At 65.8% G+C, this 47,493-nt stretch carries 41 protein-coding genes and 1 other RNA gene; 17 read left to right on the plus strand and 25 right to left on the minus strand.

Annotated elements, in window-relative coordinates; genetic code table 11:
• The 3 genes from B0E41_RS25890 to B0E41_RS25900 form a co-directional block, all read left to right on the plus strand.
• Nucleotides 1–1,600 (plus strand): NADH-ubiquinone oxidoreductase-F iron-sulfur binding region domain-containing protein (locus tag B0E41_RS25890; RefSeq protein ID WP_143434047.1); only part of this gene is annotated, 1,600 nt, incomplete at its 5' end.
• A complete protein-coding gene (gene fdhF, locus B0E41_RS25895) occupies nucleotides 1,597–4,428 on the plus strand; it encodes a formate dehydrogenase subunit alpha (RefSeq protein ID WP_077335980.1) in 2,832 nt (943 codons plus the stop codon). The genes B0E41_RS25890 and fdhF, both read left to right, overlap by 4 nt.
• A 175-nt stretch (nucleotides 4,429–4,603) precedes the next feature.
• The gene (locus B0E41_RS25900; protein ID WP_077335982.1) at nucleotides 4,604–5,170 is read left to right on the plus strand and encodes an Rrf2 family transcriptional regulator; all 567 of its coding nucleotides are present in this window, start codon (nucleotides 4,604–4,606) and stop codon (nucleotides 5,168–5,170) included.
• A gap of 47 nt (nucleotides 5,171–5,217) precedes the next feature.
• On the opposite strand, the gene B0E41_RS25905 is transcribed toward B0E41_RS25900, so the two are convergent.
• The 15 genes from B0E41_RS25905 to B0E41_RS25970 form a co-directional block, all read right to left on the minus strand.
• Nucleotides 5,218–6,216, minus strand: a complete 999-nt coding sequence (locus B0E41_RS25905; RefSeq protein WP_077335984.1) for an FAD:protein FMN transferase — start codon at nucleotides 6,214–6,216, stop codon at nucleotides 5,218–5,220.
• A 17-nt stretch (nucleotides 6,217–6,233) separates the two neighbouring features.
• Nucleotides 6,234–6,641: a c-type cytochrome gene (locus B0E41_RS25910; RefSeq protein ID WP_077335986.1), complete on the minus strand. Its 408-nt coding sequence runs from the start codon at nucleotides 6,639–6,641 to the stop codon at nucleotides 6,234–6,236.
• Between the two features lie 116 nt (nucleotides 6,642–6,757).
• Nucleotides 6,758–7,303 (minus strand): nitrous oxide reductase accessory protein NosL, encoded by a 546-nt coding sequence (locus tag B0E41_RS25915; RefSeq protein ID WP_077335988.1) that lies wholly within the window; start codon nucleotides 7,301–7,303, stop codon nucleotides 6,758–6,760.
• Nucleotides 7,300–8,127: an ABC transporter permease subunit gene (locus tag B0E41_RS25920; protein ID WP_216350822.1), complete on the minus strand. Its 828-nt coding sequence runs from the start codon at nucleotides 8,125–8,127 to the stop codon at nucleotides 7,300–7,302. The genes B0E41_RS25915 and B0E41_RS25920 overlap by 4 nt, the downstream gene beginning before the upstream one ends.
• Nucleotides 8,124–9,068: an ABC transporter ATP-binding protein gene (locus B0E41_RS25925; RefSeq protein ID WP_077335990.1), complete on the minus strand. Its 945-nt coding sequence runs from the start codon at nucleotides 9,066–9,068 to the stop codon at nucleotides 8,124–8,126. The genes B0E41_RS25920 and B0E41_RS25925 overlap by 4 nt, the downstream gene beginning before the upstream one ends.
• Entirely contained in the window at nucleotides 9,049–10,287 is a 1,239-nt protein-coding gene (locus tag B0E41_RS26940; RefSeq protein WP_253195179.1) for a nitrous oxide reductase family maturation protein NosD, read from the minus strand. Before B0E41_RS26940 ends, B0E41_RS25925 begins: the two co-directional genes overlap by 20 nt.
• 50 nt (nucleotides 10,288–10,337) lie before the next feature.
• The gene (locus B0E41_RS26945; RefSeq protein WP_143434048.1) at nucleotides 10,338–12,956 is read right to left on the minus strand and encodes a NosR/NirI family protein; all 2,619 of its coding nucleotides are present in this window, start codon (nucleotides 12,954–12,956) and stop codon (nucleotides 10,338–10,340) included.
• Nucleotides 12,957–13,055: 99 nt separating this feature from the next.
• The gene (gene nosZ / locus B0E41_RS25935; RefSeq protein ID WP_077335991.1) at nucleotides 13,056–14,987 is read right to left on the minus strand and encodes a TAT-dependent nitrous-oxide reductase; all 1,932 of its coding nucleotides are present in this window, start codon (nucleotides 14,985–14,987) and stop codon (nucleotides 13,056–13,058) included.
• A 420-nt stretch (nucleotides 14,988–15,407) separates the two neighbouring features.
• Complete coding sequence (locus B0E41_RS25940) at nucleotides 15,408–16,478, minus strand: flavodoxin family protein (protein WP_077335993.1); 1,071 nt, start codon at nucleotides 16,476–16,478, stop codon at nucleotides 15,408–15,410.
• A gap of 121 nt (nucleotides 16,479–16,599) precedes the next feature.
• A complete protein-coding gene (gene crcB / locus B0E41_RS25945; protein ID WP_077335995.1) occupies nucleotides 16,600–16,983 on the minus strand; it encodes a fluoride efflux transporter CrcB in 384 nt (127 codons plus the stop codon).
• Nucleotides 16,984–17,109: 126 nt separating this feature from the next.
• Nucleotides 17,110–18,129 carry a recombination-associated protein RdgC gene (locus tag B0E41_RS25950; protein WP_077335997.1) on the minus strand — a complete coding sequence of 340 codons (1,020 nt, stop codon included), beginning with the start codon at nucleotides 18,127–18,129 and terminating at the stop codon, nucleotides 17,110–17,112.
• Between the two features lie 103 nt (nucleotides 18,130–18,232).
• Complete coding sequence (locus tag B0E41_RS25955) at nucleotides 18,233–19,006, minus strand: 5-oxoprolinase subunit PxpA (RefSeq protein ID WP_077335999.1); 774 nt, start codon at nucleotides 19,004–19,006, stop codon at nucleotides 18,233–18,235.
• A 99-nt stretch (nucleotides 19,007–19,105) separates the two neighbouring features.
• A complete protein-coding gene (locus B0E41_RS25960) occupies nucleotides 19,106–20,143 on the minus strand; it encodes a biotin-dependent carboxyltransferase family protein (protein WP_077336001.1) in 1,038 nt (345 codons plus the stop codon).
• Complete coding sequence (gene pxpB / locus B0E41_RS25965; RefSeq protein WP_077336003.1) at nucleotides 20,143–20,898, minus strand: 5-oxoprolinase subunit PxpB; 756 nt, start codon at nucleotides 20,896–20,898, stop codon at nucleotides 20,143–20,145. The genes B0E41_RS25960 and pxpB overlap by 1 nt, the downstream gene beginning before the upstream one ends.
• A 297-nt stretch (nucleotides 20,899–21,195) precedes the next feature.
• Complete coding sequence (locus B0E41_RS25970) at nucleotides 21,196–21,744, minus strand: winged helix DNA-binding protein (protein ID WP_077336005.1); 549 nt, start codon at nucleotides 21,742–21,744, stop codon at nucleotides 21,196–21,198.
• Between the two features lie 172 nt (nucleotides 21,745–21,916).
• Here B0E41_RS25970 and B0E41_RS25975 point away from each other — a divergent pair, with 172 nt between their 5' ends.
• The 3 genes from B0E41_RS25975 to B0E41_RS25985 are packed head-to-tail and all read left to right on the plus strand — an operon-like array spanning nucleotide 21,917 to nucleotide 24,783.
• Nucleotides 21,917–22,891, plus strand: a complete 975-nt coding sequence (locus tag B0E41_RS25975) for a TRAP transporter substrate-binding protein (protein WP_077336007.1) — start codon at nucleotides 21,917–21,919, stop codon at nucleotides 22,889–22,891.
• Between the two features lie 9 nt (nucleotides 22,892–22,900).
• Nucleotides 22,901–23,473: a TRAP transporter small permease gene (locus B0E41_RS25980; protein WP_077336009.1), complete on the plus strand. Its 573-nt coding sequence runs from the start codon at nucleotides 22,901–22,903 to the stop codon at nucleotides 23,471–23,473.
• Nucleotides 23,473–24,783, plus strand: coding sequence for a TRAP transporter large permease subunit (locus B0E41_RS25985; RefSeq protein ID WP_077336011.1), 1,311 nt, complete (start codon nucleotides 23,473–23,475; stop codon nucleotides 24,781–24,783). The genes B0E41_RS25980 and B0E41_RS25985 overlap by 1 nt, the downstream gene beginning before the upstream one ends.
• Nucleotides 24,784–24,789: 6 nt before the next feature.
• Here the strand turns inward: B0E41_RS25985 and B0E41_RS25990 are convergent, their stop codons facing one another.
• Nucleotides 24,790–26,052 carry an FAD-binding oxidoreductase gene (locus B0E41_RS25990; RefSeq protein ID WP_077336013.1) on the minus strand — a complete coding sequence of 421 codons (1,263 nt, stop codon included), beginning with the start codon at nucleotides 26,050–26,052 and terminating at the stop codon, nucleotides 24,790–24,792.
• Nucleotides 26,053–26,097: 45 nt separating this feature from the next.
• Between B0E41_RS25990 and B0E41_RS25995 the strand changes: the two genes are divergently transcribed.
• Nucleotides 26,098–26,787, plus strand: a complete 690-nt coding sequence (locus B0E41_RS25995; RefSeq protein WP_077336015.1) for a hypothetical protein — start codon at nucleotides 26,098–26,100, stop codon at nucleotides 26,785–26,787.
• A gap of 105 nt (nucleotides 26,788–26,892) precedes the next feature.
• Here the strand turns inward: B0E41_RS25995 and lapB are convergent, their stop codons facing one another.
• From lapB to gyrA, 9 genes are all read right to left on the minus strand, one after another.
• Entirely contained in the window at nucleotides 26,893–28,032 is a 1,140-nt protein-coding gene (lapB, locus tag B0E41_RS26000; protein WP_077336017.1) for a lipopolysaccharide assembly protein LapB, read from the minus strand.
• Nucleotides 28,022–28,318, minus strand: a complete 297-nt coding sequence (locus tag B0E41_RS26005) for a lipopolysaccharide assembly protein LapA domain-containing protein (protein ID WP_077336019.1) — start codon at nucleotides 28,316–28,318, stop codon at nucleotides 28,022–28,024. The genes lapB and B0E41_RS26005 overlap by 11 nt, the downstream gene beginning before the upstream one ends.
• A 33-nt stretch (nucleotides 28,319–28,351) precedes the next feature.
• Nucleotides 28,352–28,702 (minus strand): integration host factor subunit beta, encoded by a 351-nt coding sequence (locus B0E41_RS26010; RefSeq protein WP_290440869.1) that lies wholly within the window; start codon nucleotides 28,700–28,702, stop codon nucleotides 28,352–28,354.
• Nucleotides 28,703–28,754: 52 nt separating this feature from the next.
• On the minus strand, nucleotides 28,755–30,437 hold the full coding sequence (rpsA, locus tag B0E41_RS26015) for a 30S ribosomal protein S1 (RefSeq protein ID WP_077336023.1): 1,683 nt from the start codon (nucleotides 30,435–30,437) through the stop codon (nucleotides 28,755–28,757).
• Nucleotides 30,438–30,620: 183 nt separating this feature from the next.
• Complete coding sequence (locus B0E41_RS26020) at nucleotides 30,621–32,639, minus strand: bifunctional 3-phosphoshikimate 1-carboxyvinyltransferase/cytidylate kinase (RefSeq protein ID WP_077336025.1); 2,019 nt, start codon at nucleotides 32,637–32,639, stop codon at nucleotides 30,621–30,623.
• Between the two features lie 16 nt (nucleotides 32,640–32,655).
• The gene (locus B0E41_RS26025; protein ID WP_077336027.1) at nucleotides 32,656–33,555 is read right to left on the minus strand and encodes a prephenate dehydrogenase/arogenate dehydrogenase family protein; all 900 of its coding nucleotides are present in this window, start codon (nucleotides 33,553–33,555) and stop codon (nucleotides 32,656–32,658) included.
• 1 nt (nucleotide 33,556) lies between these two features.
• Nucleotides 33,557–34,654 carry a prephenate dehydratase gene (gene pheA / locus B0E41_RS26030; protein ID WP_077336029.1) on the minus strand — a complete coding sequence of 366 codons (1,098 nt, stop codon included), beginning with the start codon at nucleotides 34,652–34,654 and terminating at the stop codon, nucleotides 33,557–33,559.
• Nucleotides 34,651–35,757: a 3-phosphoserine/phosphohydroxythreonine transaminase gene (gene serC / locus B0E41_RS26035; RefSeq protein WP_077336031.1), complete on the minus strand. Its 1,107-nt coding sequence runs from the start codon at nucleotides 35,755–35,757 to the stop codon at nucleotides 34,651–34,653. The genes pheA and serC overlap by 4 nt, the downstream gene beginning before the upstream one ends.
• On the minus strand, nucleotides 35,754–38,411 hold the full coding sequence (gyrA, locus tag B0E41_RS26040; RefSeq protein ID WP_077336033.1) for a DNA gyrase subunit A: 2,658 nt from the start codon (nucleotides 38,409–38,411) through the stop codon (nucleotides 35,754–35,756). The genes serC and gyrA overlap by 4 nt, the downstream gene beginning before the upstream one ends.
• Nucleotides 38,412–38,676: 265 nt before the next feature.
• Here gyrA and ompA point away from each other — a divergent pair, with 265 nt between their 5' ends.
• The 10 genes from ompA to B0E41_RS26090 all read left to right on the plus strand — a co-directional run bounded on the left by ompA (nucleotide 38,677) and on the right by B0E41_RS26090 (nucleotide 47,038).
• Nucleotides 38,677–39,342 (plus strand): outer membrane protein OmpA, encoded by a 666-nt coding sequence (gene ompA, locus B0E41_RS26045; protein WP_077336035.1) that lies wholly within the window; start codon nucleotides 38,677–38,679, stop codon nucleotides 39,340–39,342.
• 123 nt (nucleotides 39,343–39,465) lie between these two features.
• Complete coding sequence (locus tag B0E41_RS26050) at nucleotides 39,466–39,963, plus strand: hypothetical protein (protein WP_171984886.1); 498 nt, start codon at nucleotides 39,466–39,468, stop codon at nucleotides 39,961–39,963.
• A complete protein-coding gene (locus tag B0E41_RS26055; RefSeq protein WP_077336039.1) occupies nucleotides 39,963–41,165 on the plus strand; it encodes a hypothetical protein in 1,203 nt (400 codons plus the stop codon). The genes B0E41_RS26050 and B0E41_RS26055 overlap by 1 nt, the downstream gene beginning before the upstream one ends.
• Before the next feature lie 21 nt (nucleotides 41,166–41,186).
• The gene (ubiG, locus tag B0E41_RS26060; RefSeq protein ID WP_077336041.1) at nucleotides 41,187–41,891 is read left to right on the plus strand and encodes a bifunctional 2-polyprenyl-6-hydroxyphenol methylase/3-demethylubiquinol 3-O-methyltransferase UbiG; all 705 of its coding nucleotides are present in this window, start codon (nucleotides 41,187–41,189) and stop codon (nucleotides 41,889–41,891) included.
• Between the two features lie 5 nt (nucleotides 41,892–41,896).
• Nucleotides 41,897–42,562, plus strand: coding sequence for a phosphoglycolate phosphatase (gene gph / locus B0E41_RS26065; RefSeq protein WP_077336055.1), 666 nt, complete (start codon nucleotides 41,897–41,899; stop codon nucleotides 42,560–42,562).
• 13 nt (nucleotides 42,563–42,575) lie between these two features.
• Nucleotides 42,576–42,964: a transfer-messenger RNA gene (gene ssrA, locus B0E41_RS26070) on the plus strand.
• 207 nt (nucleotides 42,965–43,171) lie between these two features.
• Complete coding sequence (locus B0E41_RS26075) at nucleotides 43,172–44,416, plus strand: integrase arm-type DNA-binding domain-containing protein (protein WP_077336043.1); 1,245 nt, start codon at nucleotides 43,172–43,174, stop codon at nucleotides 44,414–44,416.
• Between the two features lie 150 nt (nucleotides 44,417–44,566).
• Nucleotides 44,567–45,508, plus strand: coding sequence for a ParB/RepB/Spo0J family partition protein (locus B0E41_RS26080; RefSeq protein WP_077336045.1), 942 nt, complete (start codon nucleotides 44,567–44,569; stop codon nucleotides 45,506–45,508).
• Nucleotides 45,489–46,037, plus strand: coding sequence for a hypothetical protein (locus B0E41_RS26085; protein ID WP_077336047.1), 549 nt, complete (start codon nucleotides 45,489–45,491; stop codon nucleotides 46,035–46,037). Before B0E41_RS26080 ends, B0E41_RS26085 begins: the two co-directional genes overlap by 20 nt.
• On the plus strand, nucleotides 46,034–47,038 hold the full coding sequence (locus B0E41_RS26090; protein ID WP_077336049.1) for a relaxase/mobilization nuclease domain-containing protein: 1,005 nt from the start codon (nucleotides 46,034–46,036) through the stop codon (nucleotides 47,036–47,038). Before B0E41_RS26085 ends, B0E41_RS26090 begins: the two co-directional genes overlap by 4 nt.
• Nucleotides 47,039–47,493: the final 455 nt, after the last annotated feature.

The following is a 47,493-nucleotide window of genomic DNA, read 5'->3' on the forward strand; positions in this document are numbered from 1 at the left end:
CGGCCCACCGCCCGCCGACGGCCACCGCCGCGACCTGCTGATCGAGCACCTGCACGCCATCAACGACGCCCACCACGGCCTGCCCGAAGCGATGATCGTCGCCCTCGCGGCCGAGATGCGCCTGCCCGTGGTGGAGGTGTTCGAGGTCGCGAGCTTCTACCACCACTTCGAGGTGCTGCGCGAAGGCGACACGCCCGCCGCGCTCACCGTGCGGGTGTGCGACGGGCTGAGCTGCAGCCTGGCTGGTGCCAGCGACCTGCTGGCCAAGTTGCCGGTCTTGCTCGGTCGTGAGGTGCGCGTGATCCCCGCGCCCTGTGTGGGGCGCTGCGAGCAGGCGCCTGCGGTGCAGGTCGGGCAGCGCGCGGTCGCGAAGGCCACACCCGAATCGGTGGCGGCTTGTGCGGCGAGCGTGGACGACATGCCCGCTCCCCCACACCCCGATTTCGTGGACCACGCGGCCTACCGCGCGGCGGGTGGCTATGGGCTGGCCGCGGCGGTCGCCCGTGGCGAACGGGACACCGAAGACCTGATCAAGGCCATGGAAGACTCGGGTCTGCGCGGCCTGGGCGGCGCCGGGTTTCCGGCGGGGCGCAAGTGGCGCATCGTGCGCGGCTTCGCGGGGCCGCGCCTGATGGCGGTGAACATCGACGAGGGTGAACCCGGCACCTTCAAGGACCGCCATTACCTGGAGCGCGATCCGCACCGTTTCCTCGAAGGCCTGCTGATCGCGGCCACGGTCGTCGGCATCTATGCGGTCTACATCTACCTGCGCGACGAGTACCACGATTGCCGCCACCTGCTGCAGGCCGAGCTGGCGGCGTTGCAGGCCGACCCACCGTTTCCCCTGCCGCGCATCGAGCTGCGCCGCGGCGCGGGCGCCTACATCTGCGGCGAAGAGTCGGCCATGATCGAAAGCATCGAAGGCAAGCGCGGCGAGCCGCGCATGCGCCCGCCCTACATCGCCGAGGTGGGCCTGTTTGGCCGGCCCACGCTGGAACACAACTTCGAAACGCTGTACTGGGTGCGCGACATCCTGGAGCGCGGCGCCGACTGGTTTGCCTCGCAGGGGCGCCACGGCCGCCAGGGTCTGCGCAGCTTCAGCGTGAGCGGGCGCGTGCGCGAACCCGGCGTCAAGCTCGCGCCCGCCGGCATCACGCTGCGCGAATTGATCGACGAACACTGCGGCGGCATGGCCGACGGCCACGCGCTCTATGCCTACCTGCCCGGCGGGGCCAGCGGCGGCATCCTGCCCGCGAGCATGGCCGACATCCCACTCGATTTCGACACCCTGCAACCGCACGGCTGTTTCATCGGCTCGGCCGCCGTGGTCGTGCTCGGCCACAACGACCTCGCACGTGACGCGGCGCTCAACACCATGCGCTTTTTCGAACACGAAAGCTGCGGCCAGTGCACACCCTGCCGCGTGGGCACGGCCAAGGCGGCGAAGCTGATGGAGGCCAGGCACTGGGACGCCGACACGCTGGGTGACCTGTGCGAGGTCATGGGCGACGCCTCGATCTGCGGCCTCGGCCAGGCCGCGCCCAACCCGATCCGCTCGGTGCTCAAACACTTCGCACACGAATTCGGCGGTGCCGCATGAACAAGCCCTTGACCGCAAAGCAGCTCACCCCCGCCACCGTCGCCTTCGAACTCGACGGCCAGCCCGTCCAAGCCTTCGAAGGCGAGTCCATCCTTCACGCCGCCGAGCGCCACGGCGTGGTGATTCCACGCCTGTGCCACAGCGACCCGCTGCGCCCCGACGGCAACTGCCGCGCCTGCATGGTCGAGGTCGCGGGCGAGCGCGCGCTCGCACCCAGCTGCTGCCGCAGCGTCACGCCCGGCATGAAGGTGCTGGCCGACAGCCTGCGTGCCAAGAAGAGCCGCGACATGGTGCTGGAGCTGCTGCTCTCCGACATGCCCGAGCAGGGCCACAAGTGGCTGGACGACGACCCCGCGTTGCCGCACGGTGAGCTGAGCGAGTGGGCGCAACGCGAGGGCGTGAGCGTGCGCCCCGCGCTCCATGCACTGCGTCGCGCACCCACGGCGCCGGACCTCTCGCACCCCGCGATGGCGGTCAACCTCGACGCTTGCATCCAGTGCAACCGCTGCCAGCGCGCCTGCCGAGAAGAGCAGGTCAACGACGTGATCGGCATGGCCTTTCGGGGCTCACACGCGCAGGTGGTGTTCGATCTGGCCGACCCCATGGGTGCGAGCAGCTGCGTGGCCTGCGGCGAGTGCGTGCAGGCCTGCCCGACCGGCGCGCTCATGCCCAAGGGCCTGGTGGGTTCACAGGCCGTCGACCGCTCGGTGGACTCGGTGTGCCCGTTCTGCGGTGTCGGCTGTCAGCTCAGCTACCAGGTGCGCGATGAAAAAATCGTCGCGGTCGAAGGTCGCGACGGGCCGGCCAACCACGGGCGCCTGTGCGTCAAGGGGCGCTTCGGCTTCGACTACGTGCACCACGCGGGGCGCCTCACGGTGCCGCTGATCCGCCGCGAGGGCGTGCCCAAACACGGCGACGCGATTCCGGCGCGCGACGCCGACTGGCGCGACACCTTCCGCGAAGCGAGCTGGGACGAGGCGCTGGCGCTGGCCAGCGGCACGTTCATGGCACTGCGCGACACCCACGGTCCGAAGAGCCTGGCCGGCTTCGGTTCGGCCAAGGGCACGAACGAAGAGGCCTACCTGTTCCAGAAGCTGGTGCGCACCGGCTTCGGCTCCAACAACGTCGACCACTGCACGCGCCTGTGCCACGCCTCCAGCGTCGCGGCGCTGCTCGAAGGCGTGGGCTCGGGCGCGGTGAGCAACCCGGTCAACGACGTGGCGCATGCCGACCTGATCGTGGTGATCGGCTCCAACCCGACGGTCAACCACCCGGTGGCCGCAACCTGGATGAAGAACGCCGCGCAGAGCGGCACCCGCATCGTGCTGGCCGACCCGCGCATCACCGACATCGGCCAACACGCCTGGCGCACCCTGCCGTTCCGGCCCGATACCGACGTGGCCCTGCTTAACGCGATGATCCACACCGTGATCGACGAGGGCCTGGTGAACCAGGACTTCGTCGCGCAGCGCACCACCCACTACGAGGAACTGGCGCAGAACGTCGCGCGCTTCAGCCCCGAGGCGATGGCGCCGGTCTGCGGCATCCCGGCACAGACCATTCGCGAGGTGGCGCGTGCGTTTGCCACCGCCAAGGCCGCGATGATCCTTTGGGGCATGGGCGTGAGCCAGCACGTGCACGGCACCGACAACGCCCGCTGCCTGATCGCGCTGTGCGCCATCACCGGCCAGATCGGCAAGCCCGGCAGCGGCCTGCACCCGCTGCGCGGACAGAACAACGTGCAAGGCGCGAGCGACGCCGGCCTGATCCCGATGATGTTCCCCAACTACCAGCGGGTGGACAACGCAGCGGCGCACGCCTGGTTCGAGGACTTCTGGGGCACGCCGCTGGACCCGCAACCGGGTTACACCGTGGTCGAGCTGATGCACCAGGCGCTGGCCGATCAGAGCGACCCGCACAAGCTGCGGGGCCTCTACGTCATGGGCGAGAACCCGGCCATGAGCGACCCCGACCTGAACCACACTCGCCACGCACTCGCGTCGCTCGAACACCTGGTGGTGCAGGACATCTTCATGACCGAGACCGCCTGGCTGGCCGACGTCATCCTGCCGGCCAGCGCCTGGCCCGAGAAGACCGGCACGGTGAGCAACACCGACCGCATGGTGCAGCTGGGCCGACAGGCGATCGATCCACCGGGCGAGGCGCGCGCCGACCTCTGGATCATCCAGCAGATGGCCGCGGGCCTGGGCCTGCGCTGGGGTTACGAGGGCGAACACCACGGCGTCGCCGCGGTGTACGAAGAGATGCGCCAGGCCATGCACGCCTCGATCGCGGGCATCCGCTGGGAGCGGCTGGAGCGCGAGGGCAGCGTGACCTACCCGTGTCTGGACGACGACGACCCGGGCCAGCCCATCGTCTTCACCGACCGCTTCCCGACGGCCGACGGCCGGCTGCGCCTGGTGCCGGCACAACTGGTGCCCGCCGACGAGTCGCCCGACACCGAGTACCCGATGGTGCTGATCACCGGGCGCCAGCTCGAACACTGGCACACCGGCAGCATGACGCGCCGCGCGACGGTGCTCGACGCGCTGGAGCCGGAGGCCACGGCCAGCGTCAGCGGCGCCGACCTGGAGCGGCTGGGGCTGTCGGCAGGCGACCGCATCACGGTGCGCTCGCGCCGGGGCGAGGTGACGCTGCGCGCGCGGCAGGACGACGGCACTGCCGCCGGCTGCGTGTTCATTCCCTTCGCCTACTCGGAGGCCGCGGCCAACCTGCTGACCAACGCGGCGCTCGACCCGCAGGCCAAGATCCCGGAGTTCAAGTACTGCGCGGTGTCGATCCGGCCCGCCGAGGCCTCCAGCGCCTGAGCGTGCGCCAGGGCATTGCGATCAACGTGCAGGTGCATGACGGTGCCGGAGCCCGCCTCAAGGGCTGATGCGCGCGGGAATGTCGCCGAACCTTGATCCGGGACACGGCGACCGCGGTCCATTGCCGCTACAGTGAAAGTTTCACGCCAACCACCCCCTGCCCGGGCAACAACGCATGCGACTCACTCACTGGACCGACTACAGCCTGCGGGTGCTGATGTATTGCGCCGCCTGCGAAGGGCGCGAGCATCCGCCCACGGTCAACGAGATCGCCGAGGCACACGGCATTTCCCGCAGCCATCTCACCAAGATCGTGATGATCCTGGCGTCGTTTGGCTGGCTGGCCACCACACGGGGGCGCGGCGGTGGTCTGCGTTTGCTCAAGCCTGCCGGGGAACTGACCCTGGGCGAGGTCGTGCGCCAGACCGAAACCGACATGACCCTGGTGGAGTGTTTTGATCGCAAGACCAACACCTGCCGCCTGGATGGCTATTGCCGGCTCAAGGATGTCCTGTACAAGGCGACGCAGGGGTTTTTCGACGTGCTCGATGGCATCACCCTGGCCGATCTGTTGGCGCCCGTGGCGACCGGCAAGGCGAAGGCGGGGCAAATGCCGCACGTGATTCCCATCCAGCTGGCCTCGCTGAAGATGCCGAGAAAGGCGCCGGCCTCAGTGGCCCGGGCCGCTCCCGCCAGGCGGTCATCGGCCGCGCGCAAGCCGGGCAAAACCCAGGCCGACTGAGCGGCTGAGAGCCTTTCGCTCAGCCCCTGACGCCGAAGGGCGTTGCCTCAGTGCCACCGCCCCGTGGTGGTGATGCGGGCGTCGGCGTCGACGATCAGGCTGTCCACTTCGCGAAGGGGTGACAGCAGGTGCTGGCCTGCGGCGGCACCCGCCACCATGATCGCGGCGCCCAGGCCGTTGACCGGACCGGGCTGGCGCGACACCGTGACCACACCCCGCACGCCGCGGCTGGGCATGCCTGTGCGTGGGTTCAGCACGTGGTGGTAGCGGCGGCCGTCGCGCACGAAGCAGCGTTCGTAGTCGCCGGACGAGGCCACGCAGGCGTCGCGCACCTGCACCGTGTGGATCAGCCGCTCGGGGGCCCGCGGGTCGCGGATGCCGACGCGCCAGTCCTGGCCCTGGAGCTGGCCGCGCGTGAGCACGTCACCCCCGCCATTGACCATGGCGTGGTGCACGCCGTGCTGTTCGAGCACGCGCAGGCCCGCCTGCAGGATGGGCAGTTTGGCCACACCCCCCAGGTCGATGCGCATGCCTGGCCGGCCGAGGCCGGCCAGGCCCGTCGCGGGGTGAATCAACACGTCGCGAAAGTCCACCAGCCGGCGTTCGCGGCGCAGGTCTTCCAGCGCGGGCACGTGGGCGTCCTGCGGGTCGAAGGACCAGCCGTGGTACGCCCCCACGGTGATGTCGAAGGCGCCCTCGCTGAGCTGGGACAGCTCGGCGGCACGCTGCAACACCGAGACCAGTTCGGGCGGCGCCTGCACCAGGCCCCGGCCCGCGCTGCGGTGCATCGCACTCACCAGGCTGTCGGCGCGGTAGCGGCTCATCATGCGTTCGAGGCGCTGCATTTCCGCGAAGGCCGCCTGCACGGCCGTTGCCGTGGCGCCGGGGCCTTCGCCCTGCGCCACGATGTCCACCCGCGTGCCCATGAGGATGCGGGAGGCATGGTGGACGTCGGGGCTGGCCAGCGCCGGGCGCATGCCCAGGCCGGCGACGAGCAGGCCGCCCAGCCCGGCCAGGCACCGACGGCGTTGGAACAGGTGTGTCATGGTGGGGCCGGGTGGGTTCAGAGCGACTGGTCGACCATGTAGTCCACGGCGGCCTTCAGCTCGTCGTCGGTGAGGGCGCTGCCGCCGCCACGGGCGGGCATCATGCCCTTGGCGCCGGTGAAGCCTTCGACGGCGTGCTTGTAGAGCGTGTCCTTGCCTTGTCTGATGCGCGGGCCCCAGTCGGCCTTGTCGCCGGGCTTGGGGGCACCGGCCACGTTGGCGGCGTGGCACATGGAACACACCGCGCCATAGACCTTCTTGCCCACGGCGTTCTCGGCCACGGGGGCGGGTGCCGGCGCAGCCGCGGGTGTGGCGGCCACCGGGGCAGGAGCCGCCTGTGCCGCGGCAGTGTCGGCGGGCTTGTCGCCGCACGCGAGCAGGGCGGCGCTGCAGCCCAGGATCAGGAGAAGTTTCGTGGCGTTCATGGGGAATCCTTGAATGAAATGGTGAAGGGGGTGGTATGGATTTTAATATTCATACAGTATGAACAATTAAGCGAATTCTGACAACGACAGACCGATGACGGTGCGGCGCGAGGGCATCACATGCGGGTGTCGTGCAGCGCACCACCGCTCAGGTCCACCATGCCAGGCTGGAGCTCGGCGTAGCGCAGCAGGCGGCCGCCGTGTTGCTGCACGAAGGCCTGCGCCGTGGCCTCGGTGGCGAAGCTCACCGCCGTGGGGCCCATGGAGCCGTGGCGTTTACTGCCCAGCACGTAGAGCGCATGGCGCGCATCGATCCAGTGGCCGCGCGGCTGGTCCCAGTCGACCAGGGCCATGTCCTGCACGTGGGCGCTCACCACCGCACGCACCTGCTCGGGGGCGAGCAGCACCGAGAGCAATTCCACCGAATCGCAGAACCACTGCGCCTCGGCCACGCCGGCGTAGCGGATCTGGCCCTTGGGGCCGGGGTAGTCGGCGAGTTGCATGCCGTCGAGCGAACAACTGGCCTGGGCGTTGATCTCGGCCGGGGCGTTGGCGGCCGCTTCGCCGCTCTGGCCGCAGCCCAGCAGGCCGAGGGTGGCCAGGCCGGCGCAGCCGCACAGCAGACGGCGGCGGTTCAGGGGAAGGTGGGACGGGGTGTTCATGGTCGAAATCTCCAGGAGGCGAGGGCAAGGGGTGCGACGATCCAGGCCAGCATGGCGCTGGTGAGCCAGCCCACCTGGCTCAGCGCCGGGGGCAGGATGCTGGCCAGGCCATAAAGGCGCTGCACGTCGTCGAGCGAAAACACGTTGAGGATGCGGAAGATGTCGGCCGGGTTCAGCAGCAGCAGGTAGGCAAAGGCCTGGCCCCCGAACTGGCCGCCGGTGGCCACCAGCAGGCCCAGCAGCAGCAGGTCGAACACCAGCACCAGCGCGAACCACAGCGCGATGGCCAGGCCCGAGGCGCGGGTGCGGTCGCGCGCGAGCACCGACAGCAGCACGGCCAGGCTCAGGAAGGCCAGCCCCAGCAGCACCGAGCTGAGCACGAAGCCGGCGTAGTGGAACAGGCCGGCCCAGCTGAAGCGCTGGTACAGCAGCAGCGCCACCAGCGCGAAGCCTGACACGGTGGACAGCGTCAGCGCACCCGCGAGCCCGACGTACTTGCCCAGCAGCAGTTCGAGCCGCGTGATGGGCAGGGCCAGCAGCAGGTCGAGCGAGCCGCGCTCGCGTTCGCCGACGACGGCGTCAAAACCAAGCAGCAGCGCGATCAGCGGAATCAGGTAGATCACCAGACTGACCAGGCTGGCGATGGTCAGCTCGATCGAGCGCGGACCGATCTGGCCTTGCGCGGCCGAGCCGAAGTAGGTGATGAGCAGCGAGAACACGGTGAAGACCACAGCCACCGCCAGCACCCAGCGGTTGCGCAGCCGGTCGCGGAATTCCTTGGCGGCCACGGCCTGCACCTGGCGCCATTGCAATGAAATGTTCATGGTGCCTCCCTCAGGCCGAAGTACACGTCCTCCAGCGAGGGCTCGTGGATCTGCAGATCGCTCAGCTCCGCGCTGGCCAGACAGGCCAGCACGCGCATCTTGTGTTCGCGGGGGCAACGCAGTTCCAGCAGGCCGGGTTCGCGCTGCTGCAGCGCGATCTCGGCGCCGGCCAGATGCCCGGGCAGTTCGGTGGCCAGCGTCTGCAGCCAGGTCGGCGCGGCGCGCAGCTGGAAGACCAGGGGCATGCGCGAGCGCTCGCGCAGCGCCTGCACCGAGCCCTGCGCGCACACGCGGCCGTTGCTGAGCATGGCCAGGGCGTCGACGCGCTGCTGCAGTTCGGCCAGGATGTGCGAGCTGATGACCAGGGTCACGCCCTGCGAGCGCAGCAGGTCGAGCTGGTCGTAGAAGTCGCGGATCGCCGACGGGTCCAGGCCGGTGGTGGGTTCGTCGAGCAGCAGCAGTTGAGGGCTTCCCAGCAGGGCCTGGGCAAAACCCAGGCGCTGGCGCATGCCCTTGGAGTACTCGCGCACCGCGCGCCCGCCGGCCCGGGTCAGGCCGACACGGTCGAGCAGGGCTGCGCACTGCGTCTGCGGTGCGCCCTTGAGGCGCGCGAAGAAGCGCAGCGTCTCCAGCCCGGTGAGGTTGTCGTACAGCACCAGGTTCTCGGGCAGGTAGCCCAGGGCGCGCCGCGTGGTGCGGAAGTCGGGGCCGTTCACCGCGCAGCCGTTGACCTGGATGTGGCCCTGGCTGGGGGTGATGAGGCCGAGCACGAGCTTGAACAGCGTGCTCTTGCCGGCGCCGTTGTGGCCGATCAGGCCAAAGAGCTGGCCGCGCGGCACTTGCAGGCTCACGTTGTCCAGCGCCAGCAGCGGCGCACGCCGGCTGCCGTAGGGTTTGGTGACGCCCTCCAGGTGCAGGGCTTCAGCGGAAATACTTGTCACGCCATGTGCTCCAGTGGGGGTGTTTCGGCGCCATGGCCGGATGGGGGTCGATCACGCTGGGCACGCGCAGCACGGGGAACTGGTGCCCCAGCACGCGCAGGGCCTGCACGGCGGGGCTGCCCAGCAACAGTTGAATGGAAGGGTGGCGCCACTGCAGGCGGTCCACCAGGTCGTTGGCCTCGTAGGACAGGTCGCCAATGCCATTGCCGTCGCGGTCCCAGCCCAGGTAGTTGCTCCAGTAATTGCCCTGGCCGGGCGTGGGCTGGCCCCAGGGCTCGTCGCGCGCGCCGACGTAGCGCACCTGCTCCCGGTTGGCGATGAAGTCGTTGCCCACCACCTGGTTGCGCGTGGACCCGGCCGAGAGGTGCACGCCCACGTGGTTGTCCACCACGAGGTTGTTGCGCAGGGTCACGTACTCCACGTCGTAGATGAAGAAGCCGCGGGCGTTGCCGGCCACCACGTTGTTCTCGATCACCGAGTCCTGCAGGGTGCGCAGCATGATGCCGTGGTCGGAGTTGCCCCAGGTGCGGTTGCGGCGCACCACCTGGTTGCGCACCTCCATCAGGGCCAGGCCGCCGCGGTTGTAGTAGCTGTCGTTGTCTTCCCACAGGTTGTGGTACGAGTTCATGTAGTGCGCGCCGTAGCGGCTGTGGTGCAGCCGGTTGCTGCGGAACTCGGCGTGGTGCGACACGTCGACGTACAGCGCGTCGCGCACGAAGCTGATGTCGTTGCCGGTGATGCGCGCGCCCTGCGTGTTGTAGAGCTGGATGCCGTTGCCGCGCTGCGAGGAGTTGAGGTCGCGCAGGCCGGTGATGCGGTTGTCTTCGATGCGCACCTCGTTGGCCTTTTCGATCCACAGGCCGAAGAGGTTGTAGGTCAGGTCGCAACGCCGCACCACGGCGCGGTGCGAACCGGGCTGCACGTAGATGCCCGCGTGCTGGCCCTTCAGGCTGGTGCCCGAGTCGCGCACGATCAGGCCTTCGATCAGCACATCGGGCGAGGCGACGCGGATGGTGTCGCCTCGCTGGCCGCCGCTGAGGGTGGGGCGGTTGATGCCCCGCAGCGTCAGGGGCTTGTCGATGCGCAGGTTCACGCTGTAGAAGCCGCGCGCCACTTCCACCACGTCGCCGGCGGTGGCCTGCGCCACGGTGGCCTGGATGTCGCCGCCCGGCTCCACCCGCCACACGGCGGACCACGCGGCGCACGCGGGCAGGGCCAGGCCCAGCAGCCACACGCAGGCCAGCCGTTGGCGCCAGGAGGCTGGGGTCTTCACGCCAGGTTCCCCAGGGTCTTGAGCGCGAGGAACAGCGTCGCGCCGATCAGCAGGTTCTTGAAGCCGACGTAGCTGAGCATGTCCATCCGGTTCGCCACGCGGTAGCGGACCTGCCACCACGGGCCGTCCTTCACATAGCGCTTGCCCGCCATGCGGATCAGCACCTCGTAAACACTCCAGCCGAACCACCAGCCGATGATGGCGCTGGCCGACAGCCGCCCGTCGGCCGCCAGCAGCCAGGCCACGCTCGCGGCCAGGGCCAGCGAGAGCCCGGCGAACTGCAGGGCGCGCTGGTGCTTCCAGCCGTCGCGGCTCCAAGGCCACAGGTGGTGTTGCACCTCTTGCCACAGGCCTTTGAGGCCCGTGGCTCTGCCGCCGGGCCACGGCTGGGCGGGCGCGGTGGGCATGCGCGGATCGGGGCCCCGCGCGGCCCGGGCGCTCACGGGCGAGACCGGTTCGATGGGGAAAAAGTAGCCGTCGCGCCCGATGGGCGTGATGAGCAGGCCGTCGCGTTCGCGGCGCTTGCGCTCTTTGGCCAGCGGTGGGCAGCCTTTCTGGTCGGTGTAGAGCACCATGCAGTCCAGGCAGTGCAGGCACTCGCGGTGGTCGATGCGGCCATCGGCGTCGATCGCCTGCGCGCCGCAGCCCACGGCGCAGGCCTTGCAGCTGTTGCAGTCCTGCTTGCGCTGCAGGCCGAACCAGCGGAAGGTGCTGGGCATGGCCAGAGAAGCGCCCAGCGGGCAGATGTACTTGCAGTAGGGGCGTTCGATGAACAGCGACAGGCCCAGGATCGCCACCACGAACAGACCGTAGGGCCAACTGCGGTTCGTGAGGCCGACCAGGAAGGTGGTCTTGAACGGCTCCACCTCGGCCAGCACCTCGGCCAGTCCCATGGAGAACATGGACACCACCAGCAGGCCGAAGAAGAGGGCGTACTTCAGCCACTTGAGCCGGTCGTGCCAGACCTGCGGAACCTGGGTCTGGAAGCGCTTGAGGCCGATCACGCGACCCACCTTGTAGAGCGCTTCGGAGAGCGATCCGAAGGGGCACATCCAGCCGCAGAACAGCCCGCGCCCGAACACGAACACGGTGACGATGATGAAGACCCAGAAGACGAAGATGAACGGGTCCGACAGGAACAGCGACCAGGTCCACTGGAACAGCAGGGCGTGGAACCAGGTCAGCACCTGGGTGATGGAGGGCTGTGCCATGAGACCGAAGCCAACGAAGCCGATGCTCAGCGCCCAGGCCGAGTATTTGAAGGCGTTGACCGGCCATTTGTTCTTGTGGGTCGAGCGCCGCGTGAGCTTGTCGCGCAGGGCATAGACCACGGCCACCGCCAGCAGCAGGGCGCTGAAGAGGCCGATCTCGATGGCGCGCGACTTCCAGATGCGCACCCAGGGCGCATCAGGCTCGGTGACCACCGGACGGCCGCCTTGCAGCATCTCGGGGGGCAGCCAGTACTTGGTCTCGAACACCGCGAAGCTGCGGTGCCCGGTGGCGCGGTCGACGCGGTTGCCCAGGAAGGCCAGCTTCCAGGGGTAGGCCGCCGAGAAGCTCTCGGAGCGGATCACGAAGATCGCCGACTCGGAATAGCGCGGCGCCCCCTCGGCTTCCAGCCCGTAGAGGTTGAACGAGTCCAGGTCGCGGAAGGTGAAGGCATCGGCGCCCTGCTTGACCTGGATGCGGTCGTAGATGCCACCGCGCACGAAGCCCGATCCCTTGAAGGATTCGATGCCGGCACTGCGCACCACGAACAGCGCCTGTTCGCTGTCTTTCAGTCGCGAGCGCAGCGCGGCGAAGCCCGATTTGCCGAGCAGGCTCTGGCCCACATCGGGGTGGTTGAGGTCACCGAACCACAGCTCGATGAAGGGCTCGGCGCTGCGCTCCAGGCCCAACTGCTCGGGCATCACGCGCAGGCGCTGCACCGCGCCCAACTTCACCAGGTCTTCCCAGCGGTAGGGCCGGCCGCTGGTCACGAAACGTGCGGGGTCGCGGCGGGTGGGTTCGATGATGCCGACCTGGCGCGCCACGGCCGAGCCCGAGAGCTGCATCACCTGGTTCTGCGCGATCACCGTGACGGTGGCGCCGGAGATGGCGTCCAGGCCCAGGATGTTCTCGTCCGGGCGCGAAGGACCGACCTCGATCTGGTCGGTGACCGACTTGCCGAGGTACTGGTTGTTGAAGTTGATCAGCGTGGACTCGGGAATGCCCAGCAGCAGGATGGGCTCGGAGTGCTTGAGCACCTTCACGCCGACATAGCGGCCGCGCACGTCCATGCCGATCAGCGTGACCACCGGCTTGCCGGAATAGGCCGGGGTGTCGGTGATGTCGGTCGAGAGCATCACGTAGCCCAGCAGTGTCTTCTGGCCCGGCTGTTGCGGGTCGGCGTCGCCGTAGGCCTCCACATACGGGGGTTGGCCCATGCGCTGGGAAAAACGTTGGGCGCCCGGGAACACGTCCGCGCAGGGCACGAGGGCGCACAGGTCGGGGTTGGTGGCCAGGTCGGCGGGCAGATGGGCCTCGTAGGCCTGTGCCTGGGCTTCGTTGCCGAGCGGGCTCAGCAACAGGGCGGCGGCGGTGAGCGCGGCCGAGAAAAGGCGTGCAATCGACATCGTTGGGGTCCGGGGGCAGAGTCCGATGCCAGCGCCACACGGCGCCGGCATCGGACCCGGCTAAGCAGGCCCTCCCCAGAGGAGAGGGGTGCGGTGGGCTTACGCCTCCACGATCATTCGGGTGCGCATTTCCAGGTGCAGCGCGTGGCAGAAGTGCGTGCAGTAGCACCAGAACACGCCCACCTGGTCGGCGATGAACGTGACCGATGCCGTCTCCTGCGGATTGACGATGAAGTTCACGTTGTGATTGGGGATCGCGAACCCGTGCGTCAGGTCTTCGATCTTGTCGAGGTTGGTGAGGATCAGCGTGACCTCGTCGCCCTTCTTGAGCTTGAACTCGCGCAGGCTGAACGCCGGCGCCTGCGACGTCATCTTCACCGTGACCTTCTTGCCGTTGCGGAACACGCCGGACTCCTTCGGGTCCTTGATGGCCAGCGGAAACTCGTCGAGCGAATACACCTGCTTGGGCTGGAGCAGCTCGCGCTTGAAGATGATGAAGTCGTGCGGCTCGCCCCGCACCGGGTGGTCGGCCAGCAGCACCATCTTGTCGCCCGAGATGTCGATCAGCTGTTCGTTTTCGGCGTGCAGCGGACCCACCGGCAGGAAGCGGTCCTTGGAGAACTTGCAGCCCACGGCCAGGTACTTGCCGTCAGCGGCTTTCGTTTCGGACTGGCTGGCGTTCAGGTGGCCCGGCTGGTACTGCACATCGATGCGATCGACCACGTATTTGGCGGCCTTGTCGCCGGCGTGGAACTTGATCGCGGCCTCCACGTTCCATTTCACGACCTGGCTGTCGAGGAACAGCGTGGTGTAGGCGTTGCCACGGCCGTCAAAGGCGGTGTGCAGCGGGCCCAGGCCGATCTCGACTTCGGCCACGATGGTCGAATCCAGCTTTTCGAGCTTGCCATCGAACCAGTCGAGCACCTTGGCCAGCTCGATCACGGTGGCGGTGGGCGAGAGCTTGCCGGCGCAGATAAAGTACTTGCCGTCCGGGCTGGCGTTGACGCCGTGCGGGTTCTTGGGCACCGAGACGTAGGCGGTGAGCGCGGTCTTGGGGTCCTGGTTGGCGGTGTGCGTGCCATCGACCACCGGCACCTTGGAGCTGCCCACGGTCTTGAACTTGCCCGCCTTCACCGCCGCTTCGATGCGGGCGATGTTGAAGAACAGGCAGGCATCGCGTTCGGACGACATCATGTCCTCGTACTTGACGCCCATCTCGATGTTGTACTGGTTGGTGGCCGCGAGCTTGCCGTCGTAGGACGTGGCGGTCAGGTCGCAGTTGCCGTCGATCAGCACCTGCCAGCGCACTTCCATGCTCTCGGCGTCCACGCAGGTGAACATCGAACGGTACTGGGCGCCATCGTCCAGGCCGGCGTTGGGCAGCGGGATGGAGAACTCGGCGCCGCAGAACACCCGCGTGGTGTAGTTGATCGCCGGGTCCACCGGGTCGGCCTTGTCGGGGAAGATGCCGTGGAAGCCCTGGACGTTGGGCAGCTGCGTGATCTTGTCGCAGATGAAGTAGTCGAGGCGGATGCGTGCGATGCGGGCGTTGATCTTGTCGTTGATCCAGGCGTAGCGGCCGTCGTAGTTGCCGTCCTTGTAGGAGGCGTGGGTGTGGTGCGAGTCACCCACCGTGTAGCGCAGCGAGCCATCGGGCTTGGTGCCCATGATCTTCTTGGACTCGTTGGTGATGCCCCAGCCCACCAGCGCGTCGGGCACGAAGCAGGGAATGCGCATGAGTTCGCGACCCGAGGGCAGGCCGAGCACGCGCATGTCGCCGGTGTGGCCGCCGCTCCACAGACCGTAGTAGGTGTCGAGCTCACCGGGTTTGAGGTGCGTGGCGTTGGTGCCGGCGTGTGCGGCATCGGGGGCCGCGGCCGGTGCTGCGGCGGGGGCGTTGGCGGCACCCGACTCTTTCTCGGTGCAGGCCGCGGCGCCCAGTGTCAGGCCCGTCAGCGCGGCGGTGTTGAGGAAACGCCGGCGACCCCAAACGGTGGTGTCGTTGGCAGACAAGGTGCTGTCGTCTTTCATGTGTGAACCTCTTGGGTTTGGTTTTGGAAAGGGGGCGGGCCACGCGTGATGGTCGGCAGGGCGGCGGGCAGGCAGAGCCAGCAGACGGTGGTGTGCGTGGGCCCGGTGTCGGGGGTGTCATCGACCTGAACCCACTGGGTGCCGCTGCTGTTGCAGACCTCGGTCATGCCCTGGAGGGTCGGGATCGGCGATGAAAAAACGATTCCCCGAGCGAGCAGCAGGCAGAGCAGAACCCATCGCTGCACAGCGCGGGTGGGTCTCGGGAAATGCGTCATGCGCGGACTATAGGTCCGATATGATTCACGTGGAGTGAATATTTAAGTGCGTTTGACCTGCATCAATGGAATGGTCTCTGGAACCCCGGCGGCGGTGTTCGCGCCGACGCATCGACCCGCGTTGCCGCCCCGTGGCCCCGCTGCGCTATTTGGGGCGGGGGCGCTTCAGCGAAGGCCGCGCTGCCTGCAGCCGGCCGGCGCGCAGCTCGACCACCGCCTGGGCCACGGCCCGCGCCACGTTGCGGGCCTCTTCCTGCAGACCTTCGTCGCGGTCCAGGGCTTCGTGGCTGGTGGCGTAGGGTTGGTAGTAGCCGACGTAGCGGTCCAGCCGGGCCATCACGCCGGCATCGAGAAAGCCCATCCAGTCCAGCCAGTCGCACAGTGAGCGCCGGGTGTCTTCGATGCCGGCCACGTCGCCGTGCACCAGCACGCCATAGGCGCGGCCCGCCAGGTGCTGCGGGTAGTCCCAGCCCTTCATCTCCAGCGCCTTGGCCTTCGCGGGGTCTTTGCCGCCCGTGGCGGTGGGGTCGGGGTTGCCACCATCGGCGCACACTAGGCGGTCCATCATCAGTTTGAGCGGGCTCGGGCTCTGGTACCAGTAGACCGGGGTGACGATCAGCACGGCGTGGGCCGCGGTCCAGCGCTCGTAGATCTGTGCCATCCAGTCGTTGGTCTGGTTCAGCGCGTGGTTGGGGTAGCAGCTGCAGGGCCAGTGGCACAGCGGCATGGCGGTGGACAGGCAGCCCTTGCAGGGGTGGATCTTCAGGCCGTAGTCGGAGCTGAGCAGGCTCAGGTCCAGCACATCGGTCTGCAGACCCAGCGACGCCAGCACATCGCGGGCCGTTTCCATGAGCCGAAAGCTCTTGGAGATTTCACCCGGGCAGGTGCCGTCGTTGCGCGCCGAGCCGCAGACCAGCAGCACGCGCGACGGCGTTGCCGGATCGGCCCAGCGCGACTGGGCTACCTGCAGCCGCTCTTTGGTGGCCACCCATTCGTCGGACAGCTCGTAGTCCGGGTCCGCGTAGCCTTCGCCGGCCTTGTGGGTGAACGGCGCCTTGCGGCCTTCGCTGAAGGCGGCCCAGGCAATGGCTTCGAGCCGGTCGATGGATGGGTCCTCGGCGCGGAAGGCCGGATCCATGAACGAGGCCCGGAAGCGCTCGGCGAATTGCGCCCGTGCCAAGGGGGCGGGCGCCTGCCCCTTGCGAATCTGGATCATGGTCGGTCCCCGGCAGCAGCGGCTGCGAAAACCAGTCTGGGCGCCGCGCCCCAGGGGTGTCTGTGCGATGCCGCACCCAGCGGCGGCAGGCCCGCCGCGCCGGGTCAGCGGGGCAGGGTCATCAGGCCGAGGCCCACCACCAGCCCGCCATCTTCATGCCGAGCACCGTGAGCAGCAGCGAGCCCAGCAGGTGCAGGCCCGCGGTGCCGAAGGCCAGCAGGTAGCGTGCGTGCTGCAGCATGCCGACCACCTCGACCGAGAAGGTGGAGAAGGTGGTGAGCGCGCCGAGAAAGCCCGTCACGATGGCCAGCCGCCAGGCCGGGTCCAGCTGCGTCTGGCTGTGGAAGAACACCACCGCCACGCCCACCAGCCAGGCCCCGATCCAGTTGGCCGCCAGCGTGCCCCAGGGCAGCACGGCGTGCCCCTGGTTGAGCCACAGGCTCAACTGCCAACGCGACAGCGCGCCGACGCTGGCACCGAGGCTGATGGCGATCACTTGCAGCATGGGGACTCGCTGGTGTTGTGGGGGTCGCTATCTTTTCCAGTACGCACCGTGGAACCGGCTTTGCCGGGCCACTGGTGTGGTCCCCCTGGGGGGATGGCGCGAAGCGACGCAGGGGGGTGCATATTTTCAAAACGGTGGGTCTTCGTCGTCGCCGACCGCCGTGACGGCTTCCTGCTTGGGCTTGGTCGGCGCAGCGGTCGGCGTGGCTGCCGGCGCATCGGGCATCGCCATGCCCGGCACGATCTCGCCGCCCAGGGCTTCGATGAGTTCGGGGATCAGCTTGTTCAGCTCGCCGGTGCTCAGCGCCACGTCGGTGTCGAAGCCGCTTTCATCATCGGCGGCCCGGTCGTCGAACACGCCTTCGAGAAACGCGAGTTTCTTGAGCTGCATGGACTCGGTGAGCACGAAGCCGATGCGGCCTTCCCAGCTCATGGCCAGGCGCGTGGGCAGTTTGCCTTCTGTGATGTGTTTGCGCACCTCATCGGTGGCGAGGTTGTGGCGCGTGAACTTCACGACGCTCTTCTCTTCGTCGCCCGATTTCAGTTCGCACTCACGCTCGACCGAGAAGCCGCCGGGTGCACCGCCTTCGTCTTCATCCGACACCGGAGCAGACAGCCACGAGGTCATGGCGGTCTGCGGCGTCACCGCGGTCTGCAGCAGGGTCAGCGACAGGTCGTTGAACACGTTGACGAGGGCGGTCACGAGCTCGTCGAGCTTGCCCTGGCTGCTGGCGTCGGTGACCAGCAGGCCGTTGGTCAGATCGATCCAGACCCACACGCTCATGCGGCGCGGAAAGGCCTGTGGCAGCAGCGACAGCAGCGCGTCTTCGCGCAGCTCTTTCATCTGCTTCTTGCCGGGCTTGCGGCCGGTGGTGGCCTCGATGTGCTCGGCTTCTTCGTCCGCCTTCTCGCGCACGACCGAGCCGGGCACGGCCTTGCTCTCGATCATCAGCTTGAGGATGCGCTGTCCGGCCACGGATTCAGCCAGCGGGCCGTGCGCCTCGCCGCGCGGCTCGACCCAGCCCACCGACTTGTCCTGCGTGGCGCCGCAGGGCACAAAACGGGCCGTGTCGAGCGCGGCTTCCATCGTCTCCAGCGTCGCCGCCCAGCCGGGCGCGATGCGGTAGATCGTTACATTCTTGAACACGAATTTCCTTGGGTTGTTGGCCAGTCACTGCTGACCCCCTCTCCCGCTGGCGGGAGAGGGTTGGGGTGAGGGTGGTCGATGATACCCAGCCGAATCCCGGGTTTCAGACCAGCGCGGTCAGCGGTGCGAGCTGGTAACCCGCCTGCTCCAGCGCGTGGCGGATCTGCTGCGCCGAGGCCACGGCGTCGGGCCCGTCGCCGTGCACGCAGATGCTGTGAATGGGGGAGGGCAAGCGCTGGCCGTCGGCGGTGACGATGCCGCCGGCGTCGAGCATGCGCAGCACGTGTTGCACGCAGGCGGGGGCGTCGTGCAGCACGGCGCCGGGCTGCGAGCGTGGTGTGAGCTGACCGTCTTGCTGATAGGTCCGGTCGGCAAACACCTCGCGGCCCACGCGCAGACCGGCCGCATTGCCGGCCGCTTCCAGCGCCGAGAGGGCGGGCGCGAGCAGGATGAGCTCGCGGTCCAGCGCCCGCACGGCGCGCGCCACGGTGGCCGCCACCCCGGCGTCGGCACAGGCGATGTTGTTGAGCGCGCCGTGCGGCTTGACGTGGGTCACTCGGCCGCCCTCGGCCGCGGCCATGGCCTGCAGCGCGCCCACTTGGTAGAGGATGGTGGCTTCGAGTTCCTGGGTCGACAGCTGCATGGCGCGGCGCCCGAAACCCTGCAGGTCGGGGAAGGCCGGGTGCGCGCCCAGGCTCACACCGTTGGCCAGCGCGAGGCGCACGGTGTCGCGCATCACCACCGGGTCGCCCGCGTGAAAACCGCAGGCGATGTTGGCGCTGCCAATCACCTGCAGCAGCGCCGCGTCGTCGCCCATGCGCCAGGCGCCGAAGCTTTCGCCAAGGTCGGCGTTGAGGTTGATGGTCGGTTGGGTCATGGTCAAGCCTCCTGCCGAGCCGCCTCAAAGGAGGCTTGTGCCCCCTCGGGGGGCAGTGAGAACACGAAGTATCGAACGTGGGGGTACATGGTGTCTCCTTCAGGGATCGGCGCGTTGCATGCCGTCGATGAGGTTGCAGGTGTAGAGAGCGGTTTCGTCCAAGGTGCCGGGTGGCAGGTAGGTTTCGCGCGAGCTGAGCCAGCGCTGCCAGCGATCACGTTCGTCTTTCAGCGCGCGATGCGCTTGTTCCAGGTTCACTGTTTCGAAGCGCACGCGCGTGCCGGGCTTCTGGTGTGCGAGCCGCGGCAGGTCGGCGCTGATGACGGTGGCGATCTTGGGGTAACCGCCCACGGTCTGGCCGTCGGCAAGCAGCACGATGGGCTGGCCGTTGGCGGGCACCTGGATCGCGCCGGGCGTCACCCCGTCGGACACGATGTCCGCCGCCGCAGCGTTGACATGTGCCAGCGGTTCGCCCTTGAAGCGCAGGCCCATGCGGTCCTGCGCGGCCGTGGCTTCCCAGTCCTGACTGAGGAACTGCGCGATGGCGTCGGCGGTGAAATGGTCTTGCTGTGGGCCCAGCAGCACGCGCACCGGGCCCACGCTCGCGGTCCACGGTGAGCGGCAACGCCATTCCCTCGGGTCGGTGAGATGCCAGGCGCCACAGGGCAGCTGGTCGCCCGGGCGGAAGGCGCGACCCAGCACGCCGGCCAGCCCCGCGCGCCAGTAGCTGGAGCGGCTGCCGAGCTGGGGCTCCATGAGCAGACCGCCGGCCACCGCGAGGTAGGCGCAACCGCTTTCGGCCGGGCTGAGCAGCAGTTGGTCGCTGTCGCGCAAGGTCGCGCTGTGCCAGGCGGGCAGGGTGCTGCGACTGCCGTCGCCGCGCAGGCAGGTGGCGCCGACGCGGCCAGCGAGTGCCAGGCGCACCGGCCCGGCCTTCACGCGCAGCACCGTGCCCGTGCCACGCAGTTCCAGCACGGCGGCGTCGGACGGGTTGCCGAGCAGGGCGTTCGCCGCCCGGGCCAGCGGTCCGTCGAGCCAACCGGAGAGCGGCATGCCGTGGTGCCGGTGGCCCGCGCGGCCACTGTCCTGCACGGTGGTGCCGATGCCGGGTTGTGCGATTTCGATCAGGCCGTTCATCACTCGGGTGCCTTCAGAAAGGTTTCGCGCGGCAGCCCACGAGCGATCTCGGCGGCCAGTCGGTCGTGCGTGACGCGGTCGACGGCGTGGCACCGCACCTCATCGCCGGCCGCGAGCAGGGCCGGTTGGTCGGCGTGGCGCAGGTCGAACAACACCACGGGCGTGCGGCCCAGCAGGTTCCAGCCACCGGGGCTTTCCCAGGGATAGACCGCACACATTTCGCCCGCCACGGCCAGCGATTGCGCGGGCACTTTCTGGCGCGGCGTCGGCAGGCGCGGCATCTGCAGCTCGGGCGGCACGCCGCCCATGTACGGGAAGCCGGGCTGGAAGCCGAGCATGTAGACATGGAAGGTGGCGGCAAGCAGGTGCTGAATGACCTGATCCGGACTCAAGCCCTTGGCTTCGGCGAGCCGGGGAAGATCGGGCGCGAAGTCGGCGTCGAAACACACCGGCAGGTGCCAGAGGCGGCCCGGCTGCATGTCCTGATGACCGTCTTGCGCCAGCACCCGCAGGCGCTCACCCAGCGCGGCAGCGTCGGTGGCCAACATGGGGTCGTAATGCACCGTGAGCGAGCGGAAGGTGGGCACCACATCGGTGATCGATGCCATCAACGGCTCCGATGCACGCGCCTGCGCCACCCGATCGGCCAGGCCCATCACGCGGGCGTTGATGGCCGGGTCAACGGCGCTGCCGAACTCCAGCGTCCAGGCGCTGTCGCCGAGGGCGAGAAGGCGGGGGGGCGTGTCAGGATTCATAGGCAAGAAGGTGTGCAAAAAGGGAGGCCTGGGCTTGGCGCCAGCCCCTCACCCCAGCCCTCTCCCCAGAGGGGCGAGGGAGCAAGGCCGAGCCTCTCACACCGCCCTGTTTCGCCGAGGTGCCACAAAACCCGAGACGCGAAGCGATGAGGGCGGGAAGCGCCCACACCTCACCGGAGCGCGTGCCCCCCACCCAGAGCAGCCGTGGAACCGGCTTCGCCGGGCCACCAGCTGCGTCCCCCCTCCGGGGGGAAGCCGCAAAGCGGCGCAGGGGGGCTTTCAAAGTACCGGGGGTGTTCACAATGAAGCCGCGGACCGCGCCGCCTGGTCGTACATGCCCGAGAGCACGCGCAGCAGGCGTGCGAGCTCGCCGATGTCCTTGTTGAGCGCGTCGTCGACGTGCAGCGCCTGGATCAGGCATTGCTCGCGGATCTCGCGGTAGTGCTGCACGCTCACGCTGCCGGCTTCGGTGGCCGCGTAAGTCACCTCCTTGCCCGACTTGCTGGACACCACCACGCCCAGGCTCACCAGTTTCTTGAGCGAGTAGTTGACGAGGTGGGTGTCCTCGATGTTCATGATGAAACAGATGTCGGACAGGCGCTTGTCCCTTGCGCGGTGCGAGACGTGGTGCAGCACCAGCACGTCCAGCGGCATCAGGTCTTTCAGCCCTGCGGCCGACATGCAGTGCACCACCCAGCGGTGGAAGGCGTTGCTGGCCACGATCAGGCCGAACTCGAACTCGCTCATCTCAGCGCTCTGGGGCGAAACCAGGTGTGCCGACGACACGATGTGCGAGCCGGGTGCCTTGGCGGTGGGCGTGGTTGTTGCTTTGGGTGTCTTGGCCATGGGTTCTCCTGCGATGGCGCCGAGTTTAGATTTTTTGCTGATGATTTGCCAACGATTTGTTGACGATAAGGGAAACCACCCATCACAGTTCGCCAGCCCGGCGCCTACAGTCTGTGCACCTTTCCGCGCAGGTTTGCCTGCGATCCGTTCCACCTCACCCACCGGAGCTCCCATGAAACGTCGTGTATTTCAACTTTCGCTGACCGCTGCCGCCATGGCGTTTTCGACCTCGGCCTTCGCCCAGGCCAAGTGGGACCTGGCCACCGCCTACCCGGCCACCAACTTCCACACCGTCAACATCAGCCAGTTCGCGGCCGACGTGGACAAGGCCAGCGGCGGCAAGCTCAAGATCACGGTGCACGCCAACGCTTCGCTGTTCAAGGCCCCCGAGATCAAGCGCGCGGTGCAGGGCGGGCAGGCACAGGCCGGTGAGATCCTGATGGCCAACTTCCAGAACGAGTGGCAGATCTTCGGCGCTGACGGTCTGCCGTTCCTCGCCGACAGCTACGACGAGTCGGCCAAGCTCTGGAAGGTGCAGCGTCCGGTGGTGGAGAAGAAGCTGGCCGAGCAGGGCTTGATGGTGCTGTTCGCGGTGCCATGGCCGCCACAGGGCGTGTACAGCAAGAAGCCGCTGAACAGCGCGGCCGATCTCAAGGGCATCAAGTGGCGTGCGTACAGCCCGGCCACGGCCCGCATCGCCGATCTCGTGGGCGCCCAGCCGGTCACCATCCAGGCCGCCGAAGTCAGCCAGGCCTTCGCCACCAGCATGGTGGAAAGCATGATGTCCAGCGGCTCCACCGGTGCCGACGCCAAGCTGTACGAACATGTCAAGTACTGGTACGACACCCAGGCTTGGCTGCCCAAGAACGCGCTGCTCCTGAACAAGAAGGCCTTCGAGGCGCTGGACAAGCCGACGCAGGACGCGGTGCTCAAGGCCGCCGCCGACGCTGAAACCCGCGGCTGGGCGGCGAGCAAGGTGGCCAACACCGAGAGCCTGGACAAACTCAAGGCGGGTGGCATGCAGATCCTGCCCGCGCCGGCGGCGCTGAAGACCGACATGAAGAAGGTCGGCGACACCATGCTCAAGGAGTGGACCGAGAAAGCCGGCCCCGAAGGCCAGGCGCTGGTTGACGCCTTTAAGCGCTGAGGTCTGCGCATGACCGCCGCATCGGACACTTCGCCGTCGCCGGGCCCGCTGCGACGGGCACTGGACGCCCTCTACGCTTTCGGGGGTGGTCTGGCCGCCCTGTGCGTGTTGTCCATTCTCGTGCTGATGCTCTACGCCGCCGCCGGGCGGTTGCTGGAGTTGCGGGTGTCCTGGGTCAATGACGTGGTGGCCTGGCTGTGTGCCGCCGCTGCTTTCATGGGCATGGCCTACAGCTTTCGCAATGGCGACTTCGTGCGCGTGACGCTGGTGCTGGAGTGGGTGTCGCCCGGCGTTCGGCGCCAGCTGGAGGTGCTGTCGCTGGCCATTGCGGCGGTGGCCATCAGCTACCTCGGTTACTGGGCCGCGCGCTTCACCTACGAGAGCTGGGAGTTCAACGACATTGCCGGCAACATGGTGGCGATTCCGATCTGGATTCCGCAGATGAGCTTCGTGATCGGCACCGCGATCCTGGTGCTCGCGGTGCTCGACGAATGCGTCAACGTGATCCGCGGAGGTAAGCCCACCTACGTGGCCCGCGTCGAAGAGCGGCACGCCCGCGGCGATTTTTCCGAGGAGCTGTGATGGGTTTGTTGGAAATCGGGGCCTTGCTGCTCCTGCTGATGCTGCTCATGCTCTCGGGCGGGGTCTGGATCGCGATGACGCTGGCCATCGTCGGCTGGGTGGGGCAGGCGTTCTTCACCACCACCTTGCCCGGCAAGAACCTGTTCTCGGCATTCTGGGAAACCACCGCCAGCTGGGAGCTGGCGGCACTGCCACTGTTCATCTGGATGGGCGAGGTGCTGTACCGCACGCGGCTGTCGGAGCAGATGTTCGACGGCCTGTCGCCCTGGCTGTCCCGCATCCCCGGGCGGCTGATGCACACCACCGTGCTGGGCTGCGGCATCTTCGGCTCGGTGTCGGGCTCGTCGGCCGCAACCTGCGCGACCATCGCCAAGGTGGCGCTGCCTGAGCTGGAGCGGCGCGGCTACAACCGTGACCTGGCGCTGGGGTCGCTCGCCGCGGCCGGCGGGCTGGGCATCCTGATCCCGCCGTCCATCACCATGGTGGTGTACGCGGTGGCGGCGGACGCGAGCGTGATCCGCCTGTTTCTGGCCGGTTTTCTACCGGGCTTCATGCTGATGGGACTGTTCTCGGCCTACATCGCCTGGTGGAGCCTGCGCCACCCCGATCAGGTGCCCGCGCCCGACGCGCCCACCACGTTGGCGGAGAAACTGCGCCGCTCCGGCAGCCTGATTCCCTGTGGCCTGCTGATCGTGTTCATCGTCTGGGTGCTGGTCGCCGGCATCGCCACCGCCACCGAGTGCGCGGCCTTTGGCGTGCTGGGCTCGCTGGTGATCGCGGCGGCGGGCCGCCAGCTGACCTGGAAGAACTTCTGGGAAGGCCTGACCGGCGCCACGCGCGTGAGCTGCATGATCATGTTCATCCTGGCGGGAGCGGCGTTCCTCACCAAGACCATGGCCTTCACCGGCATTCCGCGCGAGCTGGCCGAGCAGGTGATCGCGATGAACCTCTCGCCCTACCAGCTGATCGCCGTTTTGGTGGTGGTCTATCTGGTGATGGGCACCGCGCTGGACGGCATCTCGATGATCGTGCTCACCAGCGCCGTGGTGCTGCCCATGATCCAGAAGGCCGGGTTCGATCTGGTGTGGTTCGGCATCTTCATCATCCTGTTGATCGAGATTGCCGAGGTCACGCCGCCTGTGGGCTTCAACCTGTTTGTGCTGCAGAACATGACCGGCGTGGACAGCAACCGCATCGCCAAGGTCACCGTGCCGTTCTTCATCTGCATGCTGGTGGCCATCGTGCTGATCACCGTGTTCCCCGGCATCGTGACCGGTCTGCCCAACTGGTTCATGGGCGCCGAGCTGTGAGCCCGCTCATAGGAAGCGCTGCGGCTTGAACGGCGCGGGGTCCAGCACCGGCGCTTCGCCCAGCATGAGCTGCGCCAGCAGCTCGCCGGTCCCCGGGCCGGTGGAGAACCCGATGTGCTGGTGCCCCAGTGCCAGCCACACCCCTGGCTGGCTGGGGCACTCGCCCACCATCGGGCGGCTGTTGGGCAGGGTGGGACGGCTGCCCAGCCAGTCGGGCTCCGTGGTGCGCTCGCCCAGCGTCAGCGCTTCGCGCGCGGCCCGCTCGGCGGCGTCGAGTTGCGCAGGCCGCGGCGGCGCGTGTTGCGCGTTGAGTTCCACCCCAGTGGTCAGCCGCAGGCCTTGTGCCATGGGCGCGAGCACGTAGCCGGCTGCGGTGTCGTAGACCGGGCGGTTCAGCGTCGCGCCTGGGATTGGCGTGAAGTGCCGGTGGTAGCCACGCTCGAAGCCCATCGGCAGCTTCAGTCCGAACTGCTGCCGAAGGAAATCGCGCGACCACGGGCCCAGTGCGATGACCACATGGTCCGCGCGCAGGGTGCGCCCATTGGCCGTGCCGACGGACCAGCCATCGTTTTCGCGTTGCAGGCGCGTGGCCTCGGTGGTCTGCAGCTGCCCGCCGAGTTCCACCAGCCAGCGCGCGTAGGCGCGCACCAGCTCGCCCGGGCTGTCCACCGAACTCGCGTCTTTCACCCACAGGGCCTTGTGGAAGATGGGCTGGAGGTGCGGTTCTAGGTCGTGCAGTTCGTGCGACGCCAGCGCGGTCGTGGCCACACCGAAACGGGCCAGGGTCTCGCGCCCGAAAGCGCCCGATTGGAAGCCGGCTTCGCTGCGGTAGAGGAACAGCCAGCCCTCGTCGCGGCGGCGATGAGCGACACCCGCCGCGTCCATCCACCGGCGGTGCACCTCACCCGAGTGCCGGATGAGGGCATCCAGCGCGATGGTGGTCTCGTGGAAGTCCTGTTCGCGCGCATGGGTCAGGAACGACAGACCCCAACGCCATTGGCTCAGCATCCACAGCGGGTCGTAGCGGAAGCCCGGGCTGCGCCCGCGCAGCAGGCCCGGTAACTGCGACCACAGCCGGGGGTGGTTGAACGGCATGAGCGAGCTGCGCGACAAAACGCCGGCGTTGCCGTGCGAGGTGGCAGCGCCCGGACCCAGCGGGTCGATCACGGTCACGTCCAGGCCGCGCTGGCGCAGCGAGAGCGCGCAGGCGATGCCCACCATGCCGGCGCCCAGCACCACCACCTGTTGTCCAAGTCTCGCCTGCGTCATGCTCCGATGGTCCCTTCGTTGATGTTCCACCCTCAGCTTATCGCCATGACGAACCAGCAGACCACGACCGACGGATTTCTGGGGGTGATCATGCTGGACACCCGCTTTCCGCGCCCGCTGGGCGACATCGGCAGCCCGGCCACGTGGGTGCGCGCTGACATCCCGGTGCGATTCGTCACCGTGCCGGGTGCATCGGCCCGGCGCGTGGTGCAGACGCAAGACCCGGCGCTGCTGGAGCCCTTCGTGGAGGCCGCCCGTTCGCTGGCCCTTCAGGGCGCCCGGCTCATCACCACCAGTTGCGGCTTTCTCGCCGGCTGGCAGGCCGAGTTGCAGGCGGCGGTGGACGTGCCGGTGCTCACCTCCAGCCTGCTGCAATGCGCTGGCCTGTCATCGCCCGGCCTCGTCACGTTCGACGCCGCTTCGTTGCATGCCGATCTGCTGCGGCGGGCGGGGGTCCCGGTGGGTACGCCGGTGGAGGGGCTGCGGCGAGGGTGCGAGCTGCAATCGCGCATCCTGAGCGATGACACCGTGCTGGATGTGCGACAGGCGTCGGAGGACGTGGTGGATGCGGCGGTTCGATTGGTGGCGAAGCACCCCGAGGTGGAACAGGTGGTGCTGGAATGCACCAACATGCCGCCGTACCGAAACGCCGTGGCGCAGGCGACGGGGAGGCCTGTGCACGACCTGGAAACCTTGCTGTTGAGAACCTGGAACGAGCAGCGCGCTAATGACTGACACGCCGGAGAGGGGAAGCCAAACTCAGAACGCGGCGGAACTGGCTTTGCCAGGCCGCACCGCGTTGCCCCCTTCAGGGGGTCGCGCGTAGCGTGGCGGGGGTGGTCACAGCTCCTCTACGCGCCGCGCCGGATAGCTGTCCCAACTCTGGCAGCCGGGACAATGCCAGAAGTGCTGCCGCGCCTCGAAGCCGCAGGCCGCGCAACGGTAGCGCTTGAGCGGTGCGCTGGCCTGTTCCAAGGCCGCCTGAACACGCTTCTGGGCGGCGGGGTCGGAGAGCGTCTCGCCGCCCAGCCATCGCGTGGCGATCACCAGCGAGGGCTCACGTTCCAGGTGAGCGAGGTAGTGGGAGCGCGCCGCATCCGGACTCAAATTGGCCAGGGCCTCGGTGATGTCCAGTGAGGGGGCGTGTGCCTGAGCCGATCGCAGCAGCTGAATGGCCTCCGCCTGGCGCCCGACCAATTTGGATAACTCGGCCAGCGGTTGGGCCGCCAGCGGCATGCCCTGGGGCGCCTCGCTGGCCATTTTTTTCAAGGTGTCGATGGCACCCGAGGTGTCGCCCTGCTGGGCCTTGAGCGCCGAGAGCGCCAGCCAGCCGCGCGCCTGTTGAGGCGCCCGGTCCACGGCCTTGCCGAGCAGGCGCAGGCCCTCCGTGGCGTCGCCTTGGCTTTGGGCCAGCGCGGCTTCTTCGCACAGGTAGTGCGACAGGCGCGGGCTGAAACTGCCCTGATTGGCGTTTTCCAGTCGCTGGGCAATCGCCTGGGCTTGCGGCCAGTCGCGCGAGCGCTCGCTGATCGCGAGCAGCGCCAGCAGGGCTTCGCCTTCGAAGGCCGAGCCATCGAGTTTGTGCAGCGCTGACTCGGCACGGTCGAGCAGACCGGCTTTCAGAAAATCGAGTGCCAAGGCATGCTGGGCACGGTCGCGGTCTTTGCGGTCGAGGTCGGCGCGCGCGAGCAGGTGTTCGTGAACCCGCACCGCGCGGTCGTAGTCCCCGCGACGGCGGAACAGGTTGCCCAGCGCAAAGTGCAACTCGGCGGTGTCGGGGTCGCGCTGGACCGCTTCGATGAAGGCGTCGATGGCCTGGTCCTGCTGCTCGTTCAGCAGGTGGTTCAGCCCCCTGAAGTACGCCTTTGGGGTCTGCCGGCTTTCCATGCGCCATTGACGCAGATCCAGTCGCGACGCGACCCAGCCGAGCGCAAACGCCAAAGGAAGGCCCCAAAGGAGCCAGGTGAGATCAAGATCCATGGGCGGGAGCGGTGGGTGTGCCGACAGCGTCGGGGACGGTGGGCAGCGGAGCCGCAATCGTTGGAGCGGGACGGCGCTGCTTGCGCGCACGAAGCCACAGCGGCAACATCACTAAAACCCCCAGCACCACGCCCAGCAGCAGCACGCACAACAACACCAGGATCAGTGGGGCTTGCCAACTGGCGCCAAAAAACAGGTGCAGCGTGACAGGCGCCTGGTTGTTCAGCGCGAAGGCGAACAGAACAAAAAAAATGGCTGCATTGAGCAGCCACATCAGGTATTTCAACTCATCCCCTTTGTGGTGGGATGATTGTAGCGATCAGTCCGGTTTTTTCGGCTCGCGGCCCAGGATCTCGGCCGTCTTGGCATCGACCTGTTCGCGCAAGGCTTTGCCCGGTTTGAAGTGCGGTACGCGTTTTTCCGGAATCATCACGCTTTCGCCCGAACGCGGGTTGCGTCCGATGCGCGGTGAGCGGCGATTGACGGAAAAGCTGCCAAAGCCACGGATTTCAATCCGGTGGCCCTTCACCAGCGCTTCCCCCATGGCGTCGAGGATCGCCTTGACGGCGAACTCCGCATCACGGTGGGTGAGCTGACTGAACTTGGCTGAAAGTGCTTCGACGAGGTCGCTGCGGGTCATGTCTGAATCAACGCGTGTTCGGGCCTGGATGGCGCATCACAGGGCTGGCGCACGGGGGTGCGCCAGCCGCTGATCAGGCTTCTCAGTTGTTGTTGTCCAGCTTGGCGCGCAGCAGGGCGCCCAGGCTGGTGGTGCCGGCGTTTTCACGGGCCGACTGCTGACTCAGGGTCTGCATGGCTTCGTTCTGGTCCGCCATGTCCTTGGCCTTGATCGACAGCTGGATGTTGCGGGTCTTGCGATCCACGTTCATCACCACGGTCGTGACTTCGTCGCCTTCTTTCAGCACATTGCGCGCGTCTTCCACGCGGTCACGGCTGATTTCGGAGGCACGCAGGTAGCCCAGCACGTCTTCGCCCAGATCGATCTCGGCACCCTTGGCGTCCACGGTCTTGACCTTGCCGGTCACGATGGAGCCCTTGTCGTTCACCGACACGAAGGTGGTGAATGGGTCGCCGTCGAGCTGTTTGATGCCCAGGGAGATGCGCTCGCGCTCGACGTCGATGGCCAGCACAATGGCTTCGACTTCCTGGCCCTTCTTGAAGTTGCGCACGGCGGCTTCGCCGGTTTCGTTCCAGGACAGGTCGGACAGGTGCACGAGGCCGTCGATGCCGGCAGCCAAGCCGACGAACACGCCGAAATCGGTGATTGACTTGATTGGGCCCTTGACGCGGTCACCGCGCTTGGTGCCTTCAGCAAACTCGTGCCAGGGGTTGGCACGGCACTGCTTCATGCCCAGAGAGATGCGGCGCTTGTCTTCGTCGATGTCGAGCACCATGACTTCGACTTCGTCGCCCAGCGACACCAGCTTGGACGGGGCCACGTTCTTGTTGGTCCAGTCCATTTCGGAGACGTGCACCAGGCCTTCGATGCCGGGTTCGAGTTCAACAAATGCGCCGTAGTCGGCAATGTTGGTGATCTTGCCGAACATGCGCGTGCCTTGCGGGTAACGGCGGCCAACACCCATCCATGGATCGTCGCCCATCTGCTTCAGACCCAGGGAAACGCGGTGCTTCTCGGTGTCGAATTTCAGGATCTTGGCGGTGATTTCCTGGCCAGCCGTCACCACTTCGCTTGGGTGACGGACACGGCGCCAGGCCATGTCGGTGATGTGCAGCAGGCCGTCGATACCGCCCAGGTCCACGAACGCGCCGTATTCGGTGATGTTCTTGACCACGCCGTTGACGATGGCGCCTTCCTTCAGCGTGTCCATCAGCTTGGCGCGCTCTTCGCCCATCGAGGCTTCCACCACGGCGCGGCGGCTCAGCACCACGTTGTTGCGCTTGCGGTCCAGCTTGATGACCTTGAATTCCAGGGTCTTGTTTTCGTAAGGCGTGAGGTCCTTGGTCGGACGGCTGTCGACCAGCGAGCCCGGCAGGAAGGCGCTGATGCCGTTGACCATGACCTTGAGGCCGCCCTTGACCTTGCTGGAGGTCGTGCCGGTGACGAAGTCGCCGGATTCCAGGGCCTTTTCCAGGGCCATCCACGAAGCCAGGCGCTTGGCCTTGTCGCGGGACAGCAGGGTGTCACCGAAGCCGTTTTCCACGGAGTCGATGGCCACGGAGACGAAGTCGCCCACTTGCACTTCGAGTTCGCCCAGATCGTTCTTGAATTCGGCGAGCGGCACATAGGCTTCCGACTTCAGACCGGCGTTGACCACCACGTGGTTGTGTTCGATGCGAACGACTTCCGCGGTGATGACTTCGCCCGAGCGCATTTCAGCGCGTTTCAGGGACTCTTCAAAGAGGGCGGCAAAAGATTCAGACATGCAGTTTCCTAAAACCACTCAGCGTCGTACAGCAACACAGCCCTAGGAGCGGTGCGCAGTTGAATCGACGGATGGGCGGCGTTGACGTTGCGGTACGGTACCGCGGGGTTAAGTGAAAGAACCATTCGGCCTGCGGGCAGTGAACGCCCGGCGGTGCCGTCTGGGCCATCAAGGACGGTGTTTTCAGTTGTCTGAAAACACCGTTTTGCTTTGCCACCAACACAAGACCTGCTGCACCGATTGCTCGATGTTCAGTTCAGAGTTGTCCAGCAACAAAGCATCTTCGGCAGGCTTGAGGGGCGCATGCGCTCGGGACGTGTCCCGATGGTCGCGGGCCTTCAAATCTTCCAGAAGGTCATCGATTTTAGCAGTCATTCCCTTTGAAATCAATTGCTTATGCCGCCTCTGGGCGCGTTGTTCGGCGCTGGCGGTCAAATACACCTTCAATGGGGCATCCGGGAAGATCACGGTGCCCATGTCGCGCCCATCGGCGACCAGTCCGGGCAGGCGCCGGAAGCTCAGTTGCAAGCCATGCAGCGCAGATCGCACCTCTGGATGCTGGGACACCCGTGAAGCCATGCCGCCGGTGGATTCCAGGCGCAAGGGGTCGGTGATGTCGCGGCCCGCGAGGTACACCCGGTGATCGCGGAACACCAAGGGAAGCTGTGCGGCCAGGCGGGCCAGGGCAGGTTGATCGTCCAGATCAATGCCCGCGTCCTGCGCGGCCAGGGCGGTGGCCCGGTACAAGGCACCCGAGTCGAGCAACTGGTAACCCAGCCGCTGGGCCACTTCCGAGGCCAGCGTTCCCTTACCGGAGGCCGTGGGTCCGTCAATACAGATCACAGGGATGGCCAGGGCCGGGGTGTGGCTCACCTCAAACAGGGTTTCGAAGTAGTCCGGGAAGGTCTTGGCCACGCACTTCGGGTCTTCGATGCGCACGGGCAGACTGGCGGGATTGAAGGCCGCGAGCGAGAAGCACATGGCCACGCGATGGTCGTCGTAGGTGTGGATGCTTCCTGTGGTCCATCGCATGGGCGGCGTGATCCGCATGAAGTCGGCACCTTCCTCGATCGTGGCGCCGAGCTTGCGGCACTCGGCCGCCATGGCGGCGATGCGGTCGGTTTCCTTCACGCGCCAACTGGCGATGTTGCGCAAGGTGGTGGTGCCGTCGGCGTAGAGCGCCATAACGGCCAGCGTCATGGCAGCGTCGGGGATGTGGTTGCAATCCAGGTCGATGGCTTTGAGCGGCCAGGCGCCGCGCCGGATGTGCAGGCGGTTGGCTTCACCCGTCACGTCGGCGCCCATCAGTCGGGCCGCCTCAACGAAGCGGATGTCGCCCTGGATCGACGCAAGCCCCACACCTTCGATGGTGATCCCCTGGGTGCCAGGTGTGGCCGATGCGATGGCGCCCAGCGCAATGAAGTAGCTGGCCGAGGAGGCGTCGCCTTCGACATGGATCAGGCCTGGCGCGCGGTATTGGCAACCTGCGGGGATGGTGAAGCGCGACCAACCTTCGCGCTGCACCGTGACGCCAAAGCGCTCCAGCAGATTGAGCGTGATTTCAATGTAAGGCTTGGAGATCAACTCGCCCACCACGTCGATGACCACGCTGTGCGACGTGGCCACCAACGGCAAGGCCAGCAGCAGGGCGGTAAGGAATTGGCTCGACACGTCGCCACGCACGCGGATCGGTTGGTCCAGCTTCAGCGCGAGTTGTTTCCCGTTGCCCAGGCGCAGTGGCGGGTAGCCTTCCTGCCTCGTGCAGTCAATTGGGCAACCCAGTTGCCGCAATGCATCCACGAGATCACCGATGGGGCGCTCGTGCATGCGAGCGACGCCGCTGAGTTCAAACTGCCCGCCCTGGGTACTGGCGAGCAAGGCCAGCGCCGCGGTGAGCGGGCGCATGGCTGTACCGGCGTTGCCAAGAAAGAGTGGCGCCTGTTTGACGGGCAGCGCACCGCCCAGGCCGTGCACACGCAGCACACCCTCAGCCTGCGGTTCGATGCGGCACCCCAGTTGTGCCAGAGCCGTCAGCATGACGCGCGTGTCGTCTGAATCCAGAAGATCGGCGATGTCGGTGTGGCCGACGCTCAGCGCAGCGAGCAAAAGCACGCGGTTGGAAATGCTCTTGGAGCCGGGCAGGCGGACCGTGCCGCCCGCGCTGCTCAATGGCGGAAGATCAAGATGTTCAATGGCGTACATGCGCGACGGTTGGTGCTCAGCTCTGTGGCTTGTGGGTGCTCATGCGCCAGTGGGAGCGGGCGCTGCTGGCCCGTTCGATCAAGGACTCCAGCGCATCGGCGTTGCCGGCGGAGATTGCCGTTTCAAGGGCATGCAGGGCACGCTGGAAGTGCCTGGACTGCGCAATCAGCTCTTCCCGGTTGGAGGCGAGGATGTCGCGCCAGACACTGGGGTCGCTCGCAGCGATGCGCGTGAAGTCTCGAAAACCGGGGCCGGCCAGCGACAGGAAGTCTTTGGCATCGGCTTGCCCTGTGATGCCGTTCATCAACGCAAACGCGATCATGTGCGGCAGGTGACTCACGGCGGCGTATGCAGCGTCGTGCGCTTCGGGCGACATCTGTTGCACCTGGCAACCCAGTGCGGTCCACAGCCGGTTGGCCTTGTCCAACTGGGCGCTGAGCGTGCGTTCGATGGGCGTGAGAATGACCTGCCGACCCGCATACAGGTCCGGATCGGCGTGTTCTACGCCCGACAATTCCTTGCCTGTGATCGGATGGGCGGGCACGAAGATACCCACTTGGTCCTTGAGCACGCGGCGCGCCGCATCGACCACGTCGCGCTTGGTCGAGCCCACGTCCATGATGAGGGTGTCGTTGCCCACCAGATGCCGGATGGCCTTGAACGTCGCCTCCGTGGCCGCCACAGGCACCGCGACAAGCACCAGATCGGCGCCAGACACGGCCAGCAGCGCCGACGGGGCCTCAATGTCGATCACACCCATTTGGCGGGCGCGCTCGGTGGTGGAGGGCGATTTGCTGTAACCGACCACACGCTTGACCAAGCCAGCCTTCTTCAACGCCAGCGCGAAGGAGCCACCCATCAGGCCGCAGCCGATGAGACCGAGTTGTTCGAATTTCAGCGGAGCGGGAGTGGCCATGTCATTCACTGACTGGGTAGGCACCCAGCACCTTGTAGAAGGCGCAAAGGCCCTGGAGTTCTTTGAGTGCCGCTGCCACATGGGGCTGCGACGGATGGCCAGCGACGTCAATGTAGAAGTAGTACTCCCACTGGCCTGACTTGGCGGGGCGCGATTCAAAGCGCGTCATTGACACGCCATTGTTTTTCAGTGGCATGAGCAAGTCGTGCACCGCACCCGGACGGTTGGGCACCGAGACCACGAGGCTGGTGCAGTCCTTGCCCGAGGCGGGCGGCATGGCCAGGGTCTGTGGCAGGCAGATGATAGCGAAGCGGGTGCGGTTGTAGGCCTCGTCCTGGATCGCGTGGGCCACGATGTGCAGGCCGAACTGCGCCGCGGCGCGTTCGCTTGCCAGACCAGCCCAGGCCGGATTGGTCGAGGCCAATCGGGCGCCTTCGGCATTGCTGGAAACAGCGCGGCGTTCGGCATTGGGCAGGTGCTGGCTCAGCCAGTTCTGGCACTGGGCCAGGGCCTGGGGATGCGCCATCACGACCTCGATACCGTCCAGGTGGTTGACCTGCCGCAGCAGGTTGTGGCGCACCAGCAGGCTCACCTCACCAACCACGTGGACCGGCGAGCGCAGGAACAGGTCGAGCGACCGGGCCACCACACCTTCTGTGGAGTTCTCCATGCCCACCACGCCGTATTGCGCAGTTCCAGCGGCGGTGGCGTGAAAGACCTCATCGAAGTTGGCGCAATAAATCAGGTTGGCTGCACTGCCAAAGAACTCGATGGCGGCCTGTTCGGTGAAGGTGCCTTCGGGGCCGAGCACCGCCACACGCTGCGGTGCTTCCAGTGCCAAACATGCCGACATGATCTCGCGCCAGATGGAGGCCACATGCTGGTTTTGCAGCGGCCCCAGGTTGGCCTTCTGGATCTTTTCAATGACTTGCGCCACGCGGTCGGGGCGGAAGAATGGCGAGCCCTCGGCGCGCTTGATTTCGCCGACCTGTTCAGCCACCTTGGCGCGCTGGTTGAGCAGCGAGAGCAGTTGCTGATCGATCGAATCGATCTGAACCCGCAGGACGCCGAGTGCTTCGGATTGGGAAGGCTGGGTCATGCTTGTGTTTGTTCAAATTCACGCATGTACGTCACGAGCGCTTGCACACCTTCCAGCGGCATGGCGTTGTAGATGCTGGCGCGCATGCCCCCCACGGTTTTGTGGCCTTTGAGCTGCAGCAGTCCGGCTGCTTTGGCGCCGGACAGAAAGGCGTCGTTGCGCGATTCGTCCCGCAGGAAGAAGGGCACGTTCATGCGTGAGCGGCAATTCTTGGCCACCTTGTTCAGGTAGAGCCCCGAGCCATCGATGAAGTCGTACAACAGCTGGGCTTTGGCCCTGTTCCTCGCCTCCATCGCGGCGATGCCGGTGAGCGCACCTTCGGTCTGGGCCTTGAGCCACTGGAAGGTCAGGCCGGCCATGTAGATGCTGTAGGTGGGCGGCGTGTTGTACATCGACGCGTTGTCGGCCACGGTCTTGTAGTCGAATGCACTCGGGCAGATGGACAGCGCGTGGCCCAACAGGTCTTCGCGGACCACCACCAGTGTCACGCCGGCGGGCCCGAGGTTTTTCTGGGCGCCACCAAAAGCCAGCCCGACGCGCGACCAGTCCACCGTGCGCGAGGCAACGTGAGAAGAGAAGTCGATCACCAGCGGGGCTTTGCTGCCCAGTGCTTTCAAATCGGGCAGCTCGTGAAACTCCACGCCATGGATGGTTTCGTTGCTGCAGAGGTGCACGTATTGCGCATCGCTGCTCAGCTGCCAGCTGGCGGGCGAAGGCAGAGAGGTGTGGTGGTCGGCTTCGTTGCTGCCCACCACGTTGGCGGATGCGTATTTGCGTGCTTCCTTGGCCGACTTCTGGCTCCAGCTGCCCGTGACCACAAAGTCCACCACGCTGCCGCGCGACAGGTTCATCGGCACGATGGCATTTTCAGCGAGGCCACCACCTTGCATGAACAGAACGCGGAAGTTGGAGGGCACCGCCAGCAGCTCGCGCAAGTCGGCTTCTGCCGCTGCGGCGATGGACATGAACTCCTTGCCTCGGTGGCTCATCTCCATCACGCTCATGCCGCTCCCTTGCCAGTCCAGCATCTCGGCAGCGGCCTTTTGCAGGACGGCTTCGGGCATGGCGGCCGGGCCGGCCGAGAAGTTGTAGGGGCGCGTCATGTTTCGCTGCCTGCCTCGGTGTCGTCTCCGGCGTTGGTTGCGTCCGGTGCTTCACCCGCATCGGCCACGTTGGCGTCGTTCTCCACGATGCGCTGCAGGCCGGAGAGCTCAGCACCTTCGTCCAGCGCAATCAGTGTCACGCCCTGTGTGGCACGGCCCATCTCGCGGATCTCGCTCACGCGGGTGCGCACCAGCACGCCCTTGTCGGTGATCAGCATGATCTCGTCGTCGGTGTGCACCAACGTTGCCGCCACGACTTTGCCATTGCGCTCGCTCTGTTGGATGGCGATCATGCCCTTGGTGCCACGGCCGTGGCGTGTGTATTCACCGATGGGCGTGCGCTTGCCGTAGCCATTGATGGTCGCGGTGAGCACACTTTGCTGCTCGTCTTCGGCGACCAGCATGGCGATCACGCTCTGGCCGTCGTCGATGGTCATGCCACGCACGCCACGGGCATTGCGGCCCAGCGGGCGCACGTCGTTTTCGTCGAAGCGCACGGCTTTTCCACCGTCGCTGAATAACATCACATCGTGCTGGCCATCCGTGAGCGCGGCACCGATGAGGAAGTCGCCCTCGTCCAGATTGACAGCGATGATGCCGCCCTTGCGCGGGTTGTTGAACTCGTCGAGCGAGGTCTTCTTCACCGTGCCCATGCTGGTTGCCATGAACACAAACCGGTTGTCCGGAAAGCTGCGCGCTTCGCCGGTGAGCGGCAGAACCACGTTGATCTTCTCGCCTTCTTGCAGCGGGAACATGTTGACGATGGGGCGGCCACGCGAGCCGCGAGAGCCTGCGGGCACTTCCCAGACCTTGAGCCAGTACAGGCGGCCTCGGTTGGAGAAGCACAGGATGTAGTCGTGCGTGTTGGCGATGAAGAGCTGGTCGATCCAGTCGTCTTCTTTGGTGGCGGTGGCCTGCTTGCCGCGTCCGCCCCGTTTTTGAGCCCGGTATTCCGAAAGCGGCTGGCTCTTGATGTAGCCGCTGTGACTGAGCGTGACCACCATGTCGGTGGGCGTGATCAGGTCTTCGGTGGACAGGTCTTGTGCGCTGTGCTCGATCTCGCTGCGGCGTGCACCCAGCTTGGTCTGGCCAAACTCTTGCCTCACAGCGGTCAACTCTTCGGCAATGATGGTGGACACGCGCTCAGGCCGCGACAGAATGTCCAGCAGATCGTCGATCTCGGCCATCACGTCCTTGTACTCGGCGACGATCTTGTCCTGCTCCAGCCCGGTCAGGCGCTGCAGACGCATCTGCAGGATTTCCTGGGCCTGCGTTTCGCTCAGGCGGTACAGGCCATCACCCTGCATGCCGAACTCGCGCTCCAGACCGTCGGGGCGGTAGTCGTCGGCGTTGACCACGCCACCATCGGCACGGCTGCGGGTCAGCATTTCGCGCACCAGCTTGCTGTCCCAGCTGCGCGTCATCAGCTCGGCCTTGGCCACGGGCGGGGTGGGCGATTCGCGAATGATGCGGATGAACTCGTCGATATTGGCCAGCGCCACAGCCAGGCCTTCGAGCACATGGCCACGTTCACGTGCCTTGCGCAGCTCAAACACCGTGCGACGGGTCACCACCTCGCGGCGATGCTCAAGGAATACCTGGATCAGGTCCTTCAGGTTGCACAGCTTGGGCTGGCCATCGATCAGGGCCACCATGTTGATGCCGAAGGTGTCCTGCAACTGTGTTTGCTTGTACAGGTTGTTCAGCACCACCTCGGGCACTTCGCCGCGCTTGAGCTCGATCACCAGGCGCATGCCCGACTTGTCCGACTCGTCCTGGATGTGGCTGATGCCTTCGATTTTCTTTTCGTGCACCAACTCGGCAATGCGCTCTTGGAGCGTCTTCTTGTTCACTTGGTAGGGCAGTTCGTCCACGATGATGGACTGGCGCTGACCCTTGTCGATGTCTTCGAAATGGCACTTGGCGCGCATCACCACACGGCCCCGGCCCGTACGGTAGCCATCTTTCACGCCATTGATGCCGTAGATGATGCCGCCGGTGGGAAAGTCGGGCGCAGGGATGATCTCCATCAGCTCGTCGATGGATGCCTCAGGGTTCTTCAGCAGGTGCAGGCAGGCATCCACTGACTCATTCAGGTTGTGTGGTGGGATGTTGGTGGCCATGCCCACCGCGATACCACCGGAGCCATTGACCAGCAGGTTGGGAAAGCGTGCCGGCAGCACCAGCGGCTCCTTTTCTGAGCCGTCGTAGTTGGGGCCGTAGTTGACAGTGTCTTTGTCGATGTCAGCCAACATTTCGTGGGCGATCTTCGACATGCGGATTTCGGTGTACCGCATGGCGGCGGCGTTGTCGCCATCCACGCTGCCGAAGTTGCCCTGGCCGTCCACCAGCATGTGGCGAAGTGAAAAGTCTTGCGCCATGCGAACGATGGTGTCGTACACCGCCGAGTCGCCGTGTGGGTGGTATTTACCGATCACATCGCCGACGATGCGGGCAGATTTTTTGTAGGGACGGTTCCAGTCGTTGTTGAGCTCGTGCATCGCGAACAGCACTCGGCGGTGCACTGGCTTCAGACCGTCACGCGCATCGGGCAATGCGCGTCCCACGATCACGCTCATAGCGTAGTCGAGGTAGCTTCGGCGCATTTCCTCTTCAAGGCTGATGGGCAGGGTTTCTTTGGCGAACTGTGTCATGAGCGATGAAGAGAGGTCCGTAGACAGTCAAGAGGCAACTCATCATTTTAGTGGACGGGCCGGGTTCCATCTGGTGCACGTCGCTGTTGTGTGACTGCAACGATTTAGGCGCTTCGGGTGGGAGGGGTGTCGCACAGGCCCTAGAGCATTCATGCGTTGTTTCTGACGCTTGTGGCACAATAAAAATTAGCGTTTCAAGTGGTGGTCACTTCAAGCGTGATTGTTGACATTCAGCCCGTCTGCGGCTTACTCCAAGAGGAAATCCATGAAAAAATTGAACAAAGTGGCAATGCTGTTTGCAACCGCCGCCATGGCATCGGCCGCCTTTGCAGCACCTTCCAGCGGTACCGCAACGAACGACAACTGGCGCAGTGGCCATGGCAACCTTCAGTGGAAGAACGGCGACGGCACGCTCTGCTGGCGTGATGCCAACTGGACCCCAGCCACTGCTGCCAAAGGCTGTGACGGTGCCATCGTGCCGGCGCCTGCCCCGGCACCTGAGCCTGTCGCCGCACCGGCGCCTGCCCCCGCACCTGCACCAGCACCTGCTGCAGCTCCCGCCGCTCCAGCCGCCACCAAGGTGACCTACGCCGCTGATGCGTTCTTTGACTTCGACAAGTCTGTGGTCAAGCCCGAAGGCAAGGCCAAGTTGGACGATCTGGCCAGCAAGGTCAGCGGCATCAACTTGGAAGTGGTGATCGCTGTGGGCCACACCGACTCCAAGGGCACCGCTACCTACAACCAGGCTTTGTCCGTTCGCCGCGCTGAAGCGGTCAAGGCATACCTGGTGAGCAAAGGCATTGAAAGCAATCGCGTGTACACCGAAGGCAAGGGCTTGACCCAGCCAGTGGCCGACAACGCCACCTCAGAAGGCCGTGCCAAGAACCGCCGCGTGGAAGTGGAAGTCGTGGGCACCCGCACCAACAAGTAAGCTTTGCTGGCTGCGTGTTCAACGCAAGGCCCCAGGCGCGCAAGTGCCTGGGGCCTTTTTCGTGGCCTCCTGGCATCTCCACGGCTGGCCCTTTGGGGTGCAGCGTTGTGGATCGGCTGCGCCGTGTTGTCCATGAAAGTGGCTCATGCCGAGGTGTCTGCCTCAGCGCATACCACTTCGGTGGTCCGTGAACTTGGTACCGACTGCCTGGCGACCTGGTCCTCAGGGTCTGCCGCGCCGGTGGTGGTGATGCTGATTTCTCCTCGCATGGTCTATAGCATGTCGGAGTGGCCGCGCATGAGGTTGGCGGCTTTGGCGGCAGGCTTTGAGGTGGTGACCTGGAAAGCCCCGGGTGTGTCGGCCCAAGAGTGGGCTCAAGCCGCTCAGGCCACCCAATGGAGACGCTCGCAAAGTGCCTTGATTGGCGATGTGCCGCCAGCCTGTACTGTGTGGTTGCGACGACTCAATCACTTCCCCTTCAGCTCGGTTGTGCTGGGCGATCAGGTTCACGAATGGCCGATCTGGGGTGTGCTGTCTGATGAGGCCTGGATTGATTCGCTGGCGCTGCGTCTGGAGTCCTTGAAAGGGCAAAGTGCCAAGAACAACAGAAGGCTTCCCTGATGCGATTGGTTGATGCGGCCTGCGTTCAATTTTTGGTGTTGCTCGTGACGCTGGCAGTGCCTGCCCTGGCCCGTGAGCACGACAGCGCCTGCATTGACGCTGTGAGCTATTTGCCGCTGGATCCCGAGATGGTGGGGCGGGACAGCCATGGTGTTCCCGCATTGGGCACCTACGAACGCATCAGCCCGGACGGGCGTTTTGTCCTGCGTTCTTTTTCCGGTGCGAGGATGGGTGAAGTATCGCTGATCGAGTTGCCAGCGGACGCTGCCGGTCACCTTGTGGCCTACCGCACGCCGCTCAGCAACGAGGCGTTTCCGGTGCAGGGAACGTGGCGTTATGTGGTCGACGTCGATGGGCGCCATTTCAGGTTGACCGATGTGGTTCGACAGCAGGAGCGAGCGAAACCACTGTTTCAAGGAGGCATGCGGGGTTTCTACGCCGCTGCTGCGGAGCTGACCGGAGTCAAGTCCGAAGACGCATCCCTCGTCTGGATTCGCTCCATGAGTTGGCCGCAAGGTGACAGAGCAGGGCAGGGTACCGGGCCACTCCAGGTGCGCACGCTCGGTGTGCGTGATCAGGGGGACCGTGTGGACGTGGTGGAGGACAGCGGTCCGCAATTCATCTGTGGGACAAGGGGCAGCACCGATGGCGGGGTGTACACCTTGCCCATGATTTCGGTGGATGGACTGGAGTTTTCGGCGATTCCCATCAATCCGCGCGTGGGACAACCCAGCATGCGGGTGTATGGATTGGCGAACGACACGCTCGCCGCATCACACCCTTGCGATCTGCGCATGGACCTGCATGCTGCACCTGGTAAAGCGGTGTTTGGCTTCGCCGGATCCCGGCCCGCCATGTTGACCTACACCGACAACGCCAGCGTGTACTTCGTGGACCGGCATCCCGCTTTGCGCGACCAGGTGTTCCGCATAGAAGACGCGCAAACCCAGGTGTTGGCCAGTGCGTTTCCGGGTCTGACCCGAGACGGGCGAATCGTGTTTGGGGCGAGCTGGAAGGAATGCCGGACCCATGGCGTCTGCGTGGACCGTGCGGGTTACGTGGTGGCCGACCCGTACCAAAACCCCGACTACCGCCAGCAACTTCAACGCTTGGGGTTGGCCCCTGACAAAGCCTGCATCACGCGGCGCGATGTCCTGCAAGAGCGACAGCGCTTTGCGGCACAACATGGGCTCAAGCCCTGAAGCCATGGGAAAATCGAAAGCATGAACCCCGTCAATGCCGATCCGGCCGAACTGGCCAAGTTTTCCGATCTCGCCCACCGCTGGTGGGACCCAGAGAGCGAATTCCGTCCCTTGCACCAGATCAACCCGTTGCGGCTGGCCTGGATCGAGGGCCTGGCCCCGCTCGCGGGTCGGCGGGTTCTCGATGTGGGTTGTGGTGGAGGCATTCTGTCGGATTCGATGGCGCGCCAAGGCGCGGACGTGACCGGTATCGACCTCTCCAGCAAGGCGCTCAAAGTGGCCCAGCTGCACGCGCTGGAGGCTGGCACCGCTCAAGTCAGCTACCGCGAGATCAGTGCCGAGGCAATGGCGCAAGAGCAGCCGGCGTCTTTCGACGTGGTCACCTGCATGGAAATGCTGGAGCATGTACCCGACCCAGCCTCCGTCGTGCGCGCCTGCGCCACACTGGTGAAGCCCGGTGGTTGGGTGTTTTTCTCCACCATCAACCGAAATCCCAAGTCGTTTTTGTTTGCCATCGTCGGCGCGGAGTACCTGCTGCAGATGCTGCCCAAAGGCACCCACGAATACGCCAAGATGATCCGGCCGAGCGAGCTGGCGCGCTACTGCCGTGCAGTCGACCTGACGCTGGAGCACACACGCGGCCTGGAATACAACCCGCTGTCCCAGCGCTATTGGTTGAGTGATGACACCAGCGTCAACTACATGATCGCCACGCGCCGACCATGAACGTGGTGTTTCGTGGCATACAGGCCGTGCTGTTCGATTTGGACGGTACCCTAATCGACAGTGCGCCCGACCTGGGCTCCGCCGCCAATGCGATGCTGGTGCGAAGGGGGCGCGATGCCATTCCGCTGGATCGCTACCGCGCATTGGCGGGCTCGGGTGCAAGGGGCATGTTGCGGGTGGCCTTTGACATCGATCCTGGGCAAAAAGACTTCGAGCCGCTCAAGCAAGAGTTTTTCTCCGAATACCAGGCGTGCCTGACCACAAGAACCCAGGCCTTCGACGGCGTCAGCGACATGCTGGCATCGCTGTGCCGTGTTGGTTTGCCCTGGGGCGTGGTCACCAACAAAGGCGAGCGCTTCACCGGTCCGTTGACTCGGGCCATGGGGCTGTTTGACACCGCGGCCACCGTGATCAGCGGCGATACGACGCCTCACGCCAAACCCCATCCCGAGCCGCTGTTTGAAGCAGCCAGGCGAATCGCCCTGTCACCGAGCGCATGTCTTTATGTTGGCGACGACTTGCGGGACATTCAGGCCGGGCAAGCGGCCGGCATGAAAACGGTGGCCGCGCTGTACGGCTACTTAGGACAAGGGGCAGATGTGAGCGGCTGGGGGGCAGACGCTTCAATATCTTCTCCGACCGATCTCTTGCAATTGCTCGAACTGCCTTAAACTTGGTCCCTCAGGGGCTGCACTGGTTTCGACGTGGGTTCGGACACGCAGCAGGGCATGTCGAGGTTCTGTCACCTCGTAAAACCGCAGAAAAAAACTAACTGCAAACGACGAACGTTTCGCACTCGCCGCTTAATTGCCGGTGAGCTTTGCAACAGCAGGCCTATGGGCTGGGCAAGGGTTCAGACGGCGCGAGCCGCGAGAGTCCAGGCTGCAAAGATAATTTAATAGGCTGGTCGGGCGTCGGGTAACTTGGCGCACGGCAAGATTCAAGGTTGCTGGCGTCCTTCATAGCGTGCCGCTGCGCGGTGAGGGAAGTGAGATCCAAATCAGACGGCTACACATGTAGAACTGCTCGAAGAAGGCTTGCGGACGGGGGTTCAAATCCCCCCAGCTCCACCATTTCAACGTCCAAGGGCGTCCACCAAGATCCGGTAGACGCCCTTTTTCATTGTAAATCAACAGTTTTCTGTCCCGTGGGGTCTATGGACGTCCCAGGACATCCCAGGTGAAACCGGGGAACAGACCGGGGAACAACCCCCTAAAATGTCTGTTCCCCGGGGTTTTGTTCCCCGGTCTCAGTCTGTTCCCCGTCTGGAGGGCCCGATCATGCTGACCGACAAGCAATGCAAAAGCGCCACCTGTCCACCCGATAAAAAGCGAACCCGCTTCACCGACGGGCAGGGGTTGTACTTGGAGGTGAGCCCGGGCGGTTCCAGGCGCTGGTTCTGGAAGACCTACACCGATGGAAAGGAAGGTCGCCTGGCTTTGGGGAGCTACCCGTCCATGGGGCTCGCTGATGCCCGCAAGGCGCGAGATACGGCCAGACTGCAGAAGGCAGCCGGAGTAGATCTTGTGCAGTCCCGCAAGCTGGACAAACTCAAGGGTCAGCGGGAGGGCGGTGACACCTTCAAGGCTGTGGCCCTGGAATGGCACGAGAGACAGACAGACCGCTGGAGCCCCGGACATGCCGACCGGACCAAACGCCAGTTGGAGCGAGATCTGTTTCCCTGGCTGGGGGACCGGGACATGCGCAGCATCGAACCCATGGAATTGCTTTCGGTGCTTCAGAAGGTCGAGAGGCGCGGTGCTGTCGAGACGGCCGACCGTGGGTTGATGCTGGCGCGGCAGGTATACGAGTACTGGCTGCCCACCGCCGAGACCTCGCAACGGAACATTACCGAGGGCCTGCAGAAACGCTTGACCCCGTACCGTGGAAAGAACTTCCCGGCCATCGTGGAACCGCAGCGCTTTGGTGAGCTGCTGCGGGCCATGTACGCCTACAAGGGTGGTCCGATCGTGCGCACCGCTTTGCTGCTGGCGCCGATCCTGTTCCAGCGCCCTGGCAACCTGCGCATGATGGAGTGGGTTGAACTCGACCTGGACGGGGCGCTCTGGACCATTCCCAGCGTCAAGATGAAACGCCTGGTGGCCGAGAAGCTGAACGGGGAACCACATGTTGTTCCCTTGCCGAACCAGGCCGTGGTGATGTTGCGTGAGTTGCAGCCACTCACGGGACATGGTCGCTACGTGTTCCCCGGTCAGCGGCAGCACGACCGCCCCATGTCTGACAACTCAGTACGCAGCGCCTTGTACAGCCTGGGTTTTGGCACGGCGCAAAGCTGGCACGGTTTTCGTGCCAGTGCACGCACAATGCTGGTGGATCAGCTGGACCTGGATCCGCTGGCGATCGAGGCGAATCTGGCGCACGCGGTGAAGGACGCCAATGGCCGCAGCTACAACCGCACCAAGTACCTGGCCAAGCGGTTTGATCAGATCCAGAAGTGGGCGGACTACCTGGACAAACTGCGCAAGGGTGCGAGCGTGATCAACATGAAGCAGTGGGCCGCATAAGGAACAACTCTCCGCGATTTTCTTTTTCGCGGAGGTGTTCAAGGGGACGTCTTGGAAGTGGCTCTCGCTGCTAGATTTCAGCCCGAATCCAGCACGCAACCAGTCCTTGTTGCCCCCTAGAGTGGTCGTCGTCACCCTCGACGATCGATCATGGGCTCGCTCACCAACTTCCTTGCCAATCGAAAGCCCCCAGGCATCAACCTCGACCAGCTGAACCTGTTCGAGGGCAGACCCGTGCCGACGGGGCTGGCGCTGATGGTGCCTGTCGACCAGCTCGACGAAGACCCGGACAACCCGCGCAGGGAGTTCCCGCCTGAGGCCATCGAGGGACTTGCGCAGGACATCGCCCAGCGCGGCATCCTGCAGCCCATCGTGGTCAGTGACCGGAACGACAAGGGACGCTACCTGATCCGCTTTGGCAGCCGGCGCTGGCGCGCCGCCATCCAGGCTGGGTTGACCACGGTGCCCGTCATCTTTGCCATCGAGGCTCGCAATGCCTACGACCAGGTGGCCGAGAACCTGAAGCGGCAGAACCTCTCCCCGCTTGAACTTGCGCAGTTCATCCGGCGCCGGGTGGATGCCGGTGAATCCAATGCCGAGGTCGGCCGCCAGCTGGGCATGGACCTGAGCACGGTGGCGCACCACCTGGCCCTGCTCAGCCTGCCACCCGTGCTGGACCAGGCACTCAAAGACGGGCGCTGCGAATCCCCGCGCACGCTCCACGAGCTGAGCCGCCTGCATGAAGAGCAGCCCGAACAAGTGGCTGCGCTTGTCGCTGGCACGGAACACATCACCCGCGAGGCCGTGGCCAGTCTCCGTGATGCAGCTCGTGTTGTCGCGCCCGCTGCTGACAAGCCGGCACCGACGACCCCGCGACCGGACAGGGTGGCGCAGGCTCTGGCCCGCGCCAGCGGGCTCTGTGAGCGGCTGGATGCCGCGCTGCAGCGGCTGAACCGGTCAGGTGGCATCGATGCCCTCCCCCACGAGCAGGTGCTGGCCTTGCGCCAGCGTGTCGCCGAGCTGGCCGCCAGGCTGAACCCCGAAACCACACCCGTCAGTGCCGAGGCAGGCCATGGGAAAGCCTCAGCGTGACCGGGTGACCATCGATCTGCGCGGCCTTCGCGAGCCGTTGCAGACGCGCGCACTGGTGAACCAGATGACCCCGGCAGCCCTGGTGCGCCAGGCCGTGCTGGCCTACCTGGCCCCGAAGTCTGGCGATCAGAAGCCAGATCCGAAACCCTTGAAATACGTGCGCGAGGAGCAGGTGATCAAGGTCACTCTGCGCCTGCCTGCCGGACACGCCGCGTTGATGAACTACCAGGCCCGCATCGCGAATGTCTCGAAGAGCATCTATGTGGCCGCGCTCATTGAAGGGGCTCCGCCGCCCAGGAACCACGCCCAGACCGTGGCCGCGCTGCAGGCCTCCACCAACCGGCTGGCCATCATCAGCACCGACCTCAGCGCCTACCTGCGCATCTTGCACATGGTCAAGCCCGGTGCGTCGCAGGAGCTGGATCGTTATCAGGCCGGCATCGATACGCTGAACGAAGACATCGGGCGCCACCTCAACACGGCATCAGCGCTGGTGGCCGAGCTGCGGGCCACCAGGCGACCCCAATGACCACCGGTCCCTCCATCGACGGCGTGCTGGTGGAATGGGGTGAGCGGCTGTTCTACCCGGCCAGCCGCATCGTCAAGACGGACGCCACGCCGCGCCTGAACACCCCGAACCGCCCCAGCGCAGCCGCGATCCGCCAGCGCATCGCCGCCACAGTGATGCGGCGGGCACCGCAGGTGATGGTGAAGGTCACCGGGGGTGGCCGGGGCATGGGCGCCATCGCGGCGCACTTCCGCTACATATGCAAGAACGGCCAGTTGCGCATGGAGGACGACCGGGGCGTCGTGCGCGAGGGCAAGGAGGCCATGCACGACCTGGTCGCCCAATGGCGCGTCAGCGGGTCCCTGATCCCGGAGACCAGCCACCGGCGCGAAGCCTTCAACATCATGCTGTCGATGCCGCAAGGCACCGATGCGCAGACCGTGCTGAAGGCCGCGCGCGGGTTCGCGAGGAGAGAGCTGAGGGATCACCACTACGTGATGGTGCTGCACGAGCACCAGGCCAACCCGCACGTGCACCTGAGCGTGAAGGCCGAGTCGATCGACGGCAAACGGCTGAACCCACGCAAGACCGACCTGCACCGCTGGCGAGAAACCTTTGCGGAGAAGCTGCGGGAACTGGGTGTGGAGGCCGAGGCGACGCGACAGGCTTCGCGCGGGGCGAACCGCCGAGATGAACGCATCTGGCAAGTGAAGGCACGGCAGCAAGGGCGGTTGAGCCAGAGTGAGGAGCAGCATGTCAAGTCAGGTGCAGGCTACGAGCGCAGCCACTCCGGGGCATTCGAGGCCTGGGCGCACATCAAGAAGGCGCTGCAGGCATCCGATGTCCCGGAGGACCGGGAGCTGGCCAAGCACATCCTGCGGTTCGTGAGCGAATCGGCGTACTTCAAGGAAGTCGCGCCACGACTGCTACGCGAGGCAGCGCATCAGGACAAGCAACGAACCACCCCGGTGCAGTCGCGAGAGGTTGTGAAAACCAGGCCCTCTGTCGACATCGAGCGCTGAACGGGTCCGCTAGGCAAGCATCCTAGAGATGGCCAACGCCCGGAGAAGGCTGATCTGAGTCACCCAAGGGCGGCGGTGACGAACAGTAGCGTGGGTTGCCAGCGGTCATTCAGTGATCGATCATGTAAGCGACCGCTTCACTACCAAGACCGGGTACTCGCAAATGGATGGTGACCAAGCCCAGGGTGAAGGACCGGTTTCGCATGGGACGAAGTGGCACTCCCGACCCTAAGCAGTCGCACAGTCGGACAACCGGCGCTGCGCGTCTTTATCGCGCAGCGAGTGACCCAATGGAACTGTGTCGAGCGCCATGTTAGGTTTCCGCCATAAAGATGTTTCTGCCAAACAGACTGTTGAACTCTTCTTCTATGGAAGCCTTACATCAGGAGCGCACGTGATCCTGACGCCTGTCCGGATTCCAAGATCTTCTTTAGACGACGCATTGCCGCATCGGC

The organism is Hydrogenophaga sp. A37, from assembly GCF_002001205.1.
Lineage (GTDB): Bacteria > Pseudomonadota > Gammaproteobacteria > Burkholderiales > Burkholderiaceae_C > Hydrogenophaga.

Coding starts and splice junctions, on each gene's coding strand:
- fdhF (WP_077335980.1), top strand. CDS start 1,597: ATGAACAAGCCCTTGACCGCAAAGCAGCTCACCCCCGCCACCGTCGCC.
- B0E41_RS25900 (WP_077335982.1), top strand. CDS start 4,604: ATGCGACTCACTCACTGGACCGACTACAGCCTGCGGGTGCTGATGTAT.
- B0E41_RS25905 (WP_077335984.1), bottom strand. CDS start 6,216: ATGACACACCTGTTCCAACGCCGTCGGTGCCTGGCCGGGCTGGGCGGC.
- B0E41_RS25910 (WP_077335986.1), bottom strand. CDS start 6,641: ATGAACGCCACGAAACTTCTCCTGATCCTGGGCTGCAGCGCCGCCCTG.
- B0E41_RS25915 (WP_077335988.1), bottom strand. CDS start 7,303: ATGAACACCCCGTCCCACCTTCCCCTGAACCGCCGCCGTCTGCTGTGC.
- B0E41_RS25920 (WP_216350822.1), bottom strand. CDS start 8,127: ATGAACATTTCATTGCAATGGCGCCAGGTGCAGGCCGTGGCCGCCAAG.
- B0E41_RS26945 (WP_143434048.1), bottom strand. CDS start 12,956: ATGTCGATTGCACGCCTTTTCTCGGCCGCGCTCACCGCCGCCGCCCTG.
- nosZ (WP_077335991.1), bottom strand. CDS start 14,987: ATGAAAGACGACAGCACCTTGTCTGCCAACGACACCACCGTTTGGGGT.
- B0E41_RS25940 (WP_077335993.1), bottom strand. CDS start 16,478: ATGATCCAGATTCGCAAGGGGCAGGCGCCCGCCCCCTTGGCACGGGCG.
- crcB (WP_077335995.1), bottom strand. CDS start 16,983: ATGCTGCAAGTGATCGCCATCAGCCTCGGTGCCAGCGTCGGCGCGCTG.
- B0E41_RS25955 (WP_077335999.1), bottom strand. CDS start 19,006: ATGACCCAACCGACCATCAACCTCAACGCCGACCTTGGCGAAAGCTTC.
- B0E41_RS25960 (WP_077336001.1), bottom strand. CDS start 20,143: ATGAACGGCCTGATCGAAATCGCACAACCCGGCATCGGCACCACCGTG.
- pxpB (WP_077336003.1), bottom strand. CDS start 20,898: ATGAATCCTGACACGCCCCCCCGCCTTCTCGCCCTCGGCGACAGCGCC.
- B0E41_RS25970 (WP_077336005.1), bottom strand. CDS start 21,744: ATGGCCAAGACACCCAAAGCAACAACCACGCCCACCGCCAAGGCACCC.
- B0E41_RS25975 (WP_077336007.1), top strand. CDS start 21,917: ATGAAACGTCGTGTATTTCAACTTTCGCTGACCGCTGCCGCCATGGCG.
- B0E41_RS25980 (WP_077336009.1), top strand. CDS start 22,901: ATGACCGCCGCATCGGACACTTCGCCGTCGCCGGGCCCGCTGCGACGG.
- B0E41_RS25985 (WP_077336011.1), top strand. CDS start 23,473: ATGGGTTTGTTGGAAATCGGGGCCTTGCTGCTCCTGCTGATGCTGCTC.
- B0E41_RS25990 (WP_077336013.1), bottom strand. CDS start 26,052: ATGACGCAGGCGAGACTTGGACAACAGGTGGTGGTGCTGGGCGCCGGC.
- B0E41_RS25995 (WP_077336015.1), top strand. CDS start 26,098: ATGACGAACCAGCAGACCACGACCGACGGATTTCTGGGGGTGATCATG.
- lapB (WP_077336017.1), bottom strand. CDS start 28,032: ATGGATCTTGATCTCACCTGGCTCCTTTGGGGCCTTCCTTTGGCGTTT.
- rpsA (WP_077336023.1), bottom strand. CDS start 30,437: ATGTCTGAATCTTTTGCCGCCCTCTTTGAAGAGTCCCTGAAACGCGCT.
- B0E41_RS26020 (WP_077336025.1), bottom strand. CDS start 32,639: ATGTACGCCATTGAACATCTTGATCTTCCGCCATTGAGCAGCGCGGGC.
- B0E41_RS26025 (WP_077336027.1), bottom strand. CDS start 33,555: ATGGCCACTCCCGCTCCGCTGAAATTCGAACAACTCGGTCTCATCGGC.
- pheA (WP_077336029.1), bottom strand. CDS start 34,654: ATGACCCAGCCTTCCCAATCCGAAGCACTCGGCGTCCTGCGGGTTCAG.
- serC (WP_077336031.1), bottom strand. CDS start 35,757: ATGACGCGCCCCTACAACTTCTCGGCCGGCCCGGCCGCCATGCCCGAA.
- gyrA (WP_077336033.1), bottom strand. CDS start 38,411: ATGACACAGTTCGCCAAAGAAACCCTGCCCATCAGCCTTGAAGAGGAA.
- ompA (WP_077336035.1), top strand. CDS start 38,677: ATGAAAAAATTGAACAAAGTGGCAATGCTGTTTGCAACCGCCGCCATG.
- B0E41_RS26055 (WP_077336039.1), top strand. CDS start 39,963: ATGCGATTGGTTGATGCGGCCTGCGTTCAATTTTTGGTGTTGCTCGTG.
- ubiG (WP_077336041.1), top strand. CDS start 41,187: ATGAACCCCGTCAATGCCGATCCGGCCGAACTGGCCAAGTTTTCCGAT.
- B0E41_RS26075 (WP_077336043.1), top strand. CDS start 43,172: ATGCTGACCGACAAGCAATGCAAAAGCGCCACCTGTCCACCCGATAAA.
- B0E41_RS26080 (WP_077336045.1), top strand. CDS start 44,567: ATGGGCTCGCTCACCAACTTCCTTGCCAATCGAAAGCCCCCAGGCATC.
- B0E41_RS26085 (WP_077336047.1), top strand. CDS start 45,489: ATGGGAAAGCCTCAGCGTGACCGGGTGACCATCGATCTGCGCGGCCTT.
- B0E41_RS26090 (WP_077336049.1), top strand. CDS start 46,034: ATGACCACCGGTCCCTCCATCGACGGCGTGCTGGTGGAATGGGGTGAG.